The sequence below is a fragment of the Micromonospora alfalfae genome (genome assembly GCF_022230925.1).
Lineage (GTDB): Bacteria > Actinomycetota > Actinomycetes > Mycobacteriales > Micromonosporaceae > Micromonospora > Micromonospora alfalfae.
Genome location: NZ_JAKKFH010000026.1, coordinates 1 through 54583 on the forward strand (window position 1 = coordinate 1; position 54583 = coordinate 54583).

Sequence of the window (54583 nt, forward strand, 5' to 3'; positions counted from 1 at the left end):
CACAGCACCCGTCGCCGAGGCGGTGCCTCGGCCCGGCTCGACCGTCGCTGGTTGGGCGGCGGTCGAGCCGGCAAGTCAGGCTGGTTGCGGGATCCGGCCCCGACCACGCCGCCCTCGACCGGGCTGCGCCGGCTGCGGCTGCCCCTCGTCGGGCACCGGCCCCAACTCGATGTCCAGGTCACCGTCGGCGTTGTCGTCGTCCGCCTCGGGCGGAGGGGCCAACTCGTCGTCGAGCTCCGGCGGAACGTCGGCCTGCCCGCTGCTCGCGAGCGCTCTGCCGTCACCGAGAACCTCGCCGCTCGGGGAGCTGTCGTCGTCCGCCGGGACGTTGCCGAACGGGCTTGTGCGCAGCTCCGCGTAGTCGGGCAGCTCGAAGTCGTCGTCCAGCGGACCGTCGTCGGGCAGCACTGGCGCCTGCCCGGCCGGCACCGGCTCGGTGGGCTCGCCGTGCACCCGGCCTTCGGCCTCCGCGTCCTCCACGGTGCTGGTCGCCATGCTCGGCCGGTTGCGCAGGAAGCGGGCGCGACCCCGGGACAGGTCATGGCCGACGGCGACCGCCTCCAACTCGTAGAGCGTGCGGTGGTTACCGCCGTCGTCGGTCCAGTCGCGGGTGTAGAGCCGCCCGCAGACCACCACCGGATCGCCGACCATGACGGAGGCCGCCACCCCCTCGGCGAGCTTGCGCCAACAGTTGACGCGGACGCGGAGCGAATTGCCGTCAACCCACCGGCCGCTGTCCCGATCGAGTCGGCGGGCGGTGGAGGCGACCTTGAAGTTGGCCACCAGAGTGTTGCTCTGGGTCGTACGCCGCCACTCGGGCGTAGTCAGCACATTGCCGACGATTGTCACGTAAGTGTCGAACATCGTCCCTCCAGGGGGATCGGGGCCTGCCAGCGCGAGTCGACTCGACTCCGAGCATCGACACTGAGGACGCACTTCGTGAGCACCCATCCCCGACCTGTGGATGACGAACCGACCTGTGGACAAAGCCCTGATCAAGCCCGGATGTGGTACGCCCGACCCAGCCGACCCGCCGTCCACGGTTTCCCAGGCCGCCCTAACTGGGTAAGGACTTGATCAACGCACCACCGACAGCTCCACGTCGACGAGAGGTCAGCGCCATGATGATCACTACCATCGGCTCCGCGAACGCTTCCGAGGCGCAGCGATGAGCGCCGTGGCGAACCCGGCCACAGTGGCTGAGTGCCTGCGGGTGGGTGCCGGGTTCTCGCAGGGCGACCGCAACTGGATCGCCGAGCAGTTCGGCACCCTCGACGCCCGGCTCGCCAGCTTCCACGCCGACGCCACCGAGCTGGAGGTGTCGGTAAAGGACCGGGAGGCGCGTGGTCAGAAGGTCACCCTGGAGTGCTGGATCGCCGGCCGGCAGAAGATCGTCACCACCTCCGCCGAGGAGGACCTGCACGCCGCGCTCAATGACGTCCGTGACGACCTGCGCCGGCGGCTCAACGACGCCAAGACCCGCCAGGAGCCCCGGCACAACAAGCACCTGCGCGACCTCCCCCAGCCGCAGTTGGAGGCCGACGAGTCGGACAACCCGGCCCCCCGCGCCGACGCGGAAACGGCCTGACCCACGCCCCATCCCCGCGATCTTGCACTTTCGGCTCCCCATCGGCGGCTCTTGCCCCTATTTGTCGGGACAGGAAGTGCAAGATCGCGGGGGTGAGTGGGGCGGGTGAGGCCGGTGGGGCGGGCGGCGGCGTGGGCTACCGCTCGGTAGGTTGGCGGCGTAGCGTCGCGTTCGTGGAACCGGACGTGTTGGGGCCGCCGTACGAGCGGCAGACGATCGACCTGGGCACCGACGACGAAGGCCCCGTTGTCGCGACACTGGTCCGGCGGCGGGCCGAGCGCCCCACCGGGCGCGCCGTGCTCTACGTGCACGGCTTCGTCGACTACTTCTTCCAGACCCATCTGGCCGACTTCTTCGCCGAGCGAGGTTGGGACTTCTACGCGCTCGACCTGCGCAAATACGGTCGCAGTCTGCTCCCGGGTCAGACCCCGAACTTCTGCCGCGACATCAGCGACTACTTCCCCGAGCTGGACGCCGCCGCCGAGATCATCCGCAAGGACGACGGGCACGACACCCTGCTGACGATGGGCCACTCCACCGGCGGCCTGATCATCTCGCTCTGGGCACATGCCCGCCGCGACACCGACACCGTCGATGGCCTGGTGCTCAACAGCCCCTTCTTCGACCTGAACGCCCCCTGGGCGGTCCGCCGACCCCTCGCGGCCGCCGCGTCCCGGCTGGGCCGCCGGGCGCCGCACCGCATCCTCCCGTTCGGGTTGGGCACTGTGTACGGCGAGAGCCTCCACTCCGACCACCGCGGTGAGTGGACCTACGACCTGGCGTGGAAGCCGCTGGCCGGGTTCCCGGTCCGGGCCGGCTGGCTGAACGCGATCCGCACCGGGCAACGCCGGCTCCGCGCCGGGCTGGACATCCAGGTGCCGGTGCTGCTGGCCTGCTCGACCCGCTCCTTCCGTGGCACCAAGTGGCACGACAACGCGACACTGGCCGACGCCGTGCTGGACGTCGAGCACATGATCCGCTACGCGCCCCGCCTCGGCCGCCACGTCACGGTGGCCCGCTTCGACGGCGGGTTGCACGACCTCACGCTCTCCGGTCCCGCCGTACGGACAAAGGTCTTCGACGAGGTGGGCCGCTGGGCCGAGGCGTTCCTCGCCGCCGGCCCCACCGCCCCGGCCGACGCGCAGACCGCCGACACGGCCGGGGCAGCGACGCCCACCGGCTGACCTGGCCGGGCGGCGCGCGGTTCAGACGTCGCCTGGCGTTGCCGGGAGGACGGCACGGATCCGGTCGAAGGTCGCCACCGGGTGCGCGCCGACACCAGGTAGGACCAGGCCCAGGCAGTACGGGGCGACCTCACCGGTGGGCTCAGCCTGGACGATGAAGACCGGCGCGCCGACGTACCCCGGCGGCAGCTCGGTGGTGATCAGCACGGCGTCCCCGTCGCGGACCACCCGCTCGATCGCGACCTCCAACGGCCGCGACCCGTCTTCGCGTACCCCATGGGCCAGCACGAAAGCGGAACTGGCGTCGGCGCCGAGGCGTGCGATGACCTCGGGCCCGGCGGCGATCCCCGCCGGCACCGGCTGGACGCGCCAGCGCCAGCCGCCGTCGCCGGCGTACCGGTGCAGGCCGGCGGTCGGCAACACCGCGACCCCGTCGGCCGCGAAACGGGCCCAACCGGGCACGATCTCGGCCTCGGAAATGACGGCCGGGGCCACCCCCGCCGGCTCGGTGACGCTCGCCCGCAGGCCCAACTCACCACCCGAACCGCCCACCAGGTCGGCAGCCGTCAGCAGCGACTCCCCCACCGGGTCGTCGCCGCCCTGGAAGAAGAACGCGGTACCGAAGTCGCCCGAGGACCGGTACGGCAGGATGGCGCGACCGACGACCTGGCACAGCTCGTAGGCGACGTCGCTCTCGGCGTCGGAATCCAGCAACACCAGCCAAAGGTACGGTCCGAGGCGAGGCCGGTCCGCGGTAACCCGGATGCCCGCCACGAGGCGGACGTGAGACTCTGCTCGGCAACGTGGACGCTGGCACCCTTTTCGCCGTCGGGCAGTGGGACGGCGGTACCCTCTGGGCGCGACATCCACGCCACACGCGCCCGTAGCTCAGCGGATAGAGCAGGGGACTTCTAATCCCAAGGCCGCAGGTTCGAATCCTGCCGGGCGCACCCACTTCGCCGCAGGTCAGCGGGTTTCCGCTCCCGGTCGAGACGATCACCATGGCCTCCGGACAGCGATTCGTACGGCCAAGTCAGCCAAGGTCGGCCGTCGCCCGGATCTTGTGCCGGGTCCGGTCGATGTGGTCCGGGCCCACCGGCGGACCGACCTTGGACGGGAAGACCGGGCCGTGATCCTGCCACCGCTCCCCCACCGCCGGCGTGATGCCACCAGCGCCGCCCCTGGCGGTGAGCCATGGTCGGAAGTAGCAGAACGCGTCGCCGCTACAGAGGCCGTCCATGGGTGGAGCTGGAAGTCTGCGATGTGATCAGGAGAGACGAGGCTGAGCCGGTACGCCAACCAGTCGTTTAGCCGCAGCCGTTACATCCCTTGTGGAGAGGTTTGAGTGGCCGTCCCGCGGCGGTCCTGCTCATTGCGCAGTCTTTGGACGTGCATCGCCTCTTGCTCTTCCGGCCACTGACGGTAGTATCTCCGTGTTTTTGCTTGCAACGGGGAGGAATACCACATGCGATGGAAGTTTCCGGCTGGCGCCCTATTGGCGCTGGCCTTTTTGATTCCGGCTACGCCGGCGGTGGCTCAAATCGAGTCGCCCGGGCTCAACGAGGCCTGTCAAACGGTCGAGCGCAAGGTGTACAAGGACATTCGCGAGCTTGTCACCATCGACCTGGATACCGCCACTGATCAGGAGATTCGGGTGTTGACCGCCCAGATCCTGGCTGCGGCGAACGCCGACTCGTTGCCCGTTCTGCCGGACGCCATTCAGGAGGCGCTGAAGGGGACTCCGGACGAGCTCCGCGCATTCCTCAAGACGGGCGTACAGAAAGCCTGGTCAACCGCTCTGCGGATCACTGTGGTTCGAACGTTGACTGACGCTGGCACCAACGTGGAGGCGGCAGCGCAGAAGGTGCTCGGCGAGGCTACAGTCGATGCCTACCTGGCTTACCTGAACGACGGTTTGTACACCGCCCGTGAGCTTGACTGCGCGTCGCAGCCCACACCGACGCCGACGTCTCAGCCCACACCGAGCGCGACGCCCAGCGCCACGGCGACCGCCGCACCGACTCCCACCGTCTCCGCCAGCCCGGGCGCCCCCGGCGACAGCGAGGATGGCAAGGGCGGTGGGCTGCCCGTGACCGGTGCCGGCACCACGACCGTGGCCGGCATTGGCGCTGTGCTCCTGCTCCTCGGCGGCGCGAGCTACCTGATCGGACGCCGACGCCGTTCCCGCTTCGTGGCGTAGCTCACCTGACGCGCCCGGCTCGATGCGTTGTCGAGCCGGGCGCGTCAACGCCGTACGTGGCCGTCGCGGGCGTAGCGGGGTCGCGCTGGGCGGACGCGCTAGCGGAAGTTCGGCGGACCTGTCCGCGTAGCGAGCAGTCGCTGCACTGATAGCGTCGAGCAGTGTCGATGTTCCGCAGCCCTCAGGTGATCCTCTTCAGCGAGGACGTCTCCCGCGCCGCCGAGTTCTACGCCGGTCTCGGTTTCACTGAGACTTTCCGGGTGCCGGCCGAGGGCGAGCCGATCCACATCGACCTCACGCTCGACCGCTACAAGATCGGCATCGCCTCGGTGGCCTCCACCCGCGACGATCACGGGCTCGACCCCGTACCCCAGGGGCAACGAGCCGCGGTGATCCTCTGGACGGACGACACCGCCGCCGCGTACGCCGAACTCACGGCGAACGGCGCCCCCGCTCTGGCCGCACCCCACCGGTGGCTCGATCGTCTGCTGATCGCCTGGACCGCCGACCCGGACGGCAACCCCGTTCAGATCGTCCAACAGCTCTGACGATCGCTCCTGCGGGGGCATCGCACGGCAGCTGCCACGCACCCAACCCGATCTGCGCTCAAGCCCGCCTCGTTCTCGAAGGGCAGCGGGAGGGACCATATGGGCGCTCGGCTTCACCTGGCGGGCAGGCCCGAGCGGAGGGTGTGCTCAGCCCTGCTGATGGCGCTCATTGCGCCGAAGGGCCTCTTCGAGTTGGTCCTCAAGAATGATGATCCGGCAGGCCGAGGTCATGTCGGTGCCCTGGTCGCACATCTCCCGGGCCCTCGCGGCAAGGCGCAGTTGGTAGCGGGAGTAGCGACGATGCCCTCCACTGGAGCGCTGCGGGTCGATCAGCTTCGCATCGCCGAGTCGGCGTAGAAAATCCTGCGAGCAACCGAGGATCTCGGCAGCACGGCCCATCGTGTAGGCGGGGTAGTCCTCATCGTCGAGCATGTCGTCGGGTTGAGCCATCGAACCTCCATCACGAGGGCCCCGGCGCTCGGAAGCGCCGGGGCCCAAGGGTTGTGGGTCAGGAACACCATCTACCGACAGAACGTCGGCTTGTCTTATCCGCACCGGCCGTCAGGGACGGCTTCGGGTGCGAGGATCGCATAAGCGTGACCGGAGACCACCTCTCGTTCGAGGAAAACTGCGGTGTCCGCGCCCAGCCCACGAATGCGACTGGCAGCGGGCGATCCAACGGTGTAATGCCCTCCCTTGCCTCTGTTTCTTCTGCCGTACTCCGTGCTGTCCGTCGGTGTCCGAGCCCCACGCGACTTCATGGCCTGAACACGTACGACGAACTTCCTTCACCTCGGGTGCGGCCCTGAACGAGCGTCGGCCCCACCCGCTGTCACACGCCTTGCTACGTACCAGACAACTACGGCAAATGTCTGCCGCCGAGCTGAGCAGGCCCTACAGGTTCCGGGGCCCCGCTCCTTCGCCCTCGTGCGGGGCGGCAACGTCAGCGTCTTTGTTTACTCTGTTCTCGACCCCAGGAACGTTAGCCGACACCCACGCGAATGTCTAGCGCTTCGCTCATAGATTTTCTCCGAGGACGGAGGTAGTCCTGCCGGTGCGAAGGGCTGCGGTGCTCCCCTGGACCGACCACACCGCCCGCCTGGACGGCCGACCCGGACCCAGATCGGATCAACAGCTCTGATGACGGTGCCGCAGCGGGGCACCTACGTCAGCGACAGGTGGGCGCGTCACGAGGTTGATCCGGGCAGGCTGGGCACAAAGTGCCCGGCAGGTGTCTACGGGCTGGCCGGCCTGCGGCGTTAATAGGGCGTGACGTTCGAGGAGTACGCGTTCGCTCGCACTTCGGCGCTGGTGCGGCTCGCCCGGTTGCTGACCGGTGACGAGCACCGAGCCGAGGATCTGGTTCAGGATGTCCTCGCGCGGGCGTACGCCCGGTGGGGGCGCATCTCGCGGACGGATCGTCCTGATGCCTATGTCCGGCGCATGCTCGTCAACACCCACAACTCGTGGTGGCGGCGGCTCAGCAGCCGGGAGATCTCGGTTGCCGCGGTGCTCGATCAGGCGGGCGAGGTGGACGAGGCCGCCGGGGTCGCCGAGCGCGACGCGCTGTGGCGGTTGGTCTGTGCTCTGCCGGCGCGTCAGCGCACCGTGATCGTCCTGCGCTACTACGAGGATCTGGACGACACGTCGATCGCCGAGATTCTCGCCTGTTCGACCGGGACGGTACGCACACACGCGAGGCGGGCCCTGGCGGCGCTGCGTCAGCGACAGGTTGCAGCAACCCACGCATGGCAGGAGAGCTCAGATGTTCGGTGACCTCGATGAGCAGCTCGCCACCGCGCTCAAGCATCGAGCGGGCGGCGACATCGATCCGACGCCGATCGTGCAACAGGCACGGCATCGCGGGCGGCGGTTGCGCCTGCGGCGACGGGGACTGATCGCCGGCGGTGTGGCAGCGGCGTGTGCCGCTCTCACCTCGGTGGTTCTGGTGATCCCGGGCGGCGGGACCAGCGATGATCCGCCAGTGCCGCCCGCGGCGCTGATGCTGCCGGAGGCACGGAGCGATGGGACCGTACGCCCCGAGGAGGTCGGTGCGGATCCCGCGACTGTGCACTTCTCCACCGACGCCCTGGTGAGCGATGCCGATTTCGTGTCGTGGCGCACCGGGCGCGGCATCGAGAGCGTCGAGTTTCGGGGCCCGCGCGGTCAGACTCGTTTCGTGTTGGCGCGTACCGAGGTGTTGCTGGACGGGCTTCAGCAGACGTTGTCCTCGCAGGGGCGACCGCAGGGACGGACCGAGGTACGGGTCGGCGACCGGTCGGGGGTCGCCTGGTTCGATCCGTCCGGTGACGGGAAGTTATGGTTCGTCCGCTGGCAACCCGCCGACGGGCTCTGGGCCCAGGTGGACACGTACGCGACCACCAGCGACGAGGCGGCCGGCACAGCCGGCCGGGTCCGCTTCGACGGTGCCCACCGCTGCGTCGTGCCGTTCCGCCTGGAGTCGCTGCCGCCCGACGGACGGCTGCTGGAGTGCTCGGTCACGCTCGGCCGGTCTGTGCGGGACTTTTTCGTCGAGGGCTCTCTGGTTGTCGGTGACGCATCCGGCCGGTGGCTGACCGTTCGGGCCCAACCCGCCCCGGCCGGCGACGACGCCCGCCGCGGGGATCTTGTCGCCGGGCCCTACCGGGCCCGCCGGCAAGGCAGTGACGTGCTGGAGATGGTGGTCAAGCCCTGCCACGTCGAGGCGTTCCGCAGGGGTTGGGGGAACGGTTACACCGAGGCGGAGGGCTTGGCGATCCTCGGCGGGTACCAGCCGGCCCGCGATCTCGACCGCCCAGACACCTGGTGAGGCCACCGCGTGGCGGAAGGGTGGTTCACGAGCGGCGGATCAGCCGAGCCACGCGGCTGGGCCGGTGTCCTGTTCGGGGCCCAGGAGCCGGCGCTCCACCCCGGTGATCCGCAGCACCCGCTGGGTGATTCCCCCGGCGCCCCGGATCGAGAAGCGGGAGCCGACCTGGTCCGCCCGGTCCCGCGCCAGCAGGAGGACGCGCACACCCGCGGCGCTGAAGAAGCCGACACCGGTCAGGTCGCAGCAGACTTCGGGATGGCTGTCGATCGCGTTCATCAGGGCCGTGGCCAGGCGTGGCGCGGTGTCCATGTCGACGTACCCCACCGGGGCGACGACCATCCGGTCGGCCGAGATGGTTGCGGACAGGTTCGTGGGCTCGGTGTAGCGAGTCACCCGGAACGGCGGCCCGGAGGAGTCGTCGTCGAAACGCCCGTCGCGCTGGCTGCCGGCGAGCGCCGCTGGCCTGACCTGCCCAAGGTCGACTGCCGTCGGAAATCTTTCGAAGTGGCTCTGGAAGAACCAGGAACGCTCAGGCATAGGAGCACACGCCTCCTGTGGAAATGCGAACAGGATTGGCGCATGGCTTGACCAACCCCGACGATAATCGGCTGCGCAGCCGGCCGCCAGTCGGCGCGTCCGCTTATGGCCGAGGTCAGCCGGCGCTGCGCTGGCGGGCCACCCTTCCCCGGCGAACGGCAGCCCGCTGCCGAACGCCTACGGCAGGTTGCCCAACCCACCGCGATCACGTTTGAGACCCGGCGGTTGGGTGGCCCTTTCCACAAGGGCGGCGGCGACCACCCGCAGTTTGCGGTTGGAGTCCTGGGAAACCTTCGCGAGGACGGCGAACGCCTCGTCGGGGGTGCAGCGGCGTTCGCCCATGATGATGCCCTTGGCCTGCTCGATGACGGCCCGGCTCTGCATTGCCAACTGCATCTGGGCGGCCAGGGTGGCGGTGGCGTCGTAGAGGTGGGCGTTGGCGAGGGCGACGGCGGCGTACCCCGCGAATGTCTGGGCGAGGGTGACAGCGTCGTCGTCGAAGGCACCCGCTTCGGCCCCGTAGATGTTCAGCGCACCGAGCACTGACTCCTGGATCGGGAACCCGATCGACAGTGAGCTGTGTGCGCCGCCCTGCACTGCTTCGGCCGCCCACTGCGGCCAGCGGGCCTCTTCGGACATGTCGGGGACGGACACGACAGCGGCGTCTCTGGCCGCCTGAAGACACGGACCCTCGCCATGCTCGTACTGCAGTTCGTCGAGTCGCAGCGCCATCTCACCGCTGAACGCGGCGGTGTGCGCACCCTCCCGCTTGATCAACGTCACCGACACCTCCTCGGCACCGGGGATCGTGCGCCGCGCCAGTTCGGAGACCTGGGTCAACACCCCAGACAGATCGGTCTCGCCAAGCTTGATCTGGCCAAGTTCGGAGATCGCCACATTGGGATCAATGGGCTGCTGTGCCATGACTTCAAGGTCCTCGTGCCCGGGGCGCGTACCGGTTGCAGGAAGGCGACGGCAGCGCGCGTGGTGATGGCGCTCCGCGAGCACGGGGCGCCGCACGGACTCGCCAACCGAGCCCGGGCGCCCGCTGCTGGACGCTGACTGACCGACGCCCAAGCGTCGGCTGCGGCGACAACTATACGACGCCGAGGGCAACGTCCCCGAAGGGTTCCCCGCCCCGACAGGGCGGGACGTCGTGGATCCGCCGAACCCGGCTCAGACGGGCCCCAGCAGGGCGACCAGCGCGTCGTCGCCCTGGCCGAGCTGCGCAGCGCCGGTCGCTGGCGCGACCAGGAACCGGCGGCAGCCGTCGAGTTCCACGTACCGGTCGGGGCCCACGCCTTCGAGCGGACGCAGCACCGCGAAGCGGGTCGCCGGGGTGGCGCAGTCGACCACCGCCCGGCGGTTGTTCAGCGCCCGGAGCACGCCGGCCTGACGCTCGGTTGGCAGCGGACCGCCGTACACGAAATCGCCGGCCGGTTTCTCGCCTTCCTGAACCGACGCGGGCACCTGGTAGACGCAGAGGCGCAGCGGCCCGGCGGCCGGCGGCAGCACCGGCCCGGGCGGCCCGGGGCTACCGTTGCGGGTCTGCACCCACACCATGTCCGTCCACTGCTGCGCGCATCCGGCGGCCTCGGCCGCCGCGGATTCGATCTGCCCGATGGTACGGGTGTCCACAGTGGTCCACTGCGGCCCGGCCAACGCGGCGATCACCTCGGCGCGAGGCTTGCCGCAGGAGTCGGTGGGGATGTGGGGCCGCAGCCAGCGCCCCCGGTCGTCCAGCACTGCCAACCACGGCGGGATGACCATTTCGAGGGTGCAGGCGGCCTCCCCGCCGGTCTGCTCGCTGGGCAGACGCAGCGCGGTGAGCAGCGGTGCGATCTGCTCGGCTCGGCGCTCGGTGGCGATCTGCTCCTGGCCGCCGTTGGGGCCCGGCCGAATCTCGCGCCCGCAGATCACTGCCGCGACCGGGGTGAACGCCGGGTCGATGCGACCGACGGTCGGCTCTTTGACGGCCGGCGGCGACGTCTCAGTGGTCGGCGCCGTGATGATCTCGCCGGCCCGGGGTGCGGCCTTGGCACAGGAGGTCCACCCGTCGACGATCTGTGCCGCGCCGGGCTCCCTGGGATCGCCCGGCCCGACCACCGTGCCACCGCAGCCACCCAGCGCCATGCCGAGCAGTGCCACCGCCAGTACCGTCCGGGACGAGCGCATCCGGCTCACCACCCTTCCACCCGAGGATGAGACGGACGACAGACGCGTCCGGTTCCGGCCGGGACCATGCCTGGATGGTGGCGGCCGAGGGTGCGTTTTCTGGAGGAACCGCGGCACCAGGCGTACGGTTCGGTAGCGGCGTTCGTCGATATCTATGGCAACCGCCGGGGCCTCCCTCAGCCCCGCAGCACAGAGTGACACATTAGCGACACTCCGCACACAAAGGATCACCCCGTCACAGTCCGCCATGCTATTGTCCGATGTCGATCTACGCCGTGTGGACCCGGACCGGGTCGTTGTCGGAAGGACACTTCCCGATGCCGGCCGTTGCCACCCCGACCGTGCCGCCGCCCACGCTGGACAATCCGGCCGGCGGGGCCCTGGGCCTCATCTTCACCACGTTGCCAGCGCTGCTGCGGCTGAGCTGCGGGCTGTTCGGCGCGGCGGTGGCCGTGTCGGTACAGACCCCGCCGGTGCGGCAGGCGGTGCTGCTGCCCGCTGTGGCAGTGCTGACCGGCTGGTCCCTCTGGTACGCACACCGCGCGTTGCGCCACGGCATCGGCCCCGCCCTCGTCGGCGGCGACGTGGCGGTCACCGCGCTGACCTGCCTGCTCATCCCGGTGTTGGTGGCGCCCGAGGTGCTGCCCGGCGAGGGCAGTTGGATCGCCGTGCTGGCCAGCACCACGGTGATCAACACACAGGCCACGACCTCGGCACGCTGGTCGATCCCGGCCGGGCTACTCGTGATAGCCACCTACGTGACCGGGGCGCAGGCCGCCGGCAACCCCACCGAGGCTCGGGCGCACGCGGCCACGCTACTGGCGCAGACCGCCTGCACGGCGATGATGGCGGCGGTCATGCGCCGACGCATCGGCCGGGCGGACCGCGCCTTCGTCGAACACCAGCGGCTGACCCGGGAGGCGTTGGTCGCGCGCGCCGCCCGCGAGGCCGAACGCCAGCAGAACCGCGACCTGCACGATACAGTACTCGGGACGCTGACCATGGTGGGGCTGGGCGCGGTGGCTGGGCCTTCTGCCGTCTTCCGGGACCGTTGCGCGGCCGACCTGCGTACCCTCGTCACGCTCAGCGACGTCGGCCCGGTGGCCGGTGACGGCCCGGTGCCGCTCGACGGGCGGTTGCGGTTGGTGGTCGGCCGACTACCCGAGATTGAGGTACGGCTGGACCTGGCGTCCTGTGCCGTCCCGGTTGGCGTGGCAGACGCGATCAGCGAGAGCGCCTACGCGGCGCTGTCCAACGTGGTCCGCCACGCGCCCGGTGCCGGGGTCACGCTGCGGCTGGCCCGCGACGCCATCGGCGTCGTGGTCGAGGTCGCCGACGACGGTCCCGGCTTCGACCTGGCCACCGTCCCCCCGCACCGGTACGGGTTGCGCGAGTCGATCCGTGGCCGGATGGCCACTGTCGGTGGCCGGGCCGACGTGCACTCGGCCGTCGGTTCGGGCACCCGGATTCGGCTGGAGTGGCCCGGTGTCGGCTGACCTGAACGCCCCGGCGCACCCCACCGACGCGCCGGAGACACCGAATCGCACCAGCGTTCCGACGCCCCGGGAGCCGGACTCTCCCGCGGCGCTCGCCGCTCCGGCCGCCGTGGCGCACGCGTCCGACCGGGGTGCCCGGATCGCCGCCGTCGCCATCGCGTTGGCCTGGCACGTCGCGATCGCGCTGCCGGCGGTGCTGTCCGCCCGTGCGGAGTTCGCCGCGCCGACGGTGGTGCTCGGCGCCTGGATACTGGTCGCCGTGACCGGCGCGGTGGCCGGCGTACGGCTGCTGCGAGGCTCGCCGCTGCCGCCATGGCCGCTGGCCGGGCTGCTGCTGGTCGTCGACGCGGCCGTCTTCGCCGCGGCCGGTGAGCGGCAGTTGTTCACCGCCGCCAACTGGGTGTGGGGCACGCTCGGCTGGTTCTTCGTGCTGGCGGTGTGGGGTCGGCGCGTCGTGGGGCTGATCGCGCTCCTCAGCACCCACGCGTTGATCGCCCTGGTCGCCGTGCTCGGGCACGGCCCCGACCCCGCCGACGTGGCCCGCTACGTGATGTACGTCTACGGCACGTTCTCCCTGCCGGTGGCGGTCTTCGTGGGCAGCACCGTCATCGTCGGCCTGGCTCGGGAACGGGCCGCCGTCTCGGCCGCCGGTCACGCGATTGCGGCGGAGCGGGATGCCGCCGAACGGGGCCTTCGGGAACGCCGGGACCGGCTCGCCCTGGTCAGCTCGGCGGCCGGGCGGGTCCTCGGGGACCTGGCCGCCGGCCAGGCCGACCCGGACGACCCGGAGGTGCAGCGCCTGTGCATGCTGGCCGCCGCCCGGCTGCGCCGGCTGATCGCCGAGTCCGACGATGTGCCCGACCCGCTGTTGCACGAGTTGCGAGCCGCCGCCGACGTGGCGGAACGCAACGGCCTTCCGATCGACCTGGTCACCATCGGCACCCCGCCGCCGCTGCCGGTGGAGGTCCGCCGCCGGCTGGCCGACCCGCTCACCAGCACCCTCGCCGACGCCCGGGGATGGGCACGCCTGACAGTGGTCTCCGGCCCGGACGAGGTGGTGGTCAGCCTTGTCACACCGGACCGGGAGGGGCCGGAGTCGACCGGCCCGCCTCCCGGGGAGCACGACGACGGGCCGGTGCAGTACCTCTACGAACGGGACGGGAACATCAGATGGGCGCAGACCCGGTGGCGGCGGTGACCGGCGATCGACCGGTCGGGGTGGCGATCGTCGACGACCATCCGGTGGTGGTCGAGGGGGTCCGCGCCTGGCTCGCCACCGAGCCTCGCCTGACGGTGCTCGCCACCGGCGACGACCCGGACGCGGTGCTGCGGGCGGCGCCGGGCGCCGACGTCATCCTGCTCGATCTGCGACTGCACGGGCGGATGGCATTGGACAAGTTGGCCGAGCTGAGCGCCGCCGGGCGGCGGGTGGTGGTCTATTCGGAGCACACCGACCCGCAGACGATGCTCGCCGCGCTGGACGCCGGGGCGGTGGCGTTCCTCGCCAAGCACGAGGGCCGGGAACACTGCGTGGAAACGGTGCTGGCCGCCGCGAGCGACCGCCCGTTCGTGCCGCCGGCGCTGGCCGGTGCGATGGTCGGCGACCCACGGCCGGACCGGCCGATGTTGTCCGACAAGGAGCGTGAGGCGCTGCTGCTCTGGTTCCAGTCGATGTCCAAGGCGTCGGTGGCCCGGCGGATGCAGATCAGCGAGCACACGGTGAAGCAGTACGTCGACCGGGCGCGGATCAAGTACACCCGGGCGGGGCGACCAGCCGCCACAAAGGCGGCACTACTCGCCCGTGCGATCGAGGACGGTCTCGTCCGCCCGGAGGAGATCGGCATCTACCGGTCACAGGCGACACACGACCGGCCGACCCCCTAACAGGCGTCATGACAGGGGCGCTCCGGTCCGGAAGGCTTCAGTACACAGCCAGCTGACCGGAAGGTCGTGACGATGCACGCCGACGCGTCCCCCTTCTTTATCGGTCCCCACCGGTTCGACGCCCCCGACGACGACGTGGGCCCGACCCTGGACCGCCGCTACAACCTGCGCCCGACGCCCGGCGAGCGGTTGCTCGGACGACACCGGCTGCTGGTCGCGGGTTACCTGCTCGGGCCGAGCGAGGTGCGACGCCGTTGGCAGTTGCCCGAGCCGGTCGCGGTGACCGTCACCGACCAGCGGATCTGCTGGGTGGGCAGTGGCTCACAGCTGTCGCTGGTCGCCGACGGCACGCACCGGGCCCGGCCGCTGGCTCGACTGAACGGCCTGATGAGCGGTCAGATCCGCTGGCAGTGGCCGTCCCGGTTGGAGCTGCCGACGAGCGCGCCGGACGCCCCGGCGCAGTTGCTGATCGTCTGCGACGCGCTGCGCACCATTCAGCAGCCGGCGTTGGCCCTCAGCGGAACGACCGCCGAGGTCGTGGCGCTGGCCCGGCAGGTTCGCCGGGCGGTTGCCATGTTCCGGCTCAACCGTCCACAACTTGTCGACCTCTCGGCCCAGGAGCGCGACGTGCTGCTGCTGCGGGCCGGCCCCGGCCTGCTCGCCGGCGACACCCGGATCACGCTGCCCGGCTCGTTGCCGGTGGAGTTCCACTCCCGGGACGACTACTACCGATCAAGACCGGATCCGACCTCGTGGGGCGGGCTCGCAGGCGGCGCAGCATCCGGGCATCGGTGAAACCGACAGTCCGGGCGGCCGCTTCCACTGTGGTGCCATGCCCGATCAGGTGCTCGGCCCGCTCCACCCGGAGCAGCTGCTGGTAGCCGAGCGGGGTCAGGCCGGTGCTCGCCCGGAAGAGCCGGGTCAGGGTTCGTTCGGCCACACCGCCGGCGGCGGCCAGTTCGGCCAGCGGCAGGGGCTCGGCGTACCGGCTGTCGATCAGATCCTGCACCCGGTGCACCGAGTCGGACAGGTGTGAGCGGTGCCGCATCAACGCGCTGGCCTGCGGCTCGTGCCCGTTGCGGCGGGCGTAGACGACAAGCGTGCGGGCGATCTTCGCGGCGGTCGCCGGGCCGTGCCGGGTCGCCACCAGGTGCAACGCCACGTCGATGCCACTGGCGATGCCCGCCGAGGTGACCACCCGGTCGTCCACCACGTACAGCACATCGCGGACGACCTGGGCCGCCGGATGCCGGCGGGCCAGGTCGTCCTGCACCTCGTGGTGGGTGGTGCAGCGTCGGCCGTCGAGCAGCCCGGCCCGCCCTAGCGCGTACGCACCGGCGCAGACGCTGGCCACGGTGCCACCGGCCGCGTGGTGCTCGGCGAGCCGTCGCAGGTCGCCGGACGACACCGGTCCCTGCGGCCCGTGCGCCGCCGGCCGCCAACCGGGCACGATCACCAGGTCGTCCGGGGCCAGCTCCGGCCACCGGGTGTCGGCGACCAGCGGTACGCCCTGCACTGTGGGCACCTGCTCGCGCTCCGCGACGTAGTGCAGCTGATAGTCGTACCCGAGGTCGGCGGCGCTGGAGAAGACCTGGGCCGGCCCGGCGAGGTCCAGCAGGTGCAACTGTGGGACCAGCAGGAAGACGACCCGGACCACGGCGTCAGCCCCGGCTGCCGGTGAGGGTCGCGCCGGTGACCTCGTCCACTGTGCGGATGGTCGCGAAGCGGCCAGCCAGCGCGTACTCGGTGCGGGTCACGATCTGCTCGTTCGTCAGGGTGCGCGGGTCGGCGAGGATTTCCTCGACGGTGGCGGTCTCCGGCAGGTCCCGGTGTGGGATGGGGAAGGTCAGCGTGGCGTCGGTGACGACTGTCATCCGGTAGCCGAGGTCCGCGCCGACCCGGGTGGTGGTCTCCACGCACTGCTCGGTGCGGATGCCACAGACGGTGAGGTCGGTGATGCCCGCCTGGGTGAGCAGTTGCTGGAGGTTCGTCGTGGTGAAGGCGTTGTGCGCGGTCTTGACCAGCGTCGGCTCACCGTCGGTGGGGACCAGACCGTCGATCAGCCTGACGTACCCGAGGGCGGGGTCGAACAACCCGCCAGTGCCGGGCTCGGAGTGCAGGACCCAGACCACAAGGTCGCCGCGGCCCCGGGCGGCAGTCACCAGGCGGTCGACCTGGCGGATCATGTCGGGGTTGGAGCCGTAGGCCCAGATCGGGCGCTGACGGAAGGACTCCTGCACGTCGATCACGACGAGTGCTGCTCTGCTCATGACGTCGATCCTGGTCGGACGGCGTTCGCGCCGGCAGACACCATTCTGACCGGATGCGGAACGATCCGGCCAACCAGGGCGTGTGCCGAAGCCCCTGGGCGGCCTGCGGCCGGGCCGAGGACTTCGACACACGCCTTCACCGTCAGGCGCTGGGCGCGCGCTGTTCGGCGGCGGCGTCCAGAGCGGCGGCCTCCTCCGGTGTGGGCGCGCTGCCGCCCAGGTGCGCGGGCTGCCACCAGGTGTCGTCCGGGCCGGCGGGGGTGTCCGGATAATCCCGTTGCGCCCGCTCGACGAGGGCGCTGAGGCGGGTGGTCAGCTCGGCCGCCAGCACGTTCGGGTCCGGGAAGTCCGCCGGGTTGATCGGCTCGCCGATCAGGATGGTGATCGGCGTGTGCCGACGGGTCAGCGTGCGCGGGCGGCCCTTGGTCCAGAGGCGCTGGGTGCCCCACAACGCGACAGGCAGCACCGGCACCTTCGCCGAGCGTGCCATCCGCACCGTGCCGCTCTTGAGCTCCTTGACTGTGAACGACCGGCTGATCGTCGCCTCGGGGAAGACGCCGACGACCTCGCCCCGCTTGAGCGCGCCCACGGCAGCCCGGAACGAGGCCGCGCCGGCCTGCCGGTCCACCGGAATGTGCCGCATCCCGCGCATCAGCGGGCCGGAGATCTTGTGCGTGAAGACCGAATCCTTGGCCATGAAGCGGACCAGCCGGCCCGACGCGTTCGCGCCCAGACCGGCGAAGATGAAGTCGAGGTAGCTGACGTGGTTGCTGGCCAGCACCGCCCCGCCCGTGCGGGGTACGTGGTGGGCGCCCTCAATGGTGATCTTCAGGTCGAGGACCCGGAACAGCGTCTTGGCGGCGGCGATAACGGGCGGGTACACGAGCTCCGGCATTCGCAGAATCTACCCTGACCGGCTGGGGATCGGCTGGGTGGAGAACCGGCGGCGACGCGGGTGGCGCGCCACCGCCGGCTCGGCGGCCCAATCGGTCAGTCGCCGAGATTGTCCAGGTCCAGTCGACCCCGGGCGAACGCGTCCACCCGGCCCCAACGACCGGGGATGTCCAGCACCTCGATGCGACCCATCCCCACCGGCAGCCGTGGCTCGACCGCCAGGTGACCCTCGTGCGGCTCCAGACCGAGCATGGTGCGCAGCAGCAACAGCGGCGTACCGGTCGACCAAGCCTGCGGGCTGCACGCCGTCGGATACTCCACCGGGAACTTGGTCAGCTCTCGCGGATAGCCGCCGAACGCCTCCGGCAACCGGCCGTCGAAGTACGTGGCCGCGTCCAGGATGCCGTTGGCGATGGTCGCGGCCTCCTCGGCGAAGCCGTAGCGGCGCAGGCCCCAGGCGATGAACGAGTTGTCGAACGGCCAGATCGTGCCGTTGTGATAGCCGATGGGGTTGTAGCGGGCCTCCCCCTCGGCGAGGGTGCGCACCCCCCAGCCGGAGAAGAGCCGCGGCCCGACCAGGTGCGCGGCGAGCTTCTCCGCCCGCTCAGGTTCGACGATGCCACTCCACAGCAGGTGGCCGATGTTGGAGCTGAGGATGTCGCACTGCCGGCCGTCCGGGTCCAGGGCCAGGGCGAAGTACTCGCCGTCGTCCACCCACCAGTCCCGGTTGAACCGCTCCTTCAGCTCTGCCGCCTCCCGCTCCAACTGGTCGGCGAACTCGGGGTCACCCCAGAACTCCCGCGCCAGTCGGGCCGCGCGGATCTTCGCGTCGTACGCGTACCCCTGCACCTCGCAGGTGGCCCGTGGGAACGGTGGCAGCGTGCCGTCGGAGTAGGAGATCGAGTCCCAGGAGTCCTTCCAGCACTGGTTCTCCAAGCCGGTGTCGGTGTTGCGTCGCTCGTACCAGATGTAGCCGGTGCCGACCAGGTCGGCGTAGTTGTCGATCCACCTCAGCGCCGCCCGGGACTCCTGCTCCAACTCCTTGACCAGCGCCACGTCCCCGCTCCACCGCTCATACTCGTCGAGCAGCACGATGAACAGCGGCGTCGCGTCGACCGAGCCGTAGTACGGCGAGTGTGGCTGCTCCTCGAAGGCCGCGGTCTCGCCGTAGCGCATCTCGTGCAGGATGCGCCCCGGGTCCTCGTCCCGGAAGTCGTCGAACCGGCTGCCCTGCAGGGACGCCAGGATGCGCAGCGTCGTCTTCGACAACTGCGGGGTGAACGGCAGTGTCTGCAGGCAGGTGAGGATGCTGTCCCGGCCGAACATGGTCATGAACCAGGGCAGACCGGCGGCGGGCAGGGTGGCGCCGCCCAGCGACAGCGGCGAGAAGCGCAGCGCCGCCAGGTCGATCAGACTGCGCCGGTACGTGCTGGCCACCCGTCCGTGCTCGCTGTTGACCTTCGGTGCGTCGGCGATCCACTTCTCCAGGTCGTGCTGGAGGGCGAGCCGCTCGGTGCCGTGCATGCGCAGCCCGAACCGCAGATCCCGGCCGCCGGGCCCGACCGCGTGGGTCTGGACGTCGATCGAGGCGTCCCACTGCTCGTTGGGCTCCAGGTGCACCGTGTACGCGAAGCCCTTGCTGTCGTACCGGGCCGACATCGACGACGAGATGACCGTCTCCCGCCGGAAGTTCCCCCGCCGGTACCCCAGCCGCAGCCGGTCCGACTCCACCTCGGTGTAGATCTCGCCCTTCTTGTTCAGGATCTCGTCCTTGACCTGGAACAGGTCGGCGAAGTCCGACGCCGCGTCCATCCGCACTTCCAGGTCGACCGGCTTCTCGTCGTGGTTGAGGATGGTCAACTGCTCACAGAAGCTGCCACCCACTGTGCGCTCCCGGATGATCGACAGCTTCGCGTCCACGTAGTGCGTGGCCATCCCCGGGACCAGGAAGAATCGCGACTCGAAGTACTGCAGGTCGTCGTAGGAGAGCGAGTTGAGTCGCTCGCCGTTGACGGTCAGCACCCAGGTCGACAGGAACCGGGTGTCGATGGAGAAGAGTCCGGTGGGTTCGCTCGGCGTCGCCTCGATGTCACCGGTGTCCTCACAGACGACGAACGTGTTGCCGTCCAGGATCCGGATCGTGTTGCTCTGCCCCATCAGTGCACCTCCCCGGCGAATCGTCGACGCGGCCCGCGGGCGTCCGGGGAACCCGGAAAGATCCGCTCCACCTGTACGACGAGACGAGCGTCACCGGCCACCGTCATGTCCCCCCGCAACAGCGCGGCCAGGCCGTGCTCGCGCCCCGAGGCGATGTCGTCGAAGAGGACCGGGCTCGCCCCGATCACCGTGTCGGCCTCCTGGTCCTCCTGACTGACGTTCAGCCGGCCGTGGTCGATCCGCAGCAGCCAGTGCCGGGTCTGCGCCCCCTCGTGCAGGTCGATCCGCAGCGTCCCGGAGGTCTTGGCCAGCAGGGGTTCGTACCCCCGCCGGTCCAGGTCCTCGAAGAACCTCGTGGTCGCGTCCACCATCGGGTCCACTCCTCCCAGTTGCCGGGCCGGGGATCCCACCCACCGCGCTCGCGTCGCACGGACGGCCGGCGTTGCACGTCCCCGCACGGGTCCCCGCCGCTCCCCCGCTCAACCTCGCCCAGTTCGGGTGACCCGTCACCCCTCCCAGCCCTCCGCCCGCCCTTTGCGCCGCCCCGCCCCGCTCCGCCCTGCCCTGCCCTGCGCCGGTGATCAAGAGCTTTGCGTCATCACTGTCGGCGTGTCCTGACGCGAATCTCTTGATCAGCGAGGGGGTGGGGACGCCACAGCGCCGGCCCTCCCGGAAGGGAGAGCCGGCGCGTGCCGCGGCGGACGGGTCAGTTGTTCGGGTCGTCGGCGCTGATGTCGGCCAGGACCGACTGCGGTTCGCGCTCGACCGCGAGGTCACCCATCGACACCAGGCCGATCAGGCGCCCGTCGTCGATCACCGGAAGTCGGCGTACGGCGTACGTCCGCATCAGGTCCGCGGCGGCCACGGCATCGTCGTACTGACTCACCGTGATCACGTCGCGAGTGGTGATCTGGCTCAACCGGGTCGAACCCGGGTCCATGTTCTCCGCGACACCGCGGACCGTGATGTCCCGGTCCGTGACGATGCCGACCACACTGTCGCCGTCGGTCACCACCACATCGCCGATCGCGCTGTCACGCATCTTCTGCGCGGCTGCGATGAGCGTGTCGTTGCCGTCCATCGTCACCAACCGGGTCGTCATGAACTCTCCGACCGTTGTCATGGTGCTCCCCTCTCGGTGTCGGCACGGCCCGTCTACCCGCCGCCCGGGAGCGGGTAACGCCGACGGCCCCGGCCTATCCGCGTGGGTGTCGCAGGCGTCGCAGTTCGTAGAGGCCGCTGCTGGTCAGGCTGTAGAACGCCGGCAGCAGCAGGAAGATCACCAACGCGAACAGCGGGCCGGTCAGGAATCCGACCAGGATCGCCAGCGCGTACCCCAGGAGACCGATCGCGGCCCGGGCCCGTTCGGCCGGGAAGAACCGCTGCGGCACCGTCTGGTCCAGCAGATCGTGGTGCCGGGCGAGGTAGTGGTACAGCCCCAGCCAGCTCACCGAGACCAGCACGCCGACCAGACCGTAGACGACCACGCCGGTGCGCTGGTCCGCCTTGTCGCCGTCCCGCATGGCCTGCGAGACGACCGAGGTGGCGAACGGCAGCAAAGCGGTGCTGAACAGCACTGCGAGGTTGTACCACTGGAGGGCCTTTCCGCTGTTCACCACCCGGTTGAAGGCGGCTCGGTGGTTCAGCCAACCCACCGCCACGTACACGTACGACGTGACATAGGCGAGGTACGCCGGCCACTGCTCGACCAGCGCGTGCAGAAGCTGACCGCGGCCGACCCGAGGCGGCTGGAGGTCGAGCACCAGCAGCGTGATGATGATGGCGAAGACCCCGTCGCTGAACGACAGCAGCCGGGAGGTTTCCCGCCGCAGGGTCGGGCCAGCGGGGCCCGTCCCTGCGCTGCTCGTGCCGGCTCCCATCGCCCACCCCCTCCCCGACGTCCCGCAACGGCGAAGTGCCGCGGTATACCCGTCGACGGGCGGCACACCCGCCCACCGGCGGCGCGCGTCGACTCCGCTGCCTACCGTGGGCGGATGATGACGGGCGAGGAGGAACTGCGGGAACTGGTCGCCGGCAACAATTGGCTGACCCGGGCGCTGACTGTGGTGCGTGACTCCGGGCTGCCGGACGCCTGGATCGGCGCGGGCGCACTGCGCGACCTGGTCTGGGGCGAGCGGTACGGCGACGGGTTCGACCCGGCGCGGGTCCGCGACGTGGACGTGGTCTTCTTCGACCCGGCGAGGCTGAGCCGCGTCGACGACGACCGGGCCACCGCCCGGCTGGCGGGGCTGTGGCCACAACCGCCGTGGCAGGCGCGCAACCAGGCGGCGGTGCACACCTGGTACGCGGCCACGTTCGGCGGCGACCCGATCGAGCCGTACCGGAGCGTGGCCGAAGCGGTCGCCACCTGGCCGGAGTACGCGACGGCGGTGGCCGTCCGGCTGGACCCCGCCGGTCGGCTCAAGGTCTGCGCCCCGTACGGCCTGACGGATCTGCTGGGTGGGGTGTGGCGGCACAACCCGGCCCGGGTGGACGTGGCCCGGTCGCGGCAGCGGTTGGCCCGGCACCGGCCGGCGCAGCGTTGGCAGGGCGTGACAGTGATCGAGCCGGGCTGACCGGCTGCGAGCGGGTCAGCCCCGAGGCGGCATGCCGTAGAGCCGCTCGACGTGCAGGCGTAGCACGATGCGTCCCTCGTCGACCATGGCCTGGCGGTACTCGTCCCAGTCGGGGTGTTCGCCGCTCAGCCCCCGGTAGAGCGCCACCAACTCCTCGACTGTCTCGTCGCCGAGTTCGGTGGCCGGCGGGGACAGTTCGGCGCGACCCTCGACCACCGCGTACGCCCACCCGTCCGCACTGCCGACGTGGAAGCTGGCACGCGGGTCGCGGCGCAGGTTGGCGGTCTTGGCGCGGCCGTCGGTGACCGAGACCCGGATCAGGCCCGCGTTCCGGTCGAAGGAGTAGAGCACGGTGGACAGCTGCGGACGCCCGTCCCGCTTGATGGTGGCGAGCACGCCCATCGAGCGGCCGGCCACCAGATCGGTCAACGCCTGCTGGGTGCGGTCATCCGGCATGGTGTCCTCCAGGTTGGACGATCGTCTCCGACCCATCCAAGCACGACCTGCCGGCCGCCGCGGGCGACCACCCGGAACAGCAGGGCGACCACCTGGAACGCCACCGAGCCCGCACCGACGGACGGCGCGGGCTCGGTGGTCGGGTGACCGTGCCGGTCAGCGGCGCTCGGCGGCGACCAACTCGGCGAGTTGCACCGCGTTCAACGCGGCGCCCTTGCGCAGGTTGTCGTTGGAGCAGAACAGCGCCAGCCCGTACTCGACGGTCTCGTCGGCGCGGATCCGGCCCACATAGGTCGGGTCCTGGCCGGCGGCCTGCAACGGCGTCGGAACGTCGGTCAGTGCCACACCGGGTGCGTCGGCCAGCAGCTCGTGGGCGCGCTGCGGGGTGAGCGGCCCGGCGAACCGGGCGTTGATCTGGAGCGAGTGCCCGGTGAAGACCGGCACCCGGACACAGGTGCCGGAGACCTTCAGGTCGGGGATCTCCAGGATCTTGCGGCTCTCGTTGCGGAGCTTCTGCTCCTCGTCGGTCTCGAACGAGCCGTCGTCGACTATCGAACCGGCCAGCGGGAGGACGTTGAAGGCGATCGGCTGGGTGAACGAGCGGGGCGCGGGGAACTCGACTGCCGACCCGTCGAAGGCCAGCCCGGCGGCGTGCTCGGCCACCTTGCGGACCTGCTCGTCCAGCTCGGCGACGCCGGCCAACCCAGCGCCGGAGACCGCCTGGTAGGTGGAGACGACCAGGCCGACCAGGCCCGCCTCGGCGTGCAACGGACGCAGTACCGGCATCGCGGCCATCGTGGTGCAGTTCGGGTTGGCGATGATGCCCTTGGGCCGGTCCAGTGCGGCGTGCGGGTTGACCTCGGCGACCACCAGCGGCACCTGCGGGTCCATCCGGAACGCCGACGAGTTGTCGATCACCACGGCGCCGGCAGCGGCGACCCGGGGCGCCAACTCGCGAGCGGTGCCCTTACCGGCCGAGAAGAGCACGATGTCCAGCTCGGAATAGTCAGCGGTCGCGGCGTCCTCGACGGTCACCTCGCCGTCGCGCCACGGCAGCGTGCGTCCGGCGGACCGCGCCGAGGCGAACAACCGCACCTGCTCCGCTGGGAACTCCCGCTCCGCCAGCACCTGCCGCATCACGCCACCGACCTGGCCGGTGGCCCCCACAATGCCGATCCTCATGCCCGCGAGGCTACCGACCCCACCGCCGAAACCGGGACCCCTTTCCCACCCTCCGGGTCCCACCTCACACCCCACCCCCGCACCCCTTCCTCCCGTTGATCATGAAGTTATTGCCACGACACGCCGTGCCGAGTGACAACAACTTCATGATCGACGGCGCGAGGGGGTGGGGGGCGCGAGAGGGCGAGGGGTGGGGTGGGGTGGGGTTAGGGGAGGAGATCTCCTAGGGCGGTGGCCTCCAGGTCGGCGCGGATCACTGCGGCGTCGCCCTCGATGACCAGTGTGAGAGCTTCCGGGTGCAGGTGGGTGGCTGCCGCCGCGGAGACCTGGTCCACGTCGGCGGAGAGCAGCGACTCGCGCAACCGCGCGTGGTAGTCGTCCGGCAGGTCGTGCACCACCAGGGTGGTCAGCGCGGAGGCGATCGCCCGAGGGCTCTGCAACTCGACCGAGAGCTGCCCGGCCCGCCAGGAGCGGGCCACCTCCAGCTCGTCCTCGGTCACCCCGGTGGCCTGGGTACGGGTGATCTCGCCCACCGCCTCGACCAGAGCCGGCGCGGTGACCGCCGTCTGCACTCCGGAACTGACCGCGAACCGACCGAACCGCCGCGACGCGGCGAAGTCGCCCCGGATGCCGTAGGTGTAGCCGTGCACCTCCCGCAGCAGGTGGTTGAGTCGGGAGGTGAACGCCCCACCGAGCACCGTGCCGGCGAGCGTCATCGGCACGTGGTCGGGGTGCGCCCGGTGTGGTGACGGGTGGCCCAGCCGCAGCGTGGACTGCACCGAGCCGGGCCGGTCCACCAGGATGATCCGGCGACCGCTGTGCAGCGGCACCTCGATCGGGCCGCCCCGCTCGGCGGGGCCACCACCGGTGCCGGCGAACGCCGCGGCGGCCAGCGCGTCAAGGTCGATCCGGTCCAGGTCACCGGCGACGATGAGGGTGCCGGGGCGCAGGAACCACTCCGAGTGGAAGACCGTGACGTCCTCCACGTCCAACCCGGCTACCGACTCCGGGTCGCCGTGCATCGGGCGTCCCCAGCGGTTCTGCGCGCCGAACAGGTCGGCGCGCAGCGCGGCGTCGGCGCGCGGGCCGGGGTTGGCCCAATCCATCCGGAGCGCTGTCGCCTCGTCGTCGCGTACCCGGCGTACGTCGGCGCTGTCGAGCCTGGGCGTCCGGACCGCCTCGGCGAGCAGTTCCACTGCCGCGCTCAGCCGGTCCACCGGGATCACCACGCTGGCCTGGAACGAGTCCCAGTCCAGACCGGTCGACAGAGCGGTGCCGAGCCCTTCGACGGCGAGCGCGTACGCGGCGGCGTCCCGCTGCGCGGTCCCCTCCTCCAACGCCTTGGCCAGCACGCCGGACAGACCTTCCTTGCCGACCGGCTCCTGGCCCGCGCCCACGTCGAGCAGCAGCAGGGCCACGGCGAGGTTCTGCCCCGGCAGGTGTGCGGCGACGACCTGACCACCGGCTGCGGTGCGGCGGACCACCGGCGGGAACCGGTACGGGCGGGCGGCACCCGGGCCGGGACGGTCGGCGATCAGCGTCATGAGGTCTCCTCGGGCAGGTAGGTCAGGGTCACCCGGTCGGTGGCGAGCACGTCGGCGGCGGCCTCGGCGATCTGCTCGGCGGTGACCGCGAGCAGGGCCGGCAACTGCTCGGCGATGCGGGCCGGGTCACCGAACTGCGTGGTGTACCGGCCGAGCAGGTCCGCGCGGCCGTCGACGGTGGACAGCTGACGCCACCACCCGGTGCTGAGCAACGCCTTGGCCCGGTCCAGCTCGGCGGCGGTGACCGGCACGGTGGCCAGCTCGTCGACGACCTCGGCCAGCCCTTCGGCCAGCCGCTCGGCGCTCACCCCGGGGCGGGCGGTGGCGGTGGCGATCAGCGGTGCCGGGGCGTGTGCGAGGTCCACCCCGTACGCCCCGACCAGGTCCGGTTGCGCGATCCGCTCGCCGTCGGCGAGGCGCTGGTAGAGCCGGCTGCCCCGGCCGCTGCCCAGGATGGTGGCGAGCACGGTGATCACGTTGTATCCCGGGCTGCCGAACGGGTAGCTGCGGTGGGCGATGTAGACCCGTGGCGCCGGCACGTCGGCGCTCACCGACTCGACGGCCGTCTGCCCGGTGGCGGGGACGTTGCGGCCGTCCGGTGCCGGCGGGATGTCGTCGCGGGCGGGCAGCGCGCCGAAGTACTTGTCCGCGAGCGCGAACACGTCGGAGGCGGTGGCGTCGCCGACCACTGTGAGCACCGCGTTGTTCGGCGCGTAGTAGGTCCGGTGGAACGCCTGGAAGGTGGCCAGGTCGGCGGCGTTCAGGTCGGCCATCGAGCCGATCGTCGCGTGGTGGTAGGGGTGCCCCGGCGGGTAGAGCAGCGGCAGCAACCGCAGCCACGCGTCGCCGTACGGCACGTTCTCGTAGCGCTGCCGGCGCTCGTTCTTCACCACGTCCCGCTGGTTGTCCAGCGTCTCCTGGGTGAGGGCGGGGACCAGGCCGCCCATCCGGTCGGCCTCCAACCAGAGCGCCAGCTCCAGGTGCTCGGCCGGGACCGTCTCGAAATAGTTGGTCCGGTCCGGGTTGGTGGTGGCGTTGAGCGAGCCGCCGGAGCCCTGAATCAGCTTCATGTGCTCGGTCTTCGCCACGTTCACCGAGCCCTCGAACATCAGGTGCTCGAAGAGGTGGGCGAAACCGGTCTGCCCGGCCGGCTCATGCCGGGAGCCGACGTCGTACCAGAGGTTGACGGCCACGGCGGGCGCGATGCGATCCTCACTCACCACCACGCGCAGGCCGTTGTCCAGTCGGGACGTCTGAATGGGCCAGGGGTAACCGCTGTCGGGCATGCCCCGACGCTATCCGATCTCGGAGGCGGAAAGGTGACGTGCCGTCGGTCGGCGAGCCGACCCGGGCGGCATCGGAGCCGCCGCGCGGGGTACCGGAGAGCAATGACCGTCACCCCGCCTCCGTCCCGGTCCGCCGGCCGGGTCGCCACCGCCGTCGAACGCGCCAGCTCCGCACTCGGCCGGCTGCGCCGTGGCCGACTGCTGCATCCGGCCGGTCGCTCGTTCGTCGGCGAGACGGTGATCTGGGGTACGCCCGGACCGCCCAGCGGGGTCGCTCTGCTGGACCAGCCCGGCCGGTACCGGACCACCGTCCGGCTCTCCAAGGGAACGCCCACACCGGGCAGTTGGCCCGACGTCCTGGGCCTCGCGCTGCGCCTGCACCACGACGACGGCCGGCCGTTCGACCTGCTGGTCAGCTCCAGCGGCGCAGCCCCGGGGCTGCGGAACCTGCCGCTGCCCAGACGCCGCTTCACCGGCACGTACAGCACGATCACGTGTTACCGCGCGGGTCGGCGCCGCCTCTGGCTGGCCGCGCTGGCCGACCCCGACTCGGTCGACCTCGGTCGCAGCCTGGCCACGGCGGTCGCCGCGACCCGGACGGACACTCCGCGCCTGGTGCTCGCTGTCGCGTCGGCGGTGGGGCCGTGGCGACTGGTCGGGCAGGTCAGCCTCGGTGCCCAGCTCAGCGCCGAGGAGGACGCGGCGCTCGCGTTCGACCCGGTGCGCAACCTGCCACCCGAACTGCGGGTGGCAGGTCCGCTGGCCTGGCTGCGCGACCAGACCTACCGGGGGTCACGCCGGGCACGCGGGGCGACCGCTCAGTCAGGCGGTTCGACAGCCACCACTGTCTGATCCGAGGTACGACGCTCCAGCACCGTGTCCGGTGCGGCGTTCTGGTCCGCAGCACGGATGTCCGACTCGGCGAGGATGGCCTCCGCCTGCGCCTCCGGGTCGTCGCTGCCCACCGCCTCCTCCTCGGGCAGGAGGTGGTGCGCGCGGGACTCCACCCGGTCCTGATCGCTCTGCTCGTGTGTCATGGCACCCCTGTTACCCCGACCGCGCCCCCGGCACGCGATCTTCGCCCCGCATCTTGGGACGACGGGACGGGTGACCGCGTCCGGTCGGGTACGCTGGCCCGGTGACGCGTTCCTATCGATGGTTTAGGCAGCCGGCTCGCACGCCGGTGACTTCACCATGAACTGACGTCACCACGGACCGAGCCGGCTGGGCAGGAGCTGTCGTTCCTGCCCTTTTGCGTACGAGCAGCCGGCTCGTCCCGGGCACCGGCCCCGGGCACTGTCGGCGGAAGGATGCCCACCGTGACGACCCCGGAGACCGATCGGGTCAGCGATCAGCGGATCGACCGTGTCGTGCCGCTGACCACGCCCGCCCTGCTGCACCACGAGTTGCCCCTGGACGCCCCGCTCGCGTCGGCCGTGTTGACCGGCCGCCGCGCTGTCGGTCGCGTGCTGGACCGCGAGGACGACCGCCTGCTGGTGGTGGTCGGTCCCTGCTCGGTGCATGACCCGGCCGCCGCCCTGGACTACGCGCAGCGTCTTCGGACGGCAGCCGACCGGCTCGCCGACGACCTGCTGATCGTCATGCGGGTCTACTTCGAGAAGCCACGCTCCACCGTCGGTTGGAAGGGTCTGATCAACGATCCCGGCCTGGACGGCAGCGGGGACGTCAACACCGGTCTGCGGCTGGCCCGGGCGCTGCTGCTCGACGTGCTCCGCCTCGGCCTGCCGGTGGGTTGCGAATTCCTGGACCCGATCACCCCGCAGTACATCGCGGACACGGTGGCCTGGGGCGCGATCGGTGCCCGCACGGTGGAGAGCCAGGTGCACCGCCAGCTCGCCTCCGGGCTGTCCATGCCGATCGGCATGAAGAACCGCCCGGACGGCAGCATCGGCACGGCAGTGGACGCGATCCGCGCCGCCGGGGTGCCACACGTCTTCCCCGGCATCGACTTCTCCGGCACCCCGGCGATCATGCACACCCGGGGTAACACCGACGGGCACCTCGTGTTGCGCGGTGGGGGTGGCCGACCCAACTACGACGCCGAGTCGGTCGCCGGGGCACTCGACCTGCTCCGCGCCGCCGACCTGCCGGAACGGCTGGTGATCGACGCCAGTCACGCCAACAGCGGCAAGGACCACCGCAACCAGCCACTGGTCGCCGCGGACGTGGCCGCCCAACTGGCCGCCGGCCAGCGTGGGATCACCGGCGTGATGCTGGAGTCGTTCCTGCTGCCCGGTCGGCAGGAGCTCGACCCGACCCGGGAGCTGGAGTACGGCCGGTCGGTCACCGACGCCTGCCTGGGCTGGGACGACACCGCCGATGTGCTCGACCACCTCGCGTCGGCCGTGCGGGCCCGTCGGGCCACCCTCCCGACGACTGTGTGACAGCCGACACCACCACCCGCGGAACACGAGCGGGGGTCGGCTCGTTGACTGGGGTGTCGGTGTGTCCAGTGTCCCCGGGCCTCACCTAAATAGCCTTCGCGGAATACCGTCCGGCTGGAGCCGCGTAGTGCCACTCGCCGAGAGGCGACCTGCACACCGACACCAGCGCCGCCCCCGACTCACGAGGCCGGGGGCGGCGCTGTCCGTAGGCGGGCCACCAGCGGGACCGGGGGTGCGACAGGACCCCCGCTAACCGTTCTGCCCGGTCATACGATCGATGTGTGGGTGATATGTCAAACGAGCTTGGCGCTTTTCTGAGTGCTCGCCGGGCACTGGTGACACCGGAGCAGGCCGGCATTCCGCATGGGGGTGTACGACGCGTGCCGGGCTTGCGGCGCGAGGAGGTCGCCATGCTCGCGGGCCTGAGCGCGGACTACTACCTGCGCTTGGAACGGGGCCGTGACCGCAATCCGTCCGTGCAGGTGCTCGAGTCCATCGCACGCGTTCTGCAGCTCGACGAGGAGCACCTTGCCTATCTGCTGACGCTGGTCTCGGATTCCGCCCGAAAGCGCAGACGTCGATCCCGCAGGGAAACGGTTCCGCCGGGTGCGCTCAAGCTCCTGGGCTCCCTCGTTCAGCCCGCTTTCATCGAGGGCCGGTATTTCGACATCCTGGCCTCGAACAGTCTCGCCCAGGCGCTCTCGCCAGGCCTTGTCACGGGGGGCAACCAGCTCAGGGACCTGTTCCTGAACCCCGCCGAGCAGGCGCTGCATCCGGAATGGGAAAACATCACTGAGTGCTTCGTGGCGAACCTGCGACAGGCGGTGGGCACCGACATCGACGACCCCCGGTTCATCGAGCTCACCGGAGAGCTCTCATTGGCGAGCGACAGGTTCCGCCAGCTCTGGGCACGCCACGAGGTACGCGGACAGCGCGGTACGCCGATCCGGTTCAATCACCCGCAGGTCGGGGAGCTGACCCTCAATCGTGAACGGCTGAGCATCGGCGGAGCGGATGGCCTGATGCTCGTCGTCTACCACGCCGACGCCGGGTCCGGTGACGCCGAGAAGTTGAGTCTCCTTGCCTCCGCCGGTCTACCCGCCGGCCGCGAGCCACGACCGGTCCAGCCCTCCCGGACCTGAAATGTGCCGGTGGCAAGTTGCGGGCGATCAGAGGGGGTCCTGTCAGACCCCGGTCTGAAGAGGGCTCCGGGTACGCCGACCTGCCGTGGTTAGCGTTCGGAACATGACCGTCACACTGATCACCGGGGCCAACAAGGGCATTGGCTTCGAGACCGCCAGACAGCTTCTGGCGTTGGGGCACGAGGTCTACATCGGCGCGCGGGATGTCGAGCGGGGTGAGAAAGCCGCGGCCGCGCTCGGGTCGCGGTTCGTCCAACTCGATGTGACAAACGATGCCTCTGTGCGCAGCGCGTTGGCGACGATCGACTCGGCCGAGGGCCGACTCGACGTCCTCGTGCACAACGCCGGCATCCTGGAGACCGACCTCGACGGGCCAGCGGCCCTGCGCTCGTTCGACACGAACGCGGTAGGGATCGTGCGCGTCACGGAGGCGGCGCTGCCCCTGCTCCGCAGGTCGTCCAATCCCACAGTCGTCACCGTTTCGAGCAGCGCCGGATCGTTCTGGGCGGTGACCAATCCCGAGCGGCCCGAGTTCGGTCTGCCGCTCGCGCTGTATTCGGCGTCCAAGTCCGCGGCCACCATGCTGACCGTGCAGTACGCGAAATCCCAGCCGGGCATCAAGTTCAACGCTCTCGAACCAGGCCCCACCGCCACCGACATGACCGCCGCCTTCGGTATCGGGCGGCCGGTGGAGGAGAGCGCCCGCCAGGTGGTGCGCCTGGCGACACTGGGCCCGAGCGGACCGACGGGGACCTTCCAGGACGAGGCAGGGGAACTGCCCTGGTGAGCAGGCGGCACCGTGGGTGCGTGGGCCGACAGGCGTGACGTTTGACCGATTCCGCGCCGGGTAGCTGATCGACGTGACCGACGACGCATCCATGACCGGCGAGCCGGACACCCGGGCCCTCGACGATCTGCTCGACGGCATCTTCAGGGCGCAGGAGCGGGTCGAGCAGGCAGAGATCTACCGCCAGGCGGTGGCTGCCGAACTCCCGCCGGAGCTGCTCGCCCGCATCAACGCGCTCCCCGAGGGTGAGTACGCGGTCGACGAGGTAAGCGACCTGCTGGGCGGTTCGGTCGGCTGAGCGACCGCAGAAGGGACACCGACATGACCAACCACGAGGACCACGACGAGAAGGTGCCGGCGCTGGGTCAGCCCCCGAAGGGCAGGGACACCACACCCGAGCCGGACTTCGCCAACGAGCACGACCGCACGGCGGTGGATCGGGACATCATCACCGGGGCGGACGAGGACGAACGGGAGCCGGAGTCGCCGCACGGTTGGTCCGGCATGCAACGTTGAGGCGTACACGAAAGGGGGGCCGGTGTCTGCCGGCCCCCCCCTTTCGCGTCCTGCTCGTCAGTCGTCCTGGTGCCCGCCCTCGGCGGCCTGCTGCGCCGTCGCGTAGGCCATCTGGAGGAAGTCGGACGCGGCGACCGCCGTCAGCGCGGTCGCGACCAGGCGGGTGAGCCGGGGCGCGAGCACCAGGCCACCGGTCAGCCCGGTAGCCACCCAGACCGCCAGGCAGAACGGGCAGCTCAGCAGCTCGCCGATGGCGTGCCGGGTGGGGCTGCCCGAGTCGCGGACCTGCTCCATCACCTCGCCGCTGCCGATCGGACGGTCGTAGCGGGTGAACGGCGCCCGCAACGGGCTGGTCACCGCGTCCTTGGACAGCAGCCGGCTCAGCTTGTGCGTGGCGATGGAGAGCAGCACCACGTCGGACGCCGCGGGACGCTCCGGCACCGGTCGGCCGGTCGCCTTGACCAGGCCGGCGAGAGCCCCGGTCACCCCGGCGTAGGCGCCCATCGCCACCAGGTAGCCGCCGAGCGGCCGGTGCTCGTGCGGCGCGTACGCCCGGCGCAGCCGGGCCGCCTTGTGTCGCAGGCCAGTGTCGCTCACCCGATCTCCTCACGTGTGTCGTGGTGGTGTGGGAACGGCGTCCCGGGCGGCCGGCTCAGCCGGCCTGGAGGTTGTCGGCGACCTCGCGTGCCAGGTTGGTGAGCGCCTCGTCGGCCAGCTGGTCCGGGCCGGGCCCGCCGGACCCGTCGGCCAGGTCCAGCTGGATCCGGGCGCCACCGGAATCGGCCGGCTCCACCCGAATCTCGGCGGACCAGTCGTCGGCGTCGACGTCGCCCCAGCGGGCACGCAGCTCCTCGCCGCTGATCTCCGCGGCGGGGCTGCCGTCGCCGCGCAGTGGCTCCGGCAGCCAGGCCGAGGCACGGTTGGGGTCGGTGGCAGTGCTGAAGACCACCTCGGGTGGCGCGGACATACCGCGCACGGCGCGCGCCGGCATCACGCGTCCCGCAGGCGGCTGGGGTCGACCTCGCGACCTGGGTGTCGGGCCAGGTACTCGGTCTCCAGCTCCGCCGTTCGCCGGAGGTGGTTAGCGAGTGCGGAGTCCGCCGCGTGCCGCAGGGTGTCCAGGCGGGTTCGGTGCAGGCTGTGCATCTCGCGGATCAGGTCCTCGTCGGTCAGCTCCGTCGGGTCGATGCCGAGCAATTCGCCGTCGAGGCCGGGAGCGCCGGCCGGGTCGTCGAGCTGATCGCCGCCCCACTCCGGCACCCGCTGCTCCGGGCTCATATCCGCACTGCCGCTGGACGCAAAGCCGTCCTCACGTACCGATCCGGTCATGATCGCCCCCCTTGATCTCGTTTGGGCTGGCGTCTAGACGATTGCCCAGGCGCGGTGATGCCAAACCAAGCCGTCGGAGCGACGACTACGACACGGTGTCGGAGACCGGTAACGTCCCCGGTACCCTCAATGTCATGAGGCGGCTCTGGACCCCGGCGTGGATCGCGCGCCACGTGGCCATGGTCGTGCTGGTCGTGGGCTTCCTGGGGCTGGGCTGGTGGCAGATCAGCCGGGCCGCCGCCGGCAACAGCCTGAGCTGGGGGTACGCGGTCGAGTGGCCGATCTTCGCCGGCTTCGTGGTCTACGTCTGGTGGCGTGAGGTGAAGCTGGCCCGCCGCAAGGCGGTGGAGGCCGATGCTCCGCCTGCGGATCCGGCCGTCGAGCCGGCGCCGGCGGTCACCACCGGGTCCCGACCGGCGGTACGCCGCCCGGTGCGGGTGTCCCGGGTGCCGGCCGGCGGCGATGTCGTCGAGGACACCGACCTGGCCGCCTACAACCACTACCTGTCATGGTTGAACGCCAATCCGGGCGCCCGGCCCGGTGACTATCCCGGCTGAGCCGGGCTCGGAAGGACGGACGAAGGTGGGCGCTGCCCTTACCCGGTACCGCGTGATCGCCTGGATCGTGGGCGTGGTGCTGATCCTGCTGGTCGTGATCGGCATGCCGCTGAAGTACGCGTTCGACAACCCGGTCGTCGTGGAGACGATCGGGCCGGCGCACGGCTTCCTCTACATGATCTACCTGGTGGCCGCGTTCGACCTGAGCCGCCGAGCTGACTGGCCGCTGAAGCGGATGCTGCTGGTGATGCTGGCCGGCACGGTGCCGTTCGTCTCGTTCTACGCCGAGCGCCGGGTCAGCGCCTGGGTGGCCGCCCCGCAGGAGGAACGGGCTCCGGAGCCGGTCGCCGGCTGAGCTTGCTGAACGGCCGGTGGGCAGGCACGGCTCCGGCCCACCGCCAGCGGGTCATCGGTTGGGCCGCCACGGGTCCGCTTCGGCGAGCGGGTCTACCCAACTGCCGTAGCGGTTGACCTCCCGGGCCCGCAGCAGCGACCGGGTGACCTGGCCGAACTGCCGTTCGTCATCGGCGCTGAACAGCAGCACCTCCGAGCCTTGGTACCACCCCCACAGTTCGTGCGGCGGCGGGCGCCAGCGATCGCCGACCACTGCGAGAGCGGCCGGGAGCAGGAACACGGCGCCGAGGATCAGGTACGCCCCTGCGGTGAGGCGGTGCAGACCGCCGGTGAAGCCGAGGAGCACCCCCACGCCGCCGAGCATGCTGGCGGTGATCACCACGGCCCGGACGGCGATCCGGTCGTGCGGGCCCCGGGTGGTACGCAGATGGGTCAGGTCGGCGACCCGGTAACTGTTCCGACCGACGGTGAACCGGTCGACGGTCACGATGATGCCGGGCCGCGCGTACAGCAGTGTCGACCGGGCGCCCGGCACCGTTCGCGGCGGTCGCGTCTTTGCGCCTTCACGATTCACGGTTCCTCCCGAAGGGGACGGTTGGCCGAGTGGCCCCGCTGGCGACAGTCATCGCTGCCTGTCGACGGGATTCCCGGCTCCGGACTTCATTGTGTTGCGGCGTCGCCAGTCGACCTGGGCATTTACCGGGTAGAGACAGCTCGCCACGACCGGGTGACATCGCCGAGAAACAGCATCCATTTCAGCTTTTATCGGTTATGGCGACCAGGGATACCACGGCATACGCCCGGAACGACGAAAGTCGTATATCCGTCAGTACGCCGCGAAAAGGGCGATGTTCCTTCGTTCCCAGGCGTCATCAGCCACGATGGCGACACCCAGCCCAGGGGTCCGACGCGCAACTCTCCCAACTTTCGCCACTGCTTCAACTGCGAGCGACATCCGTCCCGGGTTAGGTTGGGCGAGCCGGTCCGGCCCAGTGCCGTCCGCCCGGATGGCCCCGGCCGGTGTCGTCGAGGGCGTCAGCAGCCCCGGCGGCCGTGGGAGAGGGGCCTTCCGCTCTTGTCATCCCTGAGAAATCTGCTGCGCACAGTGGCGCTGGTCGGCATGTCGGCCGCGCTGATCGCCCCGACGGCGGTGGCCCAGGCCGAGCCGTCCCCCGCCGACCTGACCCGCCGGATCGAGACGTCCTCGGCCGAGTTGGAGCGGGTCGTCGAGTCGTACAACAAGTTGCGTGAGGAGATCAAGACAAACGAGGCCGCAGTGGCCCGATTACAGACCCGCATCGGCCCGCTCGAACAGCAGGTCGAGCAGAGCCGGGCAGACGTGGCGGAGCTCGCCTCAACCGCGTACAAGACCGGCGGCCTGCGCACCGCGGACGCCCTGCTGCGCCCCGGCGGCTCGGCCGCGCTGCTGGATCGGCTCGGCACGATCGAGCAGTTGACCCGCCAGCGGCAGGAGCGCATCTCCGGCTTCACTGCCGACCAGCAGCGGCTGCTCGACGAGAAGGCCCGCCTGGGCGCGACCTTGACCCGGCAGGCCGCACAGGCTCGTCAGCTCGCCGCGGGTAAGAAGCAGATCGAGCAGGACCTGGCCAAGCTGTACGAGCTGCGCCGGCAGGCGTACGGGGCCGCCACCGAGCGACCCGAGCCCAAGGCGGCGACGACCGAGGCCAAGAACGTGCCCGCCGTGTCCGGTGCCGCCGGCACTGCTGTGCGTTACGCGTTCGGCGCGATCGGCAAGCCGTACGTCTGGGCGGCCGACGGGCCGAACGGCTACGACTGTTCCGGCCTGACCTCGGCCGCCTGGCGGGCGGCCGGGAAGTCCCTGCCGCACAACACCCGGATGCAGTGGAGCGCTGTCGCCCACATCGGGCGGGGCGAGCTACGCCCCGGCGACCTGGTCTTCTACAGCGGGCTCGGGCACGTCGCCCTCTACGTGGGCGACGGTCAGGTGATCGACGCGCCCAGCGCCGGTCGCAACGTGCTCAAGCGTGGCATGAACATGATGTCCATCCAGGGTTACGGCCGGGTGCGCTGACCACTGTCGAAAACGGCGAACGGCCGGCGTCCCCCTATCGGACGCCGGCCGTTCGCCGTCATTACTACCAGGTCAGGCCGCTTGCAGCCCCTCCGCCCGAGCCAGCTCGCGGAGCCGGCCGAGGGCCTGGATCTCCAGCTGCCGGATCCGCTCGCGGGACAGCGAGAAGCGGGACGCGACCTCGGTGAGCGAGTGCTCCCGGCCGTCCTCCAGCCCGTAGCGGGCCCGCATGATGCCGGCGGACCGGTCGTCGAGGTGGTTGAGCAGCCCTTCGATGCGCTGCCGCTCCAGGCCGCTGAGGACGATGTCCTCCGGCGACGGCGCGTCACTGTCGGCAACCAGGTCGCCAAGGCTGGTGTCGCCATCGTCACCAACCGGGGTGTCCAGCGAGACGGTGTCCTGCGACCAGCGGCGCAGCTCGTTCACCCGCTCGACGGTGACGCCGAGGGCGGTGGCGATCTGCTCCGGCTCCGGGTCGCTGCCCAACTCACGGGTCAGCTGCCGGGCCACGTTACGCATCCGGTTGACGTCCTCCACCAGGTGCACCGGCAGACGGACGGTGCGTTCCTGCTGGGCGATCGCCCGGCTGATCGCCTGCCGAATCCACCAGGTGGCGTAGGTGGAGAACTTGTAGCCGCGCTCGTAGTCGAACTTCTCGACCGCCCGGACGAGGCCGGTGTTGCCCTCCTGGATCAGGTCCAGCATGGGCATCCCCGAGCGCACGTAACGCCGGGCGATCGACACGACCAGTCGGAGGTTCGCGCGGATGAAGAGGTCCTTCGCGCGCTCCCCCTCGACGACCAGCCACTCCAGGTCGGCCCGGTCGACACCGGCGGGAACGGCTTCCTCACCGAGCAGGTGCTCGGCGTAGAGGCCGGCCTCGATCGCCTTGGAGAGCTCTACCTCCCGGGCGGCGTCCAGCAGTGGCGTCCGGGAGATCTCGTGCAGGTAGACGCCCACCAGGTCGCGTTCCTCGGCGACCTGATCGGTTCGCATGCCGATGTTCTTGTCCACGTTGCCCACGGTCCCCTCGCTCGCGCCGGTTGCCCGGTTCCTTGCCATTCCCCACACCTGTCAGCCCCTGGTAACTTCTGCTGTGCCCATCGGTGCTGACACCTACACAACAGATGAGACGTGTCGGGGATTCCTCGTCGTGAGTCGAAAGTGTCACGAATGCCTGAGTAGTAGCTGAGAGCACGGTCCATGTTTGCTGTCAGCACCCCATCGGGTGGCTCGCCACGGGCACCACGTACGGGTTACCGCACCATGGCAACACCGCCCGCCGCGGGGGCACAGCGACCCGGGTCACCACCGCGATGCGATCCTGGTCACTGCCAGATACGCACCGGTGAACCGGTCGGTTCATTCACGGGGGTGTTATTACCCCCCGGCCAGATGAACAATCCGAGGGCCCGTTCGCTTCCCGGTGTGGGTGGCGCTAGGAGGCGAGCAGGGCGAGGGCGCCGCGCACCTGGTCGGCCGAGCGTGCCAGCGCGGCCCGGGCAGCGTCGATCTCAGCGCCCGAGACGAGGGCGACGAGCGCCGTCTTCAGGTCCCCGTCGGCCTCGGTGAGGGCCTGCCGGGAAAGCTCTTCCGAGCAGCCGGTGGCCTCGACCAGAATCGAGATCATTCGTCCGCGGAGTTTCGCGTTGGTGGCCACCATATCGATCATGAGGTTCGAGTAGACCCGACCCAGGCGCACCATGACGGCTGTTGAAAACGTGTTGAGCACCAATTTCTGCGCTGTGCCCGCCTTCATCCGGGTCGACCCGGTGACCACCTCGGGTCCGGTGTCCACCCCGATGAACACGTCGACCGACCGGGCGGCCTCCGCCTCCGGATTGGCGCAGAGCAGCACTGTCGAGGCGCCCTTGGCGCGGGCCGCGGCAAGCGCCCCGAGGACGTACGGGGTGCGTCCGCTGGCCGCCAGACCGACCACCAGGTCCCCGGCCCGTACACAACTGGCCGCTTCGACCGCGCCGCCCCGGTCGTCGTCCTCGGCGTCCTCGACGGCCCGCCACATGGCGTCCGGGCCGCCCGCCAGGTGCGCGCAGAACCAGTGTCGGGGCGAGTTGAAGGTGGGGGCCAGTTCGGCGGCGTCGAGCACGCCCAGTCGGCCGGAGGTGCCGGCCCCGAAGTAGTGCACCCGGTGACCGCCGCGTAGCGCCGCGACCGCCAGGTCGACGGTGGTGGCGATCTCGTCGAGCACCGCGGCGACCGCAGCGGGCACCCGTCGGTCCGCCTCGTTGATCACGGTGAGCACGTCCCGGGTCGACATCAGGTCGAGGTCGACGCTGAGCGGATTACGTCGTTCGGTGGGGGCACCCACCCGGACCGTGGGGCGAGCGGGCCGTGCGGGCATCTCCGCACCGGCCGTCATGCCCGCCTCCGGTTGGCACCCACCCGGTGCGACTGGACCGCCTCGGCGGTCGCCTCCAGGGCCTTGCGGGCCCTGGCCCGGTTGCGGGCGGCCACCCCGACGAAGAGGCAGTCGACCACTGTGAGCTGAGCCAGCCGGCTGGCCGTCGCGCCGGAGCGGTAGGTGGTCTCCCGGGCCGCCGTGGTCAACACGAAGTCCGCCACGTCGGTGATCGGCGAGCGCGGGAAGTTGGTCAGCGCCACTGTCGCGGCACCGCGGGTACGGGCCTGCTCCAGCACCTCGATCACGTCGGAGGTGGTGCCGGTGTGCGAGATGCCGATCGCGACGTCTCCCCGCCCCAGCAGGGCAGCCGACGTCAGCGCGGTGTGCACGTCCGGGAAGTAGAAGGCGATCCGGCCGATGCGGTGCAGCTTCTGCTGGAAGTCCGAGGCGACGAACCCGCTGGCGCCGGCGCCGTAGATGTCGATCCGAGCGGCACCGCTGATCGCCTCGACCACCTGCTCGCAGACGGCGGGGTCGAGTTGCTCGGCGGTCTCCTCGACGGCGCGGGCGTCGTTGAACGCGATGGTGGCGATGATCTGGGCGAGGTCGGCACCGGGCGGGATGTCACCGCCGACCACTCGGGCGTCCGGTGGCTCGATCCGGCGGGCGGCCTCGGCGGCGAGGCGGATGCGCAGTTGGGGGTAACCGTCCATGCCCACGGAACGGCAGAACCGGATGACTGTCGCCTCGGATGTCTCGGCTGCGGTGGCGAGATCGGTGATTGTCCGCCGGGCGGCGGCCGCCGGGTCGGACACGACCAGCCGGGCGACCCGCTGCTCGGCGGGCGACAGCGATGGCAACAGCCCGCTGATGTGGACGATCAGCCCACCGGGCTCGTGACTCGCAGAAATCTTCGGACTCTTCGCCACGGATGAAACTTACTTTCAGCAGGCGTGAGCGTCAACTATGACTGTCCGAGGTGGGGGAAACTTCGATCGCCGGGATCACCGGTCCCGTACAGCCTGCCACTTCCCCAGGATCGCCGCCTCCTCCGCCGGGTCGAGTCCACCCTGCCGGACGGCCGCCGGGTGCGCGGCCATCCACGACGCGGTCGCCCGAACGGTATCGGCCAGCGGACGGACCGTCAGACCGGCCTCCAGTGCCGGTCGGACGTCCCGGTCCATCAGGCCGGCGGTCTCCGGCAACCGAACCCAGAGCGGCAGCGCCCGCTCCCCCGACCACTCGCGTACGTCTTGGGACAGCAGGAACTCCTGGTCGACCCAGGTGAGGGCCGGATCGGCGACACCCAGCCCGGCGGCCACCCCGGCCAACAGCTCGGCCCGCGACATCGCCGGTGCGGTGCCGTCGTACGTGCCGCCGAGGCGGGTGCCGGCGGCGTGCAACAGCCAACGCGCCAGATCGGCGACGTCCACGAACTGCACCCGATCGGTCGGGTGCCCGGGGGCCAGCACCTCGCCACCGGCTGACAGCCGCCGCACCCAGTACGGGAAACGGTCGCTCGGATCCTCCGCGCCGACGATCAGCCCCGCCCGGCAGATGAACGAACGGTCCACGCCCACCCGCTCCCGGACCAGTTCCTCGATGCTCACCTTGCACTCGCCGTACCAGTTGTGGTCCGGGCCGACCGGACCGTCCACGTCCGCCGGGGCCGGCGGCAGGATCGGCGCGTCCGCGGCGGTCTGGCCCGGGGTGGCGTGGTCCGCGTACACCGAGATCGTCGACACGAACGACCAGTGGCCGATGTGGTCGGCGAGCGCGGCGAGCGCGTGCCGGGCGTGGCTGATCTGGCGGGTCACGTCGACCACCGCGTCGAAGCCCTCGGCGGCGAGCGGGACGAGTGACTCGGGATCGTCGCGGTCGGCCGCCACGAACCGTGCCCCGGGCGGCACCGCGCCGGACACGCCACGGGCCGCGCAGGTCACCTCGTGACCCTGTTCGACGGCGAGCCGTGCCGTCGCCCGGCCGAGGAACTGGGTGCCACCGAGAATGAGGATCCGCATCCGCCGATCCTGCGCCCCCAAGCTCCTGACAATCCAACCAATCTGCCCACGGCAGACCGTGATCATGAAGCTGTCGCCATGCAGATCGGCGTGTCACTGCGACAACTTCATGATCGACGGAAGGGGTCGAAGGGGGTGGGGCACTAGCGTGGGGCCCATGGGAGAGCGCAGCGTGTTGGTGACCGGGGGTTCCGGCGGGCTCGGCGGGGCGGTCGTCGCCGCGTTCGTCGAGGCGGGCTGGCGGGTGGTCGTACCGGAGCGGAAAGCCCGGCCCGGGTCGGAGCCGGCGGCGGCCGGACTGGTCCGGGTGGTCGCGGACCTTGGCGAGCCGGCGGGCGCGGCGCAGGCGGTCGAGGCCGCGGCCGGCGAACCGGCGGCGCCGCTGCGCGCTGTGGTCAACCTCGTCGGGGGGTACGCCAGCGGCGGGTTGGTGCACGAGACCCCGGTCGAGGAGTTCGAGCGGATGCTCACCGTCAACCTGCGGCCGACTTTTCTGGTCACCCAGGCCGCGCTCCCGCACCTGGTGGCGTCCGGCGGCGGCGCGGTGGTGTGCGTCTCGGCCCGCGCGGCGGTCACCCCGTTCCGCGGCGCGGCGGGCTACTCGACGGCCAAGGCTGCGGTGCTGGCCTTCGCCAACGCTGTCGCTGTGGAGTACCGGTCGCAGCACGTGCGCTGCAACACGGTGCTGCCCAGCGTCATCGACACCCCGGCGAACCGGGCCGCGCAGCCCGACGCCGACCATTCCCGCTGGGTCACCCCGGCCGAGATCGCGCCGGTGATCCGGTTCCTCGCGTCGGCCGACTCCGCCCCGACCAGTGGCGCCACAGTGCCGGTCTACGGGCGGGCCTGAGCCACCACCGGGCCGAGGTCCTCGTCGCCCGAGGCGGATGGCGGTAGCCAGGTTTCCAGGTGCGCCTGAATCTGCTCGGTCACCTCCTCGGCCGGGCGGCCCGCGTCCACAAGCACGAAGCTGGGGTACTCGGGCAGTGCCCGGTAGGCGGTGTCGGCGGCGGTCAGCCACCCCATCGTCTCGTGGTCGGTGCCGCGTTCCTCGATGCGCCGGTACGCCTCAGCCGGGTCGACGGCGAGCAGGAAGGTCACCTGCGGTGTCGGGAACAGCCGGTAGCCGGCCCGGGCGAGCCGCTCCCAGCGCTGCCCGCCGTGCGCCCTGATGCTCGCGTACTGGCAGGCCGAGTAGCGGTCCATCACCGCCGTCCGACCGGTGAGCAGACAACTGATCAGGGCGATGGCGATGGCCAGCCAGCGCAGCACCGACTCCACGGCCAGCACGCCGTCGCGACCGACGAGCCGTTGCGCGTCCGGCCGACCGAGGCGTTGGGCGAGCCGGCCGAGCCAGCGGCGGCCACTGGCGTTGCGGCGGTAGGTGGCGGGGCGTCCGGCGGCGGTCAGCGCGTCGGCCAGCCGGTGCGCCTGCGTGGTCTTGCCCGAACCGTCGATCCCGATCAGGGCGACGGTGCGCAATCGGGCCTTGCGTCGTCGCATCCCCGATGATCTGGCCACTCTCCACAGGTTATCCGACCTACGCACGTGGTCCGCGAGGTTTGTGGTGCTTCATCCCTGTTGACGCCCTACCGAGACCCCAGCAGGTGTGGACGAACGGAATGCCGGGTACCGGAGTCTGAAATCCAACCGCCGGTCCACCAACACGACGACGGAGGAACCAGATGGCTGAGCGCGGAGACGAGAGTCTGGTGCACACCCTCAAGAAGGTCGCCGCCGTGCTCAAGCAGTCCGAGATTCCGTTCGCCCTGGGCGGCAGCTTCGCGGTCTACGCCCACGGGGGCCACTCCAGCGATCACGACGTCGACTTCCTGATCCGGGAGGCCGACGTGGAAGCGGCACTGGAGGCCCTGGTGGCCGCCGGCTTCGTCGCCGAGCGTCCACCGGAGGACTGGCTGGTGAAGGTCTTCGACGACGGCCGGATGGTGGATTTGATCCACCGGCCGATCGAGACGCCGGTGACCGAGGAGACGTTCGCCGACACTGTCATCCGACCGGTGGACGCGATTCACATGCCGGTGCTGTCCGCGACCCAGCTGATGGTGCACAAACTGCTCAGCTTCTCCCAGCACTACTGCGACTTCGCCCGCGGTCTGCCGCTGGCCCGCTCGCTGCGCGAGCAGATCGACTGGGAACGGGTACGCAAGGAGACGCAGCACTCGCCGTACGCCGAGGCGTTCCTGGTGCTGCTGGACCGGCTGGAGGTGGTGCCGGACGCCGGCACCCAGCCAGGAGAGGGGACATCGTGACCCACCATCGCGACATCGACGCCGGGCCACCTGACGAGTACGTCGAGGCGGAGATCCAACGGTTGCTGGTCGAGGACCCCGCCGTCGCCGAACAGGGGATCACAGTGGTTCGACGGGAACGCGCCCTCGTGCTCCACGGCGAGGTGGAGAGTCCGCACCGGCGGGAGGAGATCCTGCGTCGGGTGTCCGAGCGCTTCCCGGACGTGCCGATCACCAGCGACATCGGGGTGATCCGCACCCAAGCGCCCACGGAGATCGAGCAACTGCCCTGAGGGAGGTTCCATGGTGATCCGGATTGCCGCTGTGGGCGACGTGCATCTGGACGAGGACGTGGTCGGCCGATTCCGGCCGGCGCTGGAGGAGCTGCCGGAGTGCGCCGATGTGCTGCTGCTGGCCGGCGACCTGACCCGGCACGGCACCGAGGCCGAGGCGCGCTGCGTGGCAGAAGAGTTCGGTGGGTTGGCCGTACCTGTGGTGACGGTGCTGGGCAACCACGACCACCAGTGCGACCAGGTGCCACAGGTGGTCAAGGTGCTGGAGGACGCGGGCATCACGGTGCTGGAGGGCAACGGCGTCGTGCTGGACTGCGCTGGTGGCCGGCTCGGCATCGCCGGCGCCAAGGGCTTCGGCGGCGGGTTCGCCGGGCGGTGCGCCAGTGACTTCGGCGAGCCGGAGATGAAGGCCTTCGTGCGGACCACCACCGATAGCGCGGACCGTCTCGGTGCGGCGCTGCGCTCACTGGACTGCGACATGCTCGTCGCGCTCACCCACTACTCGCCGGTGCCGGACACACTGGTCGGCGAGCCGTTGGAGATCTACCCCTTCCTCGGGTCGTACCAGCTGGGGCAGGCGATCGACTCGGCGCCCACGGCGCTGGCAGTGCACGGGCACGCGCACGCCGGCACCGAGCGCGGCACGACCCCCGGCGGGGTACGCGTCCGCAACGTCGCGCACCCGGTGATCAAGCAGGCGTACAGCGTCTTTCACGTTGGCGATCAACTCGACACCGATCAGGTTTCCACGCTCGGCCAGTCGGGTATTCAGAGGTCATGGAGCTGATTCTCTGGATTCTCGCAGTCGTACTCGTGGTCGCCGGCATCCTCGCGCTGTTCCGCCGGCAGATCCTGTGGGGCATCGTCCTCATCGTCGTCGGGCTGTTGGTCGGCCCGGGTGGTGTCAGCATCTTCAATTAGCGCTCACACGCTCAACACCGGGACCCGCCGGGGTCGCCGCGACCGAAGCTTCGTCCTCCCGACAGAAGCATCGGTCGCGGCGATCCCGGCGCTTTTTCGTGGCTGGCCGGTCTGGTGAACCGCCCTCCCGCCCGGCGGTTTGAGCCGACCCCAGCGGGGAAATATCTCGACGATGGAGACATCTCAGGACGCGCCGGCGACCTCCGGCCGGCGAGCGTGGTGGGCCCTCGCCGGTTTCGCGGCGGCGGTCTTCGTCGCGGCCGCGACCGGCGGGCTGGGAGTGCAGGGCACCACCGAGGAGTACGCGAACCTGCGGCAGCCCGGCTGGGCCCCGCCCTCGTGGCTCTTCGGCCCGGTCTGGTCGCTGCTCTACGCACTGATCGCGGTGGCCGGCTGGCTGGTGTGGCGCCGGGTCGGCTTCTCCCCCGCCCTCTGGGCGTGGACCGCCCAACTGGTGCTCAACGCGATCTGGACCCCGCTGTTCTTCGGCGCGGGGCTGTACGGGCTGGCGTTCGCGGAGATCGTGCTGATGTGGCTGGCGATCGGCCTGACCGTGCTGCTGTTCGCCCGGGTGTCCCGGGTGGCGACGGCGCTGCTGCTGCCGTACTGGGCCTGGGTCACCTTCGCCGCCGCGTTGAACCTGTCGATCTGGCGGCTGAACGCCTGACCCGTCGGTTCCCCGACGGCGGCGACCGCCGGGGACCGTGGCCGTTGCCGGATCAGCAGCGGGGGACGTTCGGGATGTAGCCGTCGTGGCCGGTGTAGACGTACGCGTCGGCGATGAAGCGTCCGGAGCCGATCCGGTCCCAGATCGAGCTGGTTCCGTACGTGCCGGTGACAGTGGTGCCGCTGGTCTGGCAGGCGATGGTCACCCGGGTGCCGTCGGCGACGGTGCCCACCGAGGCGTACCCGGTGCCGGGGCCGGAGCGGACGGTCAGCGGCGTGCCGCTGGTGTCGACGGTGCCGTTACCGCTGCCCGAGGAGCACCCGTTGCCGCTGGTGTAGCTCTTGGTGCCCCAGTACAGCGCGAGGCTGCCGTTGAAGCGGACCTGGATGTCGGCGCCGTTGAGGCGCTGCTCGTAGTGCAGGTGTGGGCCGGTCGATCCCCCGGTGCTGCCGACCCAGCCGATCACCTTGCCGTACCCGACCGTCTGCCCGACCGAGACGTTGAAGCCGCTGAGGTGCGCGTAGTAGGTGCTGTAACCGCCCCCGTGGTTGATTCGGACGTACTTGCCGTAACTGGTACCGCCGAGGTCGGTGACGCGGTCGACGGTGCCGGGGGCGCTGGCGACCACCGGGTCGCCGGCATCGTCGGTGCGGTTGAAGTCGACCGCGTACGCCGGGCTGTGGTCCGACCGGGTCTGCCCGGACCAGGACTGCCCGCACGGGAACGGCACCCTGAAGGTCGGCGCGGCCAGCGCGGGAGTCGCCGGCGTCAGTGCTCCCCCGACCAAGAGACCCGTCACCAGCAGGCTGATCCACCGCTTTCGCATACAGCTCCTCCTATGTCGAAAACCTTCGATCCGTGGGGGCTAGCCTGACAGATATCGTCAATCTTCGAAAGAGTCCGCAGCGTGCCCCGCCACCACGCCCACCAGGCAGCCCGCAGGTTTCCGGATTGTTACTCGCTCGTGTCTGACAGGGGGTGGACCCGGCCGGATGCAAGCGCTTACATGTGTGCACGCCCAATCGGACCGGCGACGGGTCACCAGCACGACCGCGCCGGCTAGGAAGGAGGACGGCATGGCGGTCTTTACCAGACCACGCCAGGCCTTCGTGATCGCCGGTGTAATCGGGCTGGCGCTCAGCGCCACCGCCTGCGGTACCGGCGACGACAAGAAGAGCAGCAAAGCGGGCTCCGCGGAGTGCGCCGCATACGACAAGTACGAGGGCCACGACGGCAAGAAGGTCTCCATCTACGCGTCCATCCGTGACGCCGAGGCCGACCTGCTGGAGCGGTCGTGGTCGCAGTTCACCGAGTGCACCGGCATCGAGATCGACTACGAGGGCAGCGGCGAGTTCGAGGCGCAGCTCCCCGTCCGGGTCGACGGTGGCAACGCCCCCGACATCGCCTTCGTGCCGCAGCCGGGTCTGGTGAAGCGTTTCGCGGACGCCGGCAAGCTGAAGTCCCTCAGCGCCGACACCAAGGCCCTCGCCGAGCAGAACATGCCGGCCGACTGGCTGAAGTACGGCACCGTGAACGGGACGCTCTACGGCGTGCCGCTCGGTGCCAACGTGAAGTCCTTCGTCTGGTACTCGCCGAAGACGTTCAAGGAGAAGGGCTGGGAGGTTCCGACCACCTGGGACCAGCTCATCGCCCTGAGCGACAAGATCGCCGCCAGCGGCGTCAAGCCGTGGTGCGCGGGCGTCGAGTCCGGTGACGCCACCGGCTGGCCGGCCACCGACTGGATCGAGGACGTGGTCCTGCGTACGCAGGGTCCCGAGGTCTACGACCAGTGGACCACCCACGCCATCCCGTTCAACGACCCGAAGATCGTCGACGCGGTTGACCGCGCCGGCAGCATCCTCAAGAACGAGAAGTACGTCAACGGCGGCTTCGGCGGCGTCAAGAGCATCACCACCACCGCCTTCCAAGAGGCGGGCCTGCCGGTGACCACCGGCAAGTGCGCGATGCACCGACAGGCGTCGTTCTACGCCAACCAGTTCCCCGAGGGCACCAAGGTGGCCGAGGACGGCGACGCGTTCGCCTTCTACTTCCCGGCCATCGACCCGGCCAAGGGCAAGCCGGTGCTGGGCGCGGGCGAGTTCGTCGTCGGCTACGCCGACCGTCCCGAGGTCCAGGCCGTGCAGACCTACCTCGTCTCGGCGGAGTACGTGAACAGCCGCGCGAAGCTCGGCAACTGGGTCACGGCGAACAACAAGCTGGACATCGCCAACGTCGCCAGCCCGATCGACAAGCTCTCCGTCCAGATCCTCCAGGACAAGACGGGCACCTTCCGCTTCGACGGATCCGACCTGATGCCGGCCGGCGTCGGCGCGGGAACGTTCTGGAAGGGCATGATCGAGTGGCTGAACGGCAAGGCGACCGCCCCGGTGCTTCAGGGCATCGAGAGCAGCTGGCCTAAGTGATCCCGGCGGTGGCCCGGTCCGCGTTCGCGGGCCGGGCCACCGGCCGAGGTGGACCCGGAAGGGAGGGTTGATGAAGTTCGACTTCGCCGATCAGCAGCCGAAGTTCCTCATGCTGATGTACGGGCTGGTCGCCTTCGTGCTGGTGGTGGGGGGTCTGCTCCTGTTGCTCGACGTGGTGCCGGCCTGGTTCGCCCGTCGACGGGAGGCCCAGCTCGTCGCCGCCTCCGTGAGCGGGGCCCCGCTGCCCCGTCGGCCCAAGCAGCGGGAAGGGATCTTCGCGTTCTTCTTCCTGCTGCCGACGCTGCTGCTGCTCGTCATCGGACTGGTCGTGCCGGCCATCCGCACCGTGCTGCTCTCCCTGATGAACAGGACCAGCACGGAGTGGGTGGGGTTTGACAACTTCGCCTGGATGTTCTCCGACGACTCGATCGTCCGGGTCCTGATCAACACCCTGGTCTGGGTGCTCCTGGTCCCGCTGGTGGCGACCGGATTCGGCCTGATCTACGCCGTGCTGGTGGACAAGGCCCGGTTCGAGTCGGTGGCCAAGTCACTGATCTTCCTGCCGATGGCCATCTCCTTCGTCGGCGCCAGCATCATCTGGAAGTTCGTCTACGCCTACCGGGGTGACGGCGACCAGATCGGTCTGCTCAACCAGATCGTGGTCAGCCTCGGCGGTGAGCCCAAGCAGTGGCTACTCGAATCACCACTCAACACGCTGCTGCTGATCGTCATCATGATCTGGATCCAGGCCGGCTTCGCCATGGTGGTGCTCTCCGCCGCGATCAAGGCGATCCCCGGCGACATCGTCGAAGCCGCCCGGCTCGACGGCGTCAGCCCGTGGCAGATGTTCTGGCAGATCACCATGCCGAGCATCCGACCGGCGCTGATCGTCGTGATGGTGACCCTCACCATCGCCACCCTCAAGGTCTTCGACATCGTCCGGACCTCGACGAACGGCAACTACGACACCAGCGTGATCGCCAACGAGATGTACAACCAGGCGTTCCGGTACAGCGAGAACGGGCGGGGTTCCGCGCTCGCGGTCTTCCTCTTCATCCTGGTCATCCCGGTCGTGATCTACCAGATCCGTAACCTCCGTCAACAGCGGGAGGGCTGAGATGACCACCGCAACGCCCACCGTCGCCGTCGGCACGCAGAAGACCGACGGCACTCCGTCCACCACTGCCGGCCGAGTCCGCAAGCGCCTCAACAGCCGCACCGCGACGCTCGTCTCGATCGTCATCGCCGTGGTCTGGACCATTCCGACCTTCGGTCTGCTCGTCTCCTCCCTCCGCCCGGAGGACGAGATCAAGACCACCGGCTGGTGGACGGCCTTCACCAACCCGCAGTTCACCTTCGAGAACTACGAGCAGGTCCTGTTCGGGCGGTCGTCGTCCTCCGGGCAGCTCGCCGGTTCCTTCATCAACTCGCTGGCGATCACCATTCCGTCGGTGCTCTTCCCGCTCGCCTTCGCGTGCCTCGCCGCGTACGCGCTCGCGTGGATCAACTTCCGCGGCCGGGACTGGGTCTACATCGCGATCTTCGCGTTGCAGATCGTGCCGCTGCAGATGGCCCTGGTGCCGCTGCTCAGGTTCTTCTCCACAGGTGTCACCCTCGGCGGCGTCACACTGATGCCCGCCTGGGACCTGGTCGACGAGCAGAAGTTCGCCCAGGTGTGGTTCGCCCACACCTGCTTCGCACTTCCGTTCGCCGTCTTCCTGCTGCACAACTTCATCTCGCAACTGCCGGGGGACCTGATGGAGGCGGCCCGGGTCGACGGGGCCACCCACCCGAAGATCTTCCGCACCATCGTGCTGCCGCTGATCACCCCCGCGCTGGCGGCGTTCGGCATCTTCCAGTTCCTCTGGGTCTGGAACGACCTGCTGGTCGCGCTCATCTTCGCCGGTGGCGGGGACGAGACCGCTCCGCTCACCGTCCGGCTCGCCGAGATGGCCGGCACCCGGGGCAACGAGTGGCAGCGCCTGACCGCCGGTGCGTTCGTCAGCATCGTCGTACCGCTCATCGTGTTCCTGTCCCTGCAGCGCTTCTTCGTGCGAGGTCTGCTCGCCGGCAGCGTCAAGGGCTGACCCGCGCGCCCGCCGCCGCCTGGCCCCTCGGGCGGCGGCGGGCGCTCCGGGCACCGAGCGGGGGAAACCGTGACGAGGATCGATGATGTGGCCCGGCTGGCCGGAGTGTCCACGGCCACCGTCTCGCGGGCGCTGCGCGGACTACCGACGGTCTCGGCCGCCACCCGGCGCCGGGTACTCGCCGCCGCCGAGCAACTCGACTACGAGGTCTCGCCGAGCGCGTCCCGGCTCGCCGGCGGCCGGACCGGCACTGTCGCCGTGGTGGTCCCCCGGATCACCCGCTGGTTCTTCAGCACCGTCGTCGAGGCGGTCGAGGAGTACCTCCACCAGTCCGGCTACGACCTGCTGCTCTACAACCTGGGCGGCCGGGAGCAGGTCCGCCAGCGGGTCCTGCGTACGGCCAACCTGCACAAGCGGGTGGACGCCATGATGCTGGTCGCCACGCCCCTGCGCCCGGCCGACCTGACCGCGCTGGCCACCCTGGAACTGCCCGGCGTCACCATCAGCTCGGGCAGCAGGGTGCCCAACTGGCCGTGCGTACGGATCGACGACGTGGCTGCCGCGCGGACCGCGACCAAGCATCTGATCGACCTCGGCCACCACCGGATCGCCCACATCTCCGGCGATCCGGACGACGAGTTGGCCTTCACCACCCACCTCGACCGACGTCGGGGTTACCAGGCGGCGCTGCGCTCCGCCGGCATACGACCCGACCCCACACTGGACATCGAGTCCACCTTCACCATCGACGGCGGCAACCGCGCCACCGCCGAGTTGCTGGCCCGCGGCGAGCCGCCGAGCGCTATCGTCGCCGCCTGCGACGAGATGGCGATGGGCGCGATTTCCGCCCTGCGTGACGTCGGGCTGCGGGTGCCGCAGGACGTCAGCGTGGTCGGCATCGACAACCACGACCTGGCCGGTGTGCTCGGGCTCAGCACCGTCGCCCAGCCCGCTGCCGAGCAGGGCCGGCTGGCCGCCCAGATGTTGCTCGACCCGCTCGGGGCCCGACCGCCGGGCCCGGTCGTCAGTCAACGGGGGGCCGGTTGGGACACTCCGGTGGTCCTGCCCACCCGGTTGGTGGTCCGGGATTCGACAGCACCGCCCCGGGCACACTGAAATTCCACACACCGCAACACGGGAGACGACCCTGAACACCGACCCGACGCAGCAGACCTCCTCAGGCCAACCGGCCACCGGCTGGTGGACCGAGGCCGCCATCTACCAGATCTACCCCCGCTCGTTCGCCGACTCTGACGGGGACGGGATCGGTGACCTGCCCGGCATCACCGCCCGCCTCGACCACCTGGTCGAGTTGGGCGTGGACGCGGTGTGGCTCTCCCCCTTCTACCCCTCGCCGCAGGCCGACGCCGGCTACGACGTGGCCGACTACCGCGACATCGACCCGCTGTTCGGCACTCTCGCCGACGCGGACAAGCTGATCGCCGAGGCCCGCTCCCGCAACCTGCGGGTGATCGTCGACCTGGTCCCGAACCACACCTCCTCGGCGCATCGCTGGTTCCAGGCCGCGCTGCCGGCCGCTCCCGGCAGCCCGGAACGGTCCCGGTACATCTTCCGGGACGGCCGCGGTCCGGCCGGCGACCAGCCGCCGAACGACTGGCAGAGCGTCTTCGGTGGTCCAGCCTGGACCCGGACTGTCGACGCCGACGGACAGCCCGGCCAGTGGTACCTGCACCTGTTCGACACCGGGCAGCCGGACCTCAACTGGGACAACCCGGAGGTGCACGCGGAGTTTCTGGACGTGCTGCGCTTCTGGTTGGACCGCGGCGTGGACGGCTTCCGGGTCGACGTGGCGCACGGCCTCATCAAGCAGGCCGACCTTGCCGACTGGCAGGAGCCGCAGGAGATCCTCTCCGGCAACGAGATCGACAAGCCCCGCCCGCCGATGTGGGACCAGGACGGCGTGCACGAGATCTACCGGCAGTGGCGACAGGTGTTGGACAGCTACCCCGGTGAGCGGGTGCTGGTCGCCGAGGCCTGGGTGGAACCGGCCGAGCGGCTGGCCCGCTACGTCCGCCCGGACGAGATGCACCAGGCGTTCAACTTCGAGTACCTGCTCGCCGCGTGGAGCGCACCGGCCCAGTACGCGGTGATCACCCGTTCGTTGGAGGCGACCGACTCGGTCGGCGCGCCGACCACCTGGGTGCTGTCCAACCACGACGTGGTGCGGCACGCCTCCCGACTCGGCCTGCCGGTCGGCACCGTACGCCCCAACGGCATCGGCATCGGCGACCCGCAGCCGGACGCCGCACTCGGTCTGCGCCGGGCCCGGGCGGCCACCCTGCTGATGCTGGCGTTGCCCGGCTCTGCGTACCTCTACCAGGGTGAGGAGCTGGGGCTGCCCGAGCACACCACACTGCCCGACGAGGCCCGGCAGGACCCGACCTGGGCACGCAGCGGGCACACCCAGCGCGGCCGGGACGGCTGCCGGGTGCCGATCCCGTGGGAGGCCGACGCGCCGTCGTACGGCTTCGGGCCGACCGACGCGAGCTGGTTGCCGCAGCCCGCGCTCTGGGCGGAGTACGCGCTGGACCGGCAGCGCGACGTGCCCGGTTCGACGTACGAGCTGTACCGCGCGGCGTTGCGGTTGCGGCGTGCCCACGGGCTGGGTCGCGGCACCCTGGAGTGGTTGTCCTCCGGCGACGAGGTGCTGAGCTTCCGCAACGGTGAGCTGACCGTGCTGACCAACTTCGGTGCCGCCCCGGTGCCGGTGCCGACCGGCACAGAGGTGCTCGCCGCCAGCGCGCCACTGGACGACGACGGCGCGGTCCCGGCCGACGTGACCGTCTGGCTGCGAGGCTGATCTCCCGCCGACCACACCCTCAAGATCGCGCTACTTTCACGATGTAGTGGCCTCGCTCCGGCGGAAGGCAACTAGAACCAGGAAGTAGCGCGATCTTGAGCGGCGCGTTGCGGGGCGGCGCGCGCGGGGCGGCGCACGGGGTCAGAGGCGGTCGGCCCGGCTGTGCAGCAGGTCGTGCACGTTGTCGATGTCCGCCGGTGAGGTCCGCGAGGCGAGCCAGTACATGACACCGGTCGGGATGAAGAAGAGCTGGAACGCGGCCAGCCCGACGGCGAAGTTCAGCGGTGGCGGGAACGCCGCTCGCAGCGCCTGGAAGGCCACCCCGACCAGCCCGTTGCCGGCCGCGCGACCGACCCCGTTGACCAGGTTGCCCAGGCTGTAGACAGTGCCCCGGTGCTCCGGCGGGTTGACGTCGGCGATCAACGCGAACCAGTTCGGCGAGTTCGCCGAGGTCAACGCGAGCGCCACGATGGCGGTGAGCAGGCTCAGCCCGACCGACGGTTCGGTGAACACACTGGCCAGTACCGCACCCACCACCGCGCCGCCGCTCGCGCCGTCCGGCACGTCGATGGTCACCGGTACGAAGAACAACACCAGGTAGAACGGCAGCGCGGCGAGGATGCCGATCGAGGCGACGAGCGCCCGCCCGCGCGGGGTACGCCGTTGCACGGCGTCACCGATCAGCCCGCCCACGATGGACAGCACCCCACCGAGCTGGAACAGCGTGGCGAAGACGCTGCCCACCACCACCGCCGTCGACGTGGAGCAGCCCTGGGCCTCGGCCCGTTCGGCGAAGAGCACCGGCAGCCAGACCAGCGAGCCGAACGCGGCCTGCGCGGTCAGACCCTGCAGGATCAGCCACCGGTTGGTCCGCCGGGCCAGGATGCGCGGCAGGTCGGCGCGGCTGATCCGGTAGTCGTACTCGGCGCCGGCGTTCAACCTGCCGGCCAGTTCCGGCTCGCTCTGGCCACGCTGAATGTCGTACGTGAACAGGTAGGCCACCGTGGCGACCAGGCCGACGCCGGTGAGCAGCAGGAACGGTCGCCGCCAGTCGGCCGCCCCGAGCAGCCCGCCGACGAGCGTGCCCGCCAGGGTGCCGACCCCCTGGGAGAGCCCCCAGAAGCTCATCACCAGCCCGCGCCGGGTCGGCGAGATCAGGTCGGTGACCACGGAGAAGCCCACCGAGCCGACCGCGCCGAGACCGACCGCCGCGACCAGTTGCGCGGCAAGGAACGTCAGGTAGCCGCCGGCGAGCGCGCTACCGCCGGTGCCCGCCGCCCAGAGCAGTGTGCCCACCATGAGCAGCGGTTTGCGGTTGGTGTGGTCCCCGACGTACGCCCAGCCGACCGCCGCGACCGCGCTGACCAGGAAGCTGGCCGCGGTGACCACGCCGAGCAGCCGCCCGGACACGTCGAACGCGTCGGAGATCGGGCCGTACAACGGGGGGACCAGCCCGATCGCCACGTTGTCCAGCGAGGCGAGCAGCACGAACACCACGACGCTGTACAACCGGTGCGCCGGCCCACCGCCCCGACCATGGGGGCGCAGGCTTGGCCCGCCACTGGTCACCGTCATGACCGGCAGCCAACCAGACCGCGTGCAGGACGTCGTCACGCGGGTGGGTGCCGGTCACCGTCCACCGGCACCCACCCGCGTCGATTCCGACGGTCAGCGCCGGTCGAGCACCAACCCGCGCGCCGCGGCGTACTGGTCGCGCACGGCGGGAACGGCCGCCGCCGCGTACTCCTCGGTGCCCTCGACCGCCCAGACCGGCGGCGTGGGACCGCCCAGGGCGACCCAGGCGGCCTGCCGGGCGGCACCGTCGGCGACGTACTCCCCCGCCGGCGGGACGACCACCGGGCAGCCGAAGACCTGCGGCGCGATCTGACGCACCGCTGCCGACCGGGCCCCGCCGCCGATCAGGATGACCCGGCGGGCGACAGCACCCTGCGCGGTCAGCGCGTCCAGGCCGTCGGCGAGCGCGCAGAGCATGCCCTCCACGGCGGCCCGTGCCAGGTGCGCGGGGGTGGAGGTACGCAGGGTCAGGCCGTGCACAGCGCCGGTGGCGAGCGGACGGTTCGGTGTCCGCTCACCCTCCAGGTACGGCACCATGACCAGCCCGTCCGCTCCGGCTGGCGCGGAGAGCGCCAGGTCGGCCAGCTCGTCCAGGCTGACGCCGAGCATCGCGGCGGCGGCGTCCAGCACCCGGGCGGCGTTGAGCGTGGCAACCAGCGGCAGGAACCGACCGGACGCGTCGGCGAAGCCCGCCACGGCGCCGCTCTCGTCGGCTGCGGGAACGTCCGCGACGCTGAACACGGTGCCGGAGGTGCCGATCGAGACGATCACGTCACCCGGCCCGGCGCCGACGCCGAGTGCCGCAGCGGCGTTGTCCCCGGTGCCCGCGCCGAGCAGCGCGCCACCCGACCCACCCAGGTCGTCGGCAAGCTTGCCCGCCGACTCCGCCGGGCCGAGCACCTCGGGCACCACCAACTGTCGGCCGAAGCCCCGCTCCAGCAGGTCCAGTCGGTAGTCACCGGTGGCCGGCGACCAGTAGCTGGTGCCGCTGGCGTCGCCCCGGTCGGTACGCAGCGCGCCCAACCCCGGCGCGCCGGCCAGCCGCCAGGTCAGCCAGTCGTGTGGCAGGCAGACGGCGGCCACCCGGGCGGCCAGCTCCGGTTCGTGCGTCGCCAGCCACCGCAGTTTGGTCAGGGTGAAGCTGGCCACCGGGACGCTGCCGGTGGCCTCGGCCCAGAACCGACGCCCGGCCGAGCCGCCGCCGGCCTCCTCGATGAGGTCGGCGGCGGCGTCGG

Annotated in this window: 61 protein-coding genes, 1 tRNA gene and 1 pseudogene (1 of these 63 cut by a window edge); 32 read left to right on the plus strand and 31 right to left on the minus strand. The window is 70.6% G+C overall.

Annotated elements, in window-relative coordinates:
• Positions 1-75: 75 nt before the first annotated feature.
• The gene (locus MED01_RS21835) at positions 76-864 is read right to left on the minus strand and encodes a single-stranded DNA-binding protein (RefSeq protein ID WP_238670419.1); all 789 of its coding nucleotides are present in this window, start codon (positions 862-864) and stop codon (positions 76-78) included.
• 304 nt (positions 865-1168) lie between these two features.
• Here MED01_RS21835 and MED01_RS21840 point away from each other — a divergent pair, with 304 nt between their 5' ends.
• Positions 1169-1588, plus strand: a complete 420-nt coding sequence (locus tag MED01_RS21840) for an HPF/RaiA family ribosome-associated protein (protein WP_238670420.1) — start codon at positions 1169-1171, stop codon at positions 1586-1588.
• A gap of 173 nt (positions 1589-1761) precedes the next feature.
• A complete protein-coding gene (locus tag MED01_RS21845) occupies positions 1762-2772 on the plus strand; it encodes an alpha/beta hydrolase (RefSeq protein ID WP_238670577.1) in 1011 nt (336 codons plus the stop codon).
• Positions 2773-2793: 21 nt separating this feature from the next.
• On the opposite strand, the gene MED01_RS21850 is transcribed toward MED01_RS21845, so the two are convergent.
• A complete protein-coding gene (locus MED01_RS21850) occupies positions 2794-3489 on the minus strand; it encodes a hypothetical protein (RefSeq protein WP_238670421.1) in 696 nt (231 codons plus the stop codon).
• A 160-nt stretch (positions 3490-3649) separates the two neighbouring features.
• Between MED01_RS21850 and MED01_RS21855 the strand changes: the two genes are divergently transcribed.
• A tRNA-Arg gene (locus MED01_RS21855) sits at positions 3650-3722 on the plus strand.
• 83 nt (positions 3723-3805) lie between these two features.
• Here MED01_RS21855 and MED01_RS21860 read toward each other — a convergent pair.
• A complete protein-coding gene (locus MED01_RS21860; protein ID WP_238670422.1) occupies positions 3806-4012 on the minus strand; it encodes a DUF4240 domain-containing protein in 207 nt (68 codons plus the stop codon).
• Between the two features lie 225 nt (positions 4013-4237).
• Here MED01_RS21860 and MED01_RS21865 point away from each other — a divergent pair, with 225 nt between their 5' ends.
• Together MED01_RS21865 and MED01_RS21870 are read left to right on the plus strand one after the other, a co-directional pair.
• The gene (locus MED01_RS21865) at positions 4238-4972 is read left to right on the plus strand and encodes an ALF repeat-containing protein (protein ID WP_238670423.1); all 735 of its coding nucleotides are present in this window, start codon (positions 4238-4240) and stop codon (positions 4970-4972) included.
• A 167-nt stretch (positions 4973-5139) separates the two neighbouring features.
• Positions 5140-5520 carry a VOC family protein gene (locus MED01_RS21870; RefSeq protein WP_238670578.1) on the plus strand — a complete coding sequence of 127 codons (381 nt, stop codon included), beginning with the start codon at positions 5140-5142 and terminating at the stop codon, positions 5518-5520.
• A gap of 147 nt (positions 5521-5667) precedes the next feature.
• Here the strand turns inward: MED01_RS21870 and MED01_RS21875 are convergent, their stop codons facing one another.
• Positions 5668-5970, minus strand: a complete 303-nt coding sequence (locus MED01_RS21875) for a MerR family transcriptional regulator (protein ID WP_238670424.1) — start codon at positions 5968-5970, stop codon at positions 5668-5670.
• A gap of 819 nt (positions 5971-6789) precedes the next feature.
• Here MED01_RS21875 and MED01_RS21880 point away from each other — a divergent pair.
• Entirely contained in the window at positions 6790-7296 is a 507-nt protein-coding gene (locus tag MED01_RS21880; protein WP_238670425.1) for a SigE family RNA polymerase sigma factor, read from the plus strand.
• Positions 7286-8329, plus strand: a complete 1044-nt coding sequence (locus MED01_RS21885; protein WP_238670426.1) for a hypothetical protein — start codon at positions 7286-7288, stop codon at positions 8327-8329. The genes MED01_RS21880 and MED01_RS21885 overlap by 11 nt, the downstream gene beginning before the upstream one ends.
• 39 nt (positions 8330-8368) lie before the next feature.
• Here the strand turns inward: MED01_RS21885 and MED01_RS21890 are convergent, their stop codons facing one another.
• The 3 genes from MED01_RS21890 to MED01_RS21900 all read right to left on the minus strand — a co-directional run bounded on the left by MED01_RS21890 (position 8369) and on the right by MED01_RS21900 (position 11041).
• A complete protein-coding gene (locus MED01_RS21890; RefSeq protein ID WP_238670427.1) occupies positions 8369-8866 on the minus strand; it encodes an STAS domain-containing protein in 498 nt (165 codons plus the stop codon).
• Between the two features lie 177 nt (positions 8867-9043).
• Positions 9044-9790, minus strand: a complete 747-nt coding sequence (locus MED01_RS21895; RefSeq protein WP_238670428.1) for a GAF and ANTAR domain-containing protein — start codon at positions 9788-9790, stop codon at positions 9044-9046.
• 252 nt (positions 9791-10042) lie between these two features.
• Complete coding sequence (locus MED01_RS21900) at positions 10043-11041, minus strand: hypothetical protein (protein WP_238670429.1); 999 nt, start codon at positions 11039-11041, stop codon at positions 10043-10045.
• Between the two features lie 317 nt (positions 11042-11358).
• Between MED01_RS21900 and MED01_RS21905 the strand changes: the two genes are divergently transcribed.
• The 4 genes from MED01_RS21905 to MED01_RS21920 all read left to right on the plus strand — a co-directional run bounded on the left by MED01_RS21905 (position 11359) and on the right by MED01_RS21920 (position 15216).
• On the plus strand, positions 11359-12537 hold the full coding sequence (locus MED01_RS21905; protein WP_308193538.1) for a sensor histidine kinase: 1179 nt from the start codon (positions 11359-11361) through the stop codon (positions 12535-12537).
• Positions 12527-13735, plus strand: coding sequence for a hypothetical protein (locus tag MED01_RS21910; protein WP_238670431.1), 1209 nt, complete (start codon positions 12527-12529; stop codon positions 13733-13735). The genes MED01_RS21905 and MED01_RS21910 overlap by 11 nt, the downstream gene beginning before the upstream one ends.
• The gene (locus MED01_RS21915; RefSeq protein ID WP_238670432.1) at positions 13708-14421 is read left to right on the plus strand and encodes a response regulator; all 714 of its coding nucleotides are present in this window, start codon (positions 13708-13710) and stop codon (positions 14419-14421) included. The genes MED01_RS21910 and MED01_RS21915 overlap by 28 nt, the downstream gene beginning before the upstream one ends.
• A gap of 72 nt (positions 14422-14493) precedes the next feature.
• Positions 14494-15216: a hypothetical protein gene (locus tag MED01_RS21920; protein ID WP_238670433.1), complete on the plus strand. Its 723-nt coding sequence runs from the start codon at positions 14494-14496 to the stop codon at positions 15214-15216.
• Here the strand turns inward: MED01_RS21920 and MED01_RS21925 are convergent.
• The 7 genes from MED01_RS21925 to MED01_RS21955 all read right to left on the minus strand — a co-directional run bounded on the left by MED01_RS21925 (position 15098) and on the right by MED01_RS21955 (position 21622).
• Positions 15098-16078, minus strand: a complete 981-nt coding sequence (locus tag MED01_RS21925) for a GlxA family transcriptional regulator (RefSeq protein ID WP_238670434.1) — start codon at positions 16076-16078, stop codon at positions 15098-15100. The genes MED01_RS21920 and MED01_RS21925 overlap by 119 nt on opposite strands.
• Positions 16079-16082: 4 nt before the next feature.
• Positions 16083-16691 (minus strand): isochorismatase family protein, encoded by a 609-nt coding sequence (locus MED01_RS21930; RefSeq protein ID WP_238670435.1) that lies wholly within the window; start codon positions 16689-16691, stop codon positions 16083-16085.
• Positions 16692-16833: 142 nt separating this feature from the next.
• Complete coding sequence (locus tag MED01_RS21935; protein ID WP_238670436.1) at positions 16834-17586, minus strand: lysophospholipid acyltransferase family protein; 753 nt, start codon at positions 17584-17586, stop codon at positions 16834-16836.
• 95 nt (positions 17587-17681) lie between these two features.
• On the minus strand, positions 17682-19742 hold the full coding sequence (locus tag MED01_RS21940; RefSeq protein ID WP_238670437.1) for an amylo-alpha-1,6-glucosidase: 2061 nt from the start codon (positions 19740-19742) through the stop codon (positions 17682-17684).
• A complete protein-coding gene (locus tag MED01_RS21945; RefSeq protein ID WP_238670438.1) occupies positions 19742-20113 on the minus strand; it encodes an SCP2 sterol-binding domain-containing protein in 372 nt (123 codons plus the stop codon). The genes MED01_RS21940 and MED01_RS21945 overlap by 1 nt, the downstream gene beginning before the upstream one ends.
• Before the next feature lie 335 nt (positions 20114-20448).
• Positions 20449-20865, minus strand: a complete 417-nt coding sequence (locus MED01_RS21950; RefSeq protein WP_238670439.1) for a CBS domain-containing protein — start codon at positions 20863-20865, stop codon at positions 20449-20451.
• Between the two features lie 73 nt (positions 20866-20938).
• The gene (locus tag MED01_RS21955) at positions 20939-21622 is read right to left on the minus strand and encodes a TMEM175 family protein (protein WP_238670440.1); all 684 of its coding nucleotides are present in this window, start codon (positions 21620-21622) and stop codon (positions 20939-20941) included.
• A 114-nt stretch (positions 21623-21736) separates the two neighbouring features.
• Between MED01_RS21955 and MED01_RS21960 the strand changes: the two genes are divergently transcribed.
• Positions 21737-22318: a nucleotidyltransferase family protein gene (locus MED01_RS21960; protein ID WP_238670441.1), complete on the plus strand. Its 582-nt coding sequence runs from the start codon at positions 21737-21739 to the stop codon at positions 22316-22318.
• Between the two features lie 15 nt (positions 22319-22333).
• Here MED01_RS21960 and MED01_RS21965 read toward each other — a convergent pair whose 3' ends face one another.
• The 4 genes from MED01_RS21965 to MED01_RS21980 all read right to left on the minus strand — a co-directional run bounded on the left by MED01_RS21965 (position 22334) and on the right by MED01_RS21980 (position 26786).
• Positions 22334-22774: a PPOX class F420-dependent oxidoreductase gene (locus MED01_RS21965; protein WP_238670579.1), complete on the minus strand. Its 441-nt coding sequence runs from the start codon at positions 22772-22774 to the stop codon at positions 22334-22336.
• A gap of 156 nt (positions 22775-22930) precedes the next feature.
• Positions 22931-23956, minus strand: a complete 1026-nt coding sequence (locus tag MED01_RS21970) for an aspartate-semialdehyde dehydrogenase (RefSeq protein WP_238670442.1) — start codon at positions 23954-23956, stop codon at positions 22931-22933.
• Between the two features lie 206 nt (positions 23957-24162).
• Entirely contained in the window at positions 24163-25500 is a 1338-nt protein-coding gene (locus MED01_RS21975) for a M16 family metallopeptidase (protein ID WP_238670443.1), read from the minus strand.
• On the minus strand, positions 25497-26786 hold the full coding sequence (locus MED01_RS21980; protein ID WP_238670444.1) for a M16 family metallopeptidase: 1290 nt from the start codon (positions 26784-26786) through the stop codon (positions 25497-25499). Before MED01_RS21980 ends, MED01_RS21975 begins: the two co-directional genes overlap by 4 nt.
• Positions 26787-26888: 102 nt before the next feature.
• Between MED01_RS21980 and MED01_RS21985 the strand changes: the two genes are divergently transcribed.
• Positions 26889-27638 carry a phosphodiesterase gene (locus tag MED01_RS21985; RefSeq protein WP_238670445.1) on the plus strand — a complete coding sequence of 250 codons (750 nt, stop codon included), beginning with the start codon at positions 26889-26891 and terminating at the stop codon, positions 27636-27638.
• Here MED01_RS21985 and MED01_RS21990 read toward each other — a convergent pair.
• Positions 27605-27823, minus strand: coding sequence for a hypothetical protein (locus tag MED01_RS21990; protein ID WP_238670446.1), 219 nt, complete (start codon positions 27821-27823; stop codon positions 27605-27607). The genes MED01_RS21985 and MED01_RS21990 overlap by 34 nt on opposite strands.
• 273 nt (positions 27824-28096) lie before the next feature.
• Here MED01_RS21990 and MED01_RS21995 point away from each other — a divergent pair, with 273 nt between their 5' ends.
• The 5 genes from MED01_RS21995 (at position 28097) to MED01_RS22015 (ending at position 31636) form a co-directional block, all read left to right on the plus strand.
• The gene (locus MED01_RS21995; protein WP_238670447.1) at positions 28097-29191 is read left to right on the plus strand and encodes a 3-deoxy-7-phosphoheptulonate synthase; all 1095 of its coding nucleotides are present in this window, start codon (positions 28097-28099) and stop codon (positions 29189-29191) included.
• Between the two features lie 290 nt (positions 29192-29481).
• The gene (locus MED01_RS22000) at positions 29482-30333 is read left to right on the plus strand and encodes a helix-turn-helix domain-containing protein (protein ID WP_238670580.1); all 852 of its coding nucleotides are present in this window, start codon (positions 29482-29484) and stop codon (positions 30331-30333) included.
• 103 nt (positions 30334-30436) lie between these two features.
• Entirely contained in the window at positions 30437-31120 is a 684-nt protein-coding gene (locus MED01_RS22005) for an SDR family NAD(P)-dependent oxidoreductase (protein ID WP_238670448.1), read from the plus strand.
• Positions 31121-31193: 73 nt separating this feature from the next.
• The gene (locus MED01_RS22010; protein ID WP_372493697.1) at positions 31194-31418 is read left to right on the plus strand and encodes a hypothetical protein; all 225 of its coding nucleotides are present in this window, start codon (positions 31194-31196) and stop codon (positions 31416-31418) included.
• A 23-nt stretch (positions 31419-31441) separates the two neighbouring features.
• Entirely contained in the window at positions 31442-31636 is a 195-nt protein-coding gene (locus MED01_RS22015) for a hypothetical protein (protein WP_238670449.1), read from the plus strand.
• 57 nt (positions 31637-31693) lie between these two features.
• On the opposite strand, the gene MED01_RS22020 is transcribed toward MED01_RS22015, so the two are convergent.
• From MED01_RS22020 to MED01_RS22030, 3 genes are read right to left on the minus strand one after another with little or no spacing between them, the layout of a single operon-like run.
• Entirely contained in the window at positions 31694-32233 is a 540-nt protein-coding gene (locus tag MED01_RS22020; RefSeq protein WP_238670450.1) for a DUF1360 domain-containing protein, read from the minus strand.
• Positions 32234-32288: 55 nt separating this feature from the next.
• Complete coding sequence (locus MED01_RS22025) at positions 32289-32627, minus strand: SRPBCC family protein (protein ID WP_238670451.1); 339 nt, start codon at positions 32625-32627, stop codon at positions 32289-32291.
• Positions 32627-32968, minus strand: a complete 342-nt coding sequence (locus MED01_RS22030; RefSeq protein ID WP_372493702.1) for a DUF6158 family protein — start codon at positions 32966-32968, stop codon at positions 32627-32629. The genes MED01_RS22025 and MED01_RS22030 overlap by 1 nt, the downstream gene beginning before the upstream one ends.
• Before the next feature lie 131 nt (positions 32969-33099).
• On the opposite strand from MED01_RS22030, the gene MED01_RS22035 reads away from it, so the two are divergent.
• On the plus strand, positions 33100-33522 hold the full coding sequence (locus MED01_RS22035; protein ID WP_238670453.1) for a hypothetical protein: 423 nt from the start codon (positions 33100-33102) through the stop codon (positions 33520-33522).
• A gap of 25 nt (positions 33523-33547) precedes the next feature.
• Entirely contained in the window at positions 33548-33877 is a 330-nt protein-coding gene (locus tag MED01_RS22040) for a DUF3817 domain-containing protein (RefSeq protein ID WP_238670454.1), read from the plus strand.
• A 51-nt stretch (positions 33878-33928) separates the two neighbouring features.
• Here the strand turns inward: MED01_RS22040 and MED01_RS22045 are convergent, their stop codons facing one another.
• A complete protein-coding gene (locus MED01_RS22045; RefSeq protein WP_238670455.1) occupies positions 33929-34450 on the minus strand; it encodes a DUF6232 family protein in 522 nt (173 codons plus the stop codon).
• Positions 34451-34951: 501 nt separating this feature from the next.
• Here MED01_RS22045 and MED01_RS22050 point away from each other — a divergent pair.
• Positions 34952-35929, plus strand: a complete 978-nt coding sequence (locus MED01_RS22050; protein WP_238670456.1) for a C40 family peptidase — start codon at positions 34952-34954, stop codon at positions 35927-35929.
• 72 nt (positions 35930-36001) lie between these two features.
• Here the strand turns inward: MED01_RS22050 and MED01_RS22055 are convergent, their stop codons facing one another.
• The 4 genes from MED01_RS22055 to MED01_RS22070 all read right to left on the minus strand — a co-directional run bounded on the left by MED01_RS22055 (position 36002) and on the right by MED01_RS22070 (position 40312).
• The gene (locus MED01_RS22055) at positions 36002-36991 is read right to left on the minus strand and encodes a sigma-70 family RNA polymerase sigma factor (protein WP_238670457.1); all 990 of its coding nucleotides are present in this window, start codon (positions 36989-36991) and stop codon (positions 36002-36004) included.
• A gap of 376 nt (positions 36992-37367) precedes the next feature.
• Entirely contained in the window at positions 37368-38309 is a 942-nt protein-coding gene (gene murQ, locus MED01_RS22060; RefSeq protein ID WP_210784546.1) for an N-acetylmuramic acid 6-phosphate etherase, read from the minus strand.
• Positions 38306-39220 carry a MurR/RpiR family transcriptional regulator gene (locus tag MED01_RS22065; RefSeq protein WP_238670458.1) on the minus strand — a complete coding sequence of 305 codons (915 nt, stop codon included), beginning with the start codon at positions 39218-39220 and terminating at the stop codon, positions 38306-38308. Before MED01_RS22065 ends, murQ begins: the two co-directional genes overlap by 4 nt.
• Before the next feature lie 75 nt (positions 39221-39295).
• On the minus strand, positions 39296-40312 hold the full coding sequence (locus MED01_RS22070) for an NAD-dependent epimerase/dehydratase family protein (protein ID WP_238670459.1): 1017 nt from the start codon (positions 40310-40312) through the stop codon (positions 39296-39298).
• A 157-nt stretch (positions 40313-40469) separates the two neighbouring features.
• Between MED01_RS22070 and MED01_RS22075 the strand changes: the two genes are divergently transcribed.
• Positions 40470-41162 carry an SDR family NAD(P)-dependent oxidoreductase gene (locus tag MED01_RS22075; RefSeq protein WP_238670460.1) on the plus strand — a complete coding sequence of 231 codons (693 nt, stop codon included), beginning with the start codon at positions 40470-40472 and terminating at the stop codon, positions 41160-41162.
• Here MED01_RS22075 and MED01_RS22080 read toward each other — a convergent pair.
• Entirely contained in the window at positions 41147-41815 is a 669-nt protein-coding gene (locus tag MED01_RS22080) for a dTMP kinase (protein WP_274526082.1), read from the minus strand. The two genes, MED01_RS22075 and MED01_RS22080, sit on opposite strands and share 16 nt — an antisense overlap.
• Before the next feature lie 179 nt (positions 41816-41994).
• Between MED01_RS22080 and MED01_RS22085 the strand changes: the two are divergent.
• The 5 genes and pseudogenes from MED01_RS22085 to MED01_RS22105 all read left to right on the plus strand — a co-directional run.
• Positions 41995-42582 (plus strand): annotated as a pseudogene (locus MED01_RS22085) (nucleotidyltransferase); the annotation flags it as partial.
• The gene (locus tag MED01_RS22090) at positions 42579-42854 is read left to right on the plus strand and encodes a hypothetical protein (RefSeq protein ID WP_238670463.1); all 276 of its coding nucleotides are present in this window, start codon (positions 42579-42581) and stop codon (positions 42852-42854) included. The pseudogene MED01_RS22085 and the gene MED01_RS22090, both read left to right, overlap by 4 nt.
• Positions 42855-42864: 10 nt before the next feature.
• Complete coding sequence (locus MED01_RS22095; protein ID WP_238670464.1) at positions 42865-43641, plus strand: metallophosphoesterase family protein; 777 nt, start codon at positions 42865-42867, stop codon at positions 43639-43641.
• Positions 43632-43775, plus strand: a complete 144-nt coding sequence (locus tag MED01_RS22100; RefSeq protein ID WP_007464364.1) for a GPGG-motif small membrane protein — start codon at positions 43632-43634, stop codon at positions 43773-43775. The genes MED01_RS22095 and MED01_RS22100 overlap by 10 nt, the downstream gene beginning before the upstream one ends.
• A gap of 172 nt (positions 43776-43947) precedes the next feature.
• On the plus strand, positions 43948-44442 hold the full coding sequence (locus tag MED01_RS22105; protein WP_238670465.1) for a TspO/MBR family protein: 495 nt from the start codon (positions 43948-43950) through the stop codon (positions 44440-44442).
• A gap of 52 nt (positions 44443-44494) precedes the next feature.
• Here the strand turns inward: MED01_RS22105 and MED01_RS22110 are convergent, their stop codons facing one another.
• Positions 44495-45268, minus strand: a complete 774-nt coding sequence (locus MED01_RS22110; protein WP_238670466.1) for a M23 family metallopeptidase — start codon at positions 45266-45268, stop codon at positions 44495-44497.
• A 250-nt stretch (positions 45269-45518) separates the two neighbouring features.
• On the opposite strand from MED01_RS22110, the gene MED01_RS22115 reads away from it, so the two are divergent.
• From MED01_RS22115 to MED01_RS22135, 5 genes are all read left to right on the plus strand, one after another.
• On the plus strand, positions 45519-46865 hold the full coding sequence (locus MED01_RS22115) for an ABC transporter substrate-binding protein (protein ID WP_238670467.1): 1347 nt from the start codon (positions 45519-45521) through the stop codon (positions 46863-46865).
• A 70-nt stretch (positions 46866-46935) separates the two neighbouring features.
• The gene (locus tag MED01_RS22120) at positions 46936-47982 is read left to right on the plus strand and encodes a carbohydrate ABC transporter permease (protein ID WP_238670468.1); all 1047 of its coding nucleotides are present in this window, start codon (positions 46936-46938) and stop codon (positions 47980-47982) included.
• 1 nt (position 47983) lies between these two features.
• The gene (locus MED01_RS22125) at positions 47984-48952 is read left to right on the plus strand and encodes a carbohydrate ABC transporter permease (protein ID WP_238670469.1); all 969 of its coding nucleotides are present in this window, start codon (positions 47984-47986) and stop codon (positions 48950-48952) included.
• A gap of 69 nt (positions 48953-49021) precedes the next feature.
• Entirely contained in the window at positions 49022-50068 is a 1047-nt protein-coding gene (locus MED01_RS22130) for a LacI family DNA-binding transcriptional regulator (protein WP_238670471.1), read from the plus strand.
• Positions 50069-50099: 31 nt separating this feature from the next.
• Positions 50100-51773 (plus strand): glycoside hydrolase family 13 protein, encoded by a 1674-nt coding sequence (locus MED01_RS22135; protein ID WP_238670582.1) that lies wholly within the window; start codon positions 50100-50102, stop codon positions 51771-51773.
• Positions 51774-51914: 141 nt separating this feature from the next.
• Here the strand turns inward: MED01_RS22135 and MED01_RS22140 are convergent, their stop codons facing one another.
• Both MED01_RS22140 and xylB read right to left on the minus strand, forming a co-directional pair.
• Positions 51915-53348, minus strand: coding sequence for an MFS transporter (locus tag MED01_RS22140; RefSeq protein WP_238670473.1), 1434 nt, complete (start codon positions 53346-53348; stop codon positions 51915-51917).
• Positions 53349-53441: 93 nt separating this feature from the next.
• A protein-coding gene (xylB, locus tag MED01_RS22145; RefSeq protein ID WP_238670474.1) for a xylulokinase crosses the window boundary here: on the minus strand, positions 53442-54583 show its 3' portion. The gene runs 286 nt beyond the window's last position; only the last 1142 of its 1428 coding nucleotides appear in the window; the start codon falls outside the window, past its right edge — the gene reads right to left on this strand; it ends in the stop codon at positions 53442-53444.

Coding starts and splice junctions, on each gene's coding strand:
- MED01_RS21955 (WP_238670440.1), bottom strand. CDS start 21,622: ATGGGAGCCGGCACGAGCAGCGCAGGGACGGGCCCCGCTGGCCCGACC.
- MED01_RS21840 (WP_238670420.1), top strand. CDS start 1,169: ATGAGCGCCGTGGCGAACCCGGCCACAGTGGCTGAGTGCCTGCGGGTG.
- MED01_RS22070 (WP_238670459.1), bottom strand. CDS start 40,312: ATGCGGATCCTCATTCTCGGTGGCACCCAGTTCCTCGGCCGGGCGACG.
- MED01_RS21990 (WP_238670446.1), bottom strand. CDS start 27,823: ATGACACACGAGCAGAGCGATCAGGACCGGGTGGAGTCCCGCGCGCAC.
- MED01_RS21905 (WP_308193538.1), top strand. CDS start 11,359: ATGCCGGCCGTTGCCACCCCGACCGTGCCGCCGCCCACGCTGGACAAT.
- MED01_RS22005 (WP_238670448.1), top strand. CDS start 30,437: ATGACCGTCACACTGATCACCGGGGCCAACAAGGGCATTGGCTTCGAG.
- MED01_RS22115 (WP_238670467.1), top strand. CDS start 45,519: ATGGCGGTCTTTACCAGACCACGCCAGGCCTTCGTGATCGCCGGTGTA.
- MED01_RS21860 (WP_238670422.1), bottom strand. CDS start 4,012: ATGGACGGCCTCTGTAGCGGCGACGCGTTCTGCTACTTCCGACCATGG.
- MED01_RS21930 (WP_238670435.1), bottom strand. CDS start 16,691: ATGAGCAGAGCAGCACTCGTCGTGATCGACGTGCAGGAGTCCTTCCGT.
- MED01_RS21940 (WP_238670437.1), bottom strand. CDS start 19,742: ATGGGGCAGAGCAACACGATCCGGATCCTGGACGGCAACACGTTCGTC.
- MED01_RS21995 (WP_238670447.1), top strand. CDS start 28,097: ATGCCCACCGTGACGACCCCGGAGACCGATCGGGTCAGCGATCAGCGG.
- MED01_RS21875 (WP_238670424.1), bottom strand. CDS start 5,970: ATGGCTCAACCCGACGACATGCTCGACGATGAGGACTACCCCGCCTAC.
- MED01_RS22110 (WP_238670466.1), bottom strand. CDS start 45,268: ATGCGAAAGCGGTGGATCAGCCTGCTGGTGACGGGTCTCTTGGTCGGG.
- MED01_RS21895 (WP_238670428.1), bottom strand. CDS start 9,790: ATGGCACAGCAGCCCATTGATCCCAATGTGGCGATCTCCGAACTTGGC.
- MED01_RS22035 (WP_238670453.1), top strand. CDS start 33,100: ATGAGGCGGCTCTGGACCCCGGCGTGGATCGCGCGCCACGTGGCCATG.
- MED01_RS21865 (WP_238670423.1), top strand. CDS start 4,238: ATGCGATGGAAGTTTCCGGCTGGCGCCCTATTGGCGCTGGCCTTTTTG.
- MED01_RS22125 (WP_238670469.1), top strand. CDS start 47,984: ATGACCACCGCAACGCCCACCGTCGCCGTCGGCACGCAGAAGACCGAC.
- MED01_RS21935 (WP_238670436.1), bottom strand. CDS start 17,586: ATGCCGGAGCTCGTGTACCCGCCCGTTATCGCCGCCGCCAAGACGCTG.
- MED01_RS21890 (WP_238670427.1), bottom strand. CDS start 8,866: ATGCCTGAGCGTTCCTGGTTCTTCCAGAGCCACTTCGAAAGATTTCCG.
- MED01_RS22105 (WP_238670465.1), top strand. CDS start 43,948: ATGGAGACATCTCAGGACGCGCCGGCGACCTCCGGCCGGCGAGCGTGG.
- MED01_RS22025 (WP_238670451.1), bottom strand. CDS start 32,627: ATGCCGGCGCGCGCCGTGCGCGGTATGTCCGCGCCACCCGAGGTGGTC.
- MED01_RS21945 (WP_238670438.1), bottom strand. CDS start 20,113: ATGGTGGACGCGACCACGAGGTTCTTCGAGGACCTGGACCGGCGGGGG.
- MED01_RS21870 (WP_238670578.1), top strand. CDS start 5,140: ATGTTCCGCAGCCCTCAGGTGATCCTCTTCAGCGAGGACGTCTCCCGC.
- murQ (WP_210784546.1), bottom strand. CDS start 38,309: ATGACGGCCGGTGCGGAGATGCCCGCACGGCCCGCTCGCCCCACGGTC.
- MED01_RS21885 (WP_238670426.1), top strand. CDS start 7,286: ATGTTCGGTGACCTCGATGAGCAGCTCGCCACCGCGCTCAAGCATCGA.
- MED01_RS21920 (WP_238670433.1), top strand. CDS start 14,494: ATGCACGCCGACGCGTCCCCCTTCTTTATCGGTCCCCACCGGTTCGAC.
- MED01_RS22080 (WP_274526082.1), bottom strand. CDS start 41,815: ATGCGACGACGCAAGGCCCGATTGCGCACCGTCGCCCTGATCGGGATC.
- MED01_RS21835 (WP_238670419.1), bottom strand. CDS start 864: ATGTTCGACACTTACGTGACAATCGTCGGCAATGTGCTGACTACGCCC.
- MED01_RS22000 (WP_238670580.1), top strand. CDS start 29,482: ATGTCAAACGAGCTTGGCGCTTTTCTGAGTGCTCGCCGGGCACTGGTG.
- MED01_RS21965 (WP_238670579.1), bottom strand. CDS start 22,774: ATGCCGGATGACCGCACCCAGCAGGCGTTGACCGATCTGGTGGCCGGC.
- MED01_RS22095 (WP_238670464.1), top strand. CDS start 42,865: ATGGTGATCCGGATTGCCGCTGTGGGCGACGTGCATCTGGACGAGGAC.
- MED01_RS21980 (WP_238670444.1), bottom strand. CDS start 26,786: ATGCCCGACAGCGGTTACCCCTGGCCCATTCAGACGTCCCGACTGGAC.
- MED01_RS22100 (WP_007464364.1), top strand. CDS start 43,632: ATGGAGCTGATTCTCTGGATTCTCGCAGTCGTACTCGTGGTCGCCGGC.
- MED01_RS21960 (WP_238670441.1), top strand. CDS start 21,737: ATGATGACGGGCGAGGAGGAACTGCGGGAACTGGTCGCCGGCAACAAT.
- MED01_RS21985 (WP_238670445.1), top strand. CDS start 26,889: ATGACCGTCACCCCGCCTCCGTCCCGGTCCGCCGGCCGGGTCGCCACC.
- MED01_RS22015 (WP_238670449.1), top strand. CDS start 31,442: ATGACCAACCACGAGGACCACGACGAGAAGGTGCCGGCGCTGGGTCAG.
- MED01_RS21970 (WP_238670442.1), bottom strand. CDS start 23,956: ATGAGGATCGGCATTGTGGGGGCCACCGGCCAGGTCGGTGGCGTGATG.
- MED01_RS21950 (WP_238670439.1), bottom strand. CDS start 20,865: ATGACAACGGTCGGAGAGTTCATGACGACCCGGTTGGTGACGATGGAC.
- MED01_RS22075 (WP_238670460.1), top strand. CDS start 40,470: ATGGGAGAGCGCAGCGTGTTGGTGACCGGGGGTTCCGGCGGGCTCGGC.
- MED01_RS21975 (WP_238670443.1), bottom strand. CDS start 25,500: ATGACGCTGATCGCCGACCGTCCCGGCCCGGGTGCCGCCCGCCCGTAC.
- MED01_RS22140 (WP_238670473.1), bottom strand. CDS start 53,348: ATGACGGTGACCAGTGGCGGGCCAAGCCTGCGCCCCCATGGTCGGGGC.
- MED01_RS21915 (WP_238670432.1), top strand. CDS start 13,708: ATGGGCGCAGACCCGGTGGCGGCGGTGACCGGCGATCGACCGGTCGGG.
- MED01_RS22055 (WP_238670457.1), bottom strand. CDS start 36,991: ATGGCAAGGAACCGGGCAACCGGCGCGAGCGAGGGGACCGTGGGCAAC.
- MED01_RS22120 (WP_238670468.1), top strand. CDS start 46,936: ATGAAGTTCGACTTCGCCGATCAGCAGCCGAAGTTCCTCATGCTGATG.
- MED01_RS21900 (WP_238670429.1), bottom strand. CDS start 11,041: ATGCGCTCGTCCCGGACGGTACTGGCGGTGGCACTGCTCGGCATGGCG.